Raw genomic sequence first — 54940 nt, forward strand, 5'->3', positions numbered from 1 at the left:
GGCACTGTCCAGCTGTTTTTGGACGGGCAAGGCAGTGGATTGTGGATGATTGGCGCCAAGGCCCCGTTGACTTGCAAGGGGCGCCCGAAGCTCTGCCTTTTGCGAACGAGAGCGTGGATGTGGTGATTTTGATTCACCAGCTCGAATTTGCAGATCGACCGCATCAGGTGATGCGTGAAGCGGTTAGGGTATTGGCGCCCGAAGGGCATTTGTTAGTTTTAAGTTTCAACCCCTATAGTCTGTGGGGGTTACGCCGTTTGCTCGCTTTTAAGCATGGGCAGCCGCCTTGGACTGGGCGTTATTTAAGCGCGCTACGTTTAGCTGATTGGATGTTAGTGCTTGGCTTAACCCCACGCTCGCCTGATGCACTGGCACTATTGCTGCGGCAGCGCGTTCGTGCCATGCCGTATAATCAAAGTTTGGGGCCAGTTTTGCGGTGGGTAGGCGGTGTTAATCTCGTCATCGGGCAAAAACGTGTGCCCGGACCCACGCATCCGTCGTTACGGCGTTTGCGAAAACTTGAGCTAAGCCCGCGTGGGTGGATTGAGGCTGGCGCCCGCCATTCACGCGAGGAGATAAAGCAATGAAAACGGTTGAAATGTATACAGATGGGGCGTGTCGTGGCAATCCTGGCCCTGGCGGTTGGGGTGTTTTACTACGCAATGGAGAAAAAGAGCGGACGCTCTATGGCGGCGACCCCAACACGACCAATAACCGGATGGAGCTTACCGCTGCGATTGAGGGGCTGAGCTTGCTGTCAGAACCTTGTCGGGTGGAATTAACAACCGACTCAGAGTATGTGCGGCGCGGTATTACTGAGTGGATGCCGGGTTGGAAGCAGCGCAATTGGCGAACGGCATCCCGCAAACCGGTGGCCAATCGTGATTTATGGGAACGCCTTGATGCTATCGCGAGCGAGCATGACGTGCGCTGGCATTGGGTGCGTGGTCATTCTGGCCATGCTGAAAATGAGCGTGTGGATGCGTTGGCTAATCAGGGTATCGATGAAATGCAGTCAGTGAGCCGCTAATGCGACAGGTGATTTTAGATACTGAAACAACGGGCCTTACGCCTGAGGAAGGCCATCGCGTTATTGAAATCGGCTGTTATGAGTTAGAGCAGCGTCGCCCCACTGGGAAGCGTTTTCATGAGTATTTAAATCCCGGGCGGCCCGTTGATCCAGATGCCATGGCGGTTCATGGGTTAACCGATGACTTCCTCTCAGATAAGCCACGTTTTTCAGACGTTGCACAAGCGTTCATTGATTTTGTTGGGGGCGCCGAGCTCATTATTCACAATGCCCCATTTGACGTGGGCTTTTTGGATTACGAGTTGGAGAGAATGGGCACTGCCTGGGGCCGTGTCACCGATCATTGCACGGTGTTAGATAGCTTGGAGTTGGCGCGCCGACGACATCCAGGACAGCGCAATAGTCTGGATGCCCTGTGTCGCCGCTACGGTATCGATAATACGCGACGCGAGTTACATGGCGCGTTATTAGATGCTGAGCTGCTAGCTGAAGTTTATTTGGCAATGACGGGCGGTCAGGCCGCCTTGCACTTGGGCGGCGCAACGTCCGGCGCAGTAGATGCGGTTGTCGCGCCAATTCAGCGTCTAAGTAGGGATCGGCCGCGCCTTGCCACGCCGCAGCCAAATGAAGCGGCCTTGGAGGCACATGATGCTTGGCTTGATTTTCTCGATGAAAAACTCAATGCGCCCTGCGTGTGGCGCACGCTAACTGAGGAAAAAGAATGACAAAACCATTTGTTGGGCCGGTGAATGCGGTCACATTTGATCTCGACTTTACCTTGTGGGATCTGACCGGTGTACTACATCACGCAGAGTCAGTGGCGCAGGGGCTTTTAGAGCAGCGCTACCCCGATGTGGCCGCGCGCTTTGACCTTGAGGGTCTGCGTCAACTCCGCGACGAAGTCATGCAAAGCCGCTCCGATATTGCACATGACGTAACCGCATTGCGCCGTGAGGCGTTGTGGCGTGCCGGTCAGGTTGGGGGGCTGAGTGGTGAAGCCCTACAGCAAATGGTTGATGAGATTTTTGAGGCATTTTTGGACGCCCGGCATGCTGTGCGTCTATATGACGATGCGATACCGCTGCTGGAGGCATTGCATGGCAAAGTACGATTGGGTGCGATTACCAATGGTAATGCGGAGGTGCATCGACTTGGGTTAGATCGGTATTTTGATTTTGCCTTATCGGCGGTTGAAATTGGTGCTGCTAAACCATCGCGGCTTGTTTTTGAGACGGCACTCAATCGAGCCGGAGTAGCAGCACAAAGCGTTGTGCATGTGGGTGATGATGTGCATAGCGATGTGACTGGCGCTGCTAATTTTGGCATGCAAGCGGTGTGGTTGAACCGAGACGGGGCTACTTGGCCTGCTGATATTCCTGCAGTACCGCATCACGAAGTAGCCAGCTTGGCTGAACTACAGGGCATGCTGTCTGGAATCGTTGAAAGGGCAGCGGTGCGCTAATGCAAGGCTTTGGTCTTATTGTTATTGGTGATGAGCTTTTATCCGGCAAACGTCAGGATAAGCATTTCTCCCACCTGATCAGCCTGCTTGCAGCGCGAGGGCTTGAACTCAGGTGGTGTCGGTTTATCAGTGACGAGGCGCCCCTGATTACCCAAACGCTCAAAGAAACAATGGCAGGGCCAGATGTCGTGTTCAGCTGCGGGGGGATTGGTGCAACGCCGGATGATAGAACCCGGCAGTGTGCAGCAGAGGCGTTAGGTGTGGGTATCGCTCCGCACCCCGAGGGTGTGGCCGCGTTAGAAGCGCGATTTGGAAGCCCTGTTGAGCCGCCGCATCGAATGCGTCTTGTCGAGTTTCCAGTGGGGTCGCGTTTAATCCCTAACCCTGTCAATCAGATTCCCGGGTTTAGCGTTGCGCGCCATCATTTTGTGCCTGGTTTCCCCAATATGGCCTGGCCAATGATGGAGTGGGTGCTAGATCACGAATACTTAGAGTGGCAAGATTCAGCCCGCTGGGTGGAACAGGCAATTGGGGTGGATGGGGCGCGTGAGAGTGATGTTATCCCTTTGCTTGAGCGATTTGAACAGCGCTATCCAGCGTTGCGGCTGTCTTGCCTGCCCAACACGCGCATTGAAGGGTTTGCCTTAGAGCTTGGCGTGAGAGGTGCGCCTGATGAAGTAGCTGAGGGCATGCAAACTTTACAGCAGGATATTGAGGCGCTGGGTTTTACCTGGGCGGCGGTAGAGATAGGCAAAGCTGATGGCGAGTGATCGGGTCACGCTGCGTTATTTTTGGCCCTTATTTTGGGTTGTGCTGCTAATGGTGTTCGCGCCCCTTTTTGGGGTGTGGGTGGCTGGTGGCGATCCTAGTGTTTTTGTCAGATTCCCGCCGCGCCCGCTGTCGGCCGCGCCAGGAAGTTTTACGCCATGGATCTTTGCCATCTATCTCGCTGCCATTTTGGCGGTTTTAGGCCCGTTTATCGTTAAGGTTTTCCAATCAACATTGCAAAGGTCGGCCCAACAAGGCATCTCGCAGCATCGGCTAGGTAGCTATCCATGGTGGGGTTGGGCAGGGCTCGGGCTACTAATCATTAGCTGGGTGATTGCATGGGTGCCGATTGCCGGGCTTGAAGAGGCGCGCCGCCTGAGCTTTACGCCATTATGGGTGGGTTACACCGTTGCGGTGAGTGCTTGGGTTCAGCGGCGTGGTGGGCGCGTGATGATGATCGAAGAGCCTTGGCGGTTTTTGGCGCTTTTCCCAGCTAGTGCTTTGTTTTGGTATCTGTTTGAATTTTTGAACCAATTTACCGGCAATTGGATTTATGAAGGCACCGGAGTTGGTACGCACGAGGCGGTTCAATGGTTCCTGCGCTCGGCTTTGCCTTTTAGCACTGTGTTGCCGGCAGTGCTGGTTACGCGTGACTGGCTGGCCACTTGGCCGGCGGTTAGTGGCGGACTTGACCGCTTTGCCCCCATCAATCCAAAGCATCCTCAACGCTTTGCTTTCATTGCGCTGTTGCTTAGTGTGGCGGGTTTGATTGCCGTGGCAATCTGGCCGGATGCGCTCTATTCATTTTTATGGTCGGCGCCCCCATTATTGATGGTGGCGCTGCAGGCACTAAACGGGCAGCGTCACCTATTTATGCCCGTTGCCCAAGGGGATTGGCGGGATCCTTGGCTAACGGTGGTTGCCGCCTTGTTTTGTGGCTTGTGCTGGGAGTTGTGGAATGTGTTCAGTTTAGCCCGCTGGACTTACCACATTCCGCATGCCCAAGTACTGCATTTGTTTGAGATGCCCTTACTAGGCTACGCTGGCTACTTACCATTCGGTATAACCTGTGCAGTGGCAGCACAGCTTTTAACGGGCATGGATCCGCGAGCTCGGCATTGGGGAGGTACCCATGACAATACTAAGTAAACGCAGTCTTTGGCTTATTGTCATGGCATTGCTGGTTGTGGCCGGCGTTTATGTGCCTTATGGCCTGCTTGGTGGGAGTTCGCCGAGTTTTATGATTGCGGGATTTTGGCTCTTATTTGGTGTTGGCGTGGCCATTATGGTGATTTTGGGCACAGCACGTTGGAAGGATGAGTCATGATCTCACCTATCCTAATTTGGGCGGTGATTGGGGTATTTGCGCTGTTAGGAATAAGCATCGCGGTGCTGGCGGCCCGGGCCAATACGGGCACGGTAACAGATTATTTTCTGGGTGGGCGTGCAGTGGGCGGCATGGTTGCAGGGCTGTCTTATGCAGCCACCACCTATTCGGCTTTTATGCTGGTGGTCTTAACGGGTTTAACCTATCGCGGCGGGATTGGCGCGCTTGGCTTTGAACTGATTTATTTTGCCGGTCTATCCTTATTGGTATTGTTTGCGCCGCGTTTTTGGCTCGTTGCAAAACGCTGGGGTTTTATTTCTCCGGCTGAAATGGTGGGCGCGCGCTATGGAGACCGGCGCGTGGCGCAGGTTATGGCGGCGGTTAGCCTGATCTTCCTGTTGCCCTATTGCACCACCCAAATGGCGGGTATCGGTTTGCTCTTATCCGGTGTCACGGGTGGGTCTTTTAGTCTTTTTCAGGCCATTGCGGTTGGTGCCGCGCTGGCGATGTTCTGGTCGATCGTCGCGGGTCTGCGATCAGTGGCGTGGACCGATGCCGCACTCTCTGCCGTGATGGTGGTTTCCGGCGTGCTGGCGGTCGGGTTTGCGGTGTCTGCCTTAGGGGGCTGGGGTGAGTTTCTTTCGACGGCGCGCAGCGAACACGGCGAATGGCTCGATGTGCCTGGCCCGGGCTTGTGGAGTTTGAGCACATTTGTTGCGCTGTCGTTCCCATGGTTTTTCTTTGCACTATCCAATCCGCAGGTGAGTCAGCGTTTGTTTATTTTGCGCGACTTTGCCGCCATGCGCCGCATGATTCGATGGGTGTTGGGTTTTGGTTTGCTCTTTACGCTCATTGCTGTGGTGTGGGGGTTTGCGGCGCTACAATTGGCCCCAGATCTAGAAAACACGTCGATGGCAACGCCGGCATTGCTCACATCGGGAGTGATTCCGGTATGGGTTGCTCTGTTGTTAATTCTTGGCATTCTCTCAGCGGCCATTTCAACATTAGATTCGATTGCGCTGACAGTGGGTGCAATGGTTGCGCGTGATTTTCTGCCGCGTGTGATTGCTCCAACCGATGCGCAGCAGATTTTGGCGGGTCGTATGGTAATGGCGATTGTTATTTTATTTGCCAGTTACTTTGCACTGCAGCAGGCGCAAATCGTGCAGCAACTCGCCGCACTCTCGGCGGCGGGCTTGTTGGTTGCCGTGCCGCCCATTATCGGCGCGTTTTTTTGGCAACGTGGCACAGCTACGGGCGCGTTAGCCGGTATGTTAGGCGGGTCTGTGGTGGCGGTTTGGTTGGCAATGATTGCTAAAATTAGCGTTTTTGACCCGGTTTTGTCGTTTTCTGTGGCCGCCGTCAGCACAACGTTATTCGTTGTTGTAAGCCTAATTACCCGCCCGCGGGAGGATGCCTTAGACTTTCAGTCAGAGATTGCTGAGGCATTAGCGCGGCATCGTGCCTTCTAACAGGTCTTCGCGTAACGGTTTAGATAATGGCGATTGGTTATCTAGCCAAATGCCAAAGTAAATGGCCGCAAAGTCGGCGCCAGCCACAGTGCCGACTGGCTCACCGTTAAAGCTTAGTTGTGTGCCAACACCGGGAATATAGTCCATCCGATATCGATCTCCCTTTTCAACAGACTGAAAAAGGGCATGAAAGGCGTCAATCGAAGGCTGAAGGGCCTTTAATTCTTCCGGTGAGCGCTGCTCTGCAAGTTTGGTATTGGCTGCCAGAATAATGTCGTCTGCCGAGATGGTGTGGAAGTATTCAATTTCTAACCGCCGGGGTGTTTGATTTGCAAGTACCGCGTCAGATGTTGTGCCGTCAGGCAAATAAAGCCCGGCGGCATAAACAATAAAAACAATACGATAACGAACAATGCCCGTGCCGCTTAACGTTAACGACTGCTCATTGAGCATGATTTGGCGCGGGAATTCCGCACCATTTTGAGTGACAGTTGCCGCTGCTTGCTGGATACCCGATACCGCGAGTAAGCCTATTAGAATGGTTCTTGCTGCTATGCGGGTAACGTTCATGGGCTATCGTTCGCTTGCGGATTGCGTTGGAAAAATAGGGTGACGCGGCCAACTCGAAAACCAAATTTGGTGACATCGGCGGTGTTAATTAGCACCTCATCATCGATTAAGTACATCCAATCATTAAATTTCAGATTCCAAGTTTGATCGCCAACATCTAAAGCGAGCACATAGCTCCAGTTAAGTGCGTTACCGCTGCGCACACCGGAGGCAGACCCAACTACGTCGCCTGCGGTCCCTCGGTAGGTTTGTTCGTCAATCCGTTCAATCTCCCAAACCCGGCGCTCGGTTTTTCCGTCGTCGTATTCAAAATGTTCATCGAGAATGATTTGGTCGCCATTGACTTGGCCATCGATATCTACCGTAAAACGCCGCTGTACCTTGCCATTTCTGGTTTGGAACATGCCCCAGGCTTTTACCTGCCCGTCAAAGTATTCTTCGAGTAAAAATTCTGGCGTTTGGTCTGCATAGTCATCAGGGCTGACGCCAGCGCAGGCCGTTAGGATGCTTACCATGATGAAAATCACGGCTGCTTGGTAAAGTCGGGTTAACCACATAATTTTCTCCCTTGCATCGATGGGTTGGAACCCTATCATGGGGCATCGGTTCAATTGTTGGGAGTCCTTCGATGTCGCATGAAGCAGAAATCGCAAAGTTGCTGCGCAGTGAAGAGGTTGTGATTTTTCACTCACCCGTCACCGATTTAGGCGGCTTAGAAGAGGTGCTTGAGCAATCCGGGCGCACTTGGCGCACGGTGGAGTTGGGCATGGGCTCAGCAGATAGCCGCGATTTCTTTGCGGCACTTAAGGCACGAACGGGTTTGCAGACGCTACCCCAGATATTTATTGATGGGCGGTTTGTGGGAGGGTTGCGAGCGGGGCAAGAGGCTTTGATGAAACGCGCTTCAGCGGTTAGTGCGGCTAAGTGGATGGGCTATCTGGGGTTGTTGCCCTTTATCTTTGCAGCGCTGGGTGTCTGGTTTGGGCTGCCGTGGGTAACGTCTGTGTTGGCTGCCTATGGCGCAGTCATTTTATCATTTGTTGGGGCCATTCACTGGGGGTTTGCGATGACCCAGCGTGGCGTGCGTCCTGAGGTTTTCTATGCCTCCGTTGTGCCAGCATTGGTGGCCTGGGGGGCTTTGTTAACCCCCAAAATTATTGGTCTGCCGTTGCTTGCTGCCGGCTTTATCGGATGGCGATTGTGGGAGCAAAGAGATACCGGTCCACTTTTACCAGGATGGTTCCGTGCCATGCGCACAGTGTTGACGATTGGGGCAGTTGCTAGCTTGTTACTGGGATGGGCGGCGCTATTGCCATTTATAAGTAGGGTGTAAAAAGCCAAGCGATTGCATCGCGAATGCGTGGTAGCAGCCGGCGGTTGTCTAGCTCCTCAAGTTCAATGCGTTGAGAGGCAAGTCGCGCCGATTCAACATGATCAGCCATGGTCGCACCAAACTGCGCATCATAAATTTCAACAACCAACTCAAAATTAAGCCGCAGGCTGCGTGGATCAAGATTAGCTGATCCCACTTGCGTGTAATGCCGATCAACAACGAAGAGCTTGCTGTGGTCAAACGAGCCATCTTGGTAATAAACGCGAACTCCCCATTTAACTAGTTCCCAAAGCATATTGCGGGTTGCCCAATGCATGAAGGGTAAATTATTTTTGCCCGGTAAAATGATATCGACTTGAGTGCCGCGTACGGCGGCTGCCTGCAGTGCAGCCACCAGCTCACGCGGTGGCAGAAAGTAAGGCGTCATAATAGCGATATGCTCGCGCGCAGCGGCCACAGCCCCTACCAGCACCATGGTGAGGCGGTGTAAATCTTCATCGGGGCCATCAATAATGGCGCGGCACAGGGCATCACCCCCTGTGCTCTGATGGGGCGTTGGCGCGGGGGCATTGCGATTTTTCGTTGTAAATTCCCAGTCATCTAAAAAAACTTGGTCAAGTTGCAGCGTTAATGGGCCATCAACGCGAAAATGCACATCTCGCTGGATTAAATGCCGATCGCCAATGTTCATACCACCGGTAAAAGCGGTTTGCCCGTCAATGAGTAGTAATTTGCGATGATTACGTAAATTGATGAGTGGGCTGGGTGGAATGAGCCGTGGCGGTAAGAAACGGGCGTGCGTTACGCCACGTCGACGCAGCGTCCAACGAATGGGCGGCCATGAGTACCATTCGCCAGCTCCATCAAGCAACACCCGCACATCCACGCCGCGCGCCTGAGCGTTTGCAAGATGATCAACAAATTGCTGGCCCGTTGGATTATTCTCGAAAATGTAGGTCGATAGATAAATTCGTGTTTTGGCCGCGTCAATAGCGGCTAGCATGGCAGGGTAGGCCGCTTGCCCACCGATTAGTTCATGGACCGAGTTGCCATGGGTAAGCGGAAGCCCCGTTACGGCGTTTGAAATTTGTGCCTGAGTGCGAAATGCCGTGGGAATATCTTCAGGCACTTCGTCTTTTTCATGCTGAAACGGGCTCGATTCACTGCTACGCAGTCGTTGGGCTCTAACGCGAACTCGATTGATGCCAATTAGCAGATAGAGAATCGGGCCAATGACCGGGAATAACAGGCATCCGGCAATCCAGGCAAAAGCGGCGGCGGGCTCGCGCTTGTATAGTAAGGCATGCAAAGCGGCGCCGGTGGACATGGCCAGTACACCGATAACCACAATCCATTGTAATGATTGCATTGTGTCTGGAGGCCTCCGCCGCTAGTATCTGAATATGGCTCGATTAGTTTGCTCATTACTGTGCCTTTTGTCTGTGCTGATGTCGACGGCAGGGGCAAGTGAGCGCGTGTTGCCACGGCCTGCAGAGCTCGAGCCGGCCGTCTCGTTTTGGAAGCAAATTTATACCGACGTCTCGGTAGACCAAGGGTTGATTCACGACTCGGGTCAAAATTTGGTGGTTTATGGTCAAATATCGGTAGCGCCGCCGCCGCATTGGGCCGAGCGTAGGCAGCAGGTGCGCCGCGGGCTTGAGCGCTATCGCAGTGCCTTTCGAGCATTAGCTGATCAGCAAGGCGTTCCTAACGATGCGTTACAAGCGCAAATCGCAGCGCGGTTGCCTTCGGATGTTCAGGTAGCGGATTACGAAGCAATTGCTGATCGGCTGCGTTTTCAAGGGGGCCTTAAAGAACGATTTTATGAAGGCCTCGTCAGATCTGGGCAATGGCGTGCACACATTCAAGCGGTTCTAGCGGCATACGATGTGCCGGAAGCGTTAGTTGCGTTGCCCCATGTAGAGTCTTCATTTAACGCGGTGGCACGCTCTCATGCCGGTGCAGCTGGGTTATGGCAGTTTACATCCGGTACCGGGCGTGAATATATGCGCGTTGATCCGGTGCTCGATGAGCGTTTAGACCCTTGGCTCAGTACAGAGGCCGCAGCCCAACTTTTGAGCCACAATTATGCGCAGCTCAATAGCTGGCCATTGGCAATTACCGCTTATAACCATGGCCTGAATGGCATGCGCCGCGCAGTGCGGGATGTTGGCACCAGCGACTATGTGGCCATTCGTGATCGGTACAAAGGCGCGCGATTTGGGTTTGCATCACGCAATTTCTACCCGTCTCTGCTAGCCGCTGCCGAAGTCGATCAAAATGCCGAGCAGTATTTTGGCCCCATTCCGTATGCGGATCCGGTTGTGCCAATTCGAGTCACTTTAGACTACTACGCGCCGATTGATGTACTCGCGAAGTCTCTGGGTCTGAGCAAAGCTGAGCTACAAGCATTAAATCCTGGATTAGGCCCATCCATTTGGGACGGCCGGAAGTTTGTGCCCAGTGGGTATGCACTTGCCTTGCCGGCTGACCCCCAGGTGGACTGGGTTGCCGCGGTAGATGCGCTTCCTCTGAGTCAGGTTTACCGAGATCAACGCCCAAGTATTGAGCACGTGATTGCGAGTGGAGAAACCCTATCGGGTATTGCAACTCGGTATGGCGTGGGCGTACAGGCATTAATGGCCGCTAATGGCGTGAGTAACGCCAATCGCATTCGTGCAGGCCAGCGCCTGCGTCTACCAACCGCAGGAGCCATGCCAACCCCTGTGGGTGGCGCTATGTACGTGGTACGCCCTGGCGATACCTTAGATGCGATTGCTGCAAGGCATGGGGTAAGCGTTGGCGAACTAGCGCAGCTGAATGCGCTGGATGATCCCAATCGACTGCGCGTAGGCCAAGAATTAGCGCTAGTTGAAGGTAGTGCTGGGCCCTGAGTAGTATAAAGGCTTGTTAGGCAGCGGAGATGGGCAAAAGATATGATCGAGGCCATCAAACGTTTTTATGAGACTCACATCACCCCAGAGTCTGAAGATCAAAATGCCGCCGCGGTGCAGCACCGTCTACAACTTGCCTCGGCTGCTTTGCTCATCGAGATGGCGCAAGCCGACAATCAACGCCATAGCATGGAGTTTCAGGCCATTCATGATGGGATCATGGAGGTCTTTGATTTGAGCGCAGAAGAGACTGCGGAGCTGATAGAGCTTGCAGACGAAGAAGCCCATGCCGCCACCGATCATTTCGAGTTCACCCATCTCATTAATGCCGGTTTTGATTACGCCGGAAAAACAAAACTCGTCGAATTACTGTGGCGGGTGTGTTTAGCCGATGCTGAAATGGACCGGTATGAAGAGCAGCTCGTGCGTAAAATTGCAGAGCTACTACACATTGAGCATAGTGATTTTATTGCCGCAAAACTTCGGGTCCAACGTGACTACAGCACCACAGGCCATCTTGATGATTTCGACGATTATGATGAGTCACGTTAGTGCCGGTATTTAGAGCCCGTCAGGTCGCTAAAATTCGAGATGCAATTGCTGCTGGCCGTCAGGCGGTGCGACGGGCAGGTATCGCTGATCCGGTCGTATTTGCGCGTGCTTTTGTTGAGGCAGAGGGGGCGCAACGCCCTGATGTGGAAGACGCCCAAGCGCATGCGGAGCTCGGTAAGCAGCTGCTCAGTCTTTTGGCAAAAAATCCGAATGCCGACTCAGCAGACCCAGATATTCAAAGAGAGCTGCGGCGTGCGCGCGAACAAGCAAAATGGGCAATGCTGATGGAAGATGACTCAGTGGCCGGGTTTTTGCTGCAATTATCTGCCGATGCGTTAGAGACACCGCGTGGTGAAGCTCTAGCCCATCAGAGTTTTGGTTTAGGTCCGGGTATCTTTCGTAAAGCCGATATTCCGGTTTTACAACCGGAATGCGATGGGGCAGTTTTCTTGCCCATCAGTCAACATGAAATTGAATCCTAACGGGGAGTTTATTGATGAAAGATTTGGGGTTGTTGTTATTGGGGGTCTGGTTGATGGTCAATGGCTTGCAAGACTTGCTGGCATTGGACTTTCGGCATGACGAGGTCATTTTGGCAATTCTGGGGATTGCTGCGGGGGGCTTAATTATCGTTCGTCGCTAGTAGACGATCGCAAATCGATCGGGTACGCTTCCCCCATTGACCACAATATGTAGTGTTAAGTATTGTTAAAAAGTCCTATATTGTGGAAATTGGCAGAAAAACAAGGAGTACCCGATGACGACCGTTCCACATTTGAGAGCGCTTCCCACAAGCGCTGCAGAGATACCGATACAGCCGGCGTCACAGGATATTTGGGATAAAAAGTATTGCCTAAAATCCAAGGATGGTGAGCTGGTTGATAAAAGCATTGACGATACCTACCGTCGTGTAGCGCGTGCGCTTGCGGATGTGGAAGCAGAAGATCAGCGCGAATATTGGTTCGAGCAGTTTGTTTGGGCGTTACGCTTTGGCGCCATCCCAGCAGGCCGAATCACCTCTAATGCGGGTGCGCTGGCGCACAAGCCTGCCACCTCAACGATCAATTGCACCGTCTCGTCCACGGTGGGCGATTCAATGGACGAAATTTTAGATAAGGTCCACGAGGCAGGCTTAACGCTTAAAGCCGGTTGTGGCATCGGCTATGAGTTTTCCACGTTGCGGCCGAAGGGGGCTTACGTCTCTGGCGCGGGTGCTTACACCTCCGGCCCGCTGTCGTTTATGGATATTTACGACAAAATGTGTTTCACGGTCTCTTCTGCCGGCGGTCGACGCGGCGCGCAGATGGCAACGTTTGATGTGGGTCACCCAGACGTCCTCGATTTTATTAAGGCAAAACGTGAAGACGGGCGGCTTCGGCAGTTTAATCTCTCGTTGCTGATTACTGATGGCTTCATGCAGGCGGTTGAAGAAGGCAAAGACTGGCCATTGGCATTCCCAATGAAGCGGGATGAGGCAGAAGCCGATGGCGTCGATCTGAACGATCCAGATCAGGTTCTGTGGCGTGAGTGGCCCAATCGTAAAAGCGGTTATGTGACGCGTGAAGATGGCCTTGTGGCCTGTCGTATCTACCGCTGGGTGAAAGCCGAGCGTATTTGGGACATGATCATGACCTCGACCTACGATTTCGCAGAGCCAGGCTTTGTGTTGATCGATCGGGTTAACGAGATGAATAACAATTGGTTCTGTGAAGAAATTCGCGCAACCAACCCTTGTGGTGAGCAGCCTTTGCCGCCGTATGGCGCCTGTTTGTTAGGTTCAGTGAATTTAACAAAATTCGTTCGAGATCCTTTTACGGATCGGGCCCATTTCGATTGGGAAACCTATCGGCGGGTGGTGGCTATCTTTACGCGCATGCTCGATAACGTAGTCGAAATCAACGGCCTGCCCCTTGAGCGCCAGCGTGAAGAGATTCACCGCAAGCGTCGTCACGGCATGGGCTTTTTGGGCCTTGGCTCCACAGTCACCATGCTCTGCATGAAGTACGGCGATCCCGAATCGCTGGCATTTACCGAGCAAGTTTCTCGAGAAATGGCCATTGAGGGATGGCGTGAAGCGCTGCGTCTGGCCGAAGAAAAGGGCCCTGCTCCGATTATGGACGAGGACTTTACGGTAACAGAGCACATGCTAGCGTGGCGGCCTGAGCTGACTGATGATGGCTACAAAGTGGGCGATACCGTTAAGGGCCGTGTGCTGTGGGGGCGGTATAGCCGCTACATGCAGCGTGTGGCCGAGGTAGAGCCAGAGCTTGTTAATGATTTGGTGGAAAAAGGGGCGCGCTTTACGCATCACACCTCTATTGCACCGACGGGCACCATTAGCCTGTCGCTGGCCAATAATGCATCTAATGGTATTGAGCCAAGCTTTGCGCATCACTACTTCCGTAACGTGATTCGTGAAGGGAAGAAGTCAAAAGAAAAAGTTGATGTCTTTAGTTTTGAGCTGCTCGCGTACCGAACGCTGATTGATGAGGGCGCGCTGCCGAGCACCGACCCAGAAACCCGTAATCTGCCGGATTACTTTATTGCGGCCGATGATGTCACGCCGAAGCAGCATGTGGATATTCAGGCCGCAGCACAGAAGTGGATTGACTCGAGTATCTCGAAAACCGCGAATGTGCCAACGGACTATCCTTATGAAGACTTTAAAGACATCTACCGCTACGCCTATCAGCAAGGGCTAAAGGGATGCACAACCTTCCGCTTTAACCCTGAGGCATTCCAGGGCGTGCTAGTGAAAGAATCGGACCTCGAGAATACAACCTATCGGTTTACGCTTGAGGATGGTAAAACCGTAGAGCTCAAGGGCGGCGATGAGGTGGAGTACGACGGTGAGGTTCACACCGCAGCCAACCTTTATGACGCGCTCAAAGAAGGCTACTACGGCAAGTTTTAAGGATACGAATAATGGCCGTTAAAATAGAAAGTAAGATTGTGGATTACGCGGTTGCAAAGCCAACTGATCTACCCGCAGCAGACGCGGCTGCCGAGGCAGCTGCTGAGTCAAGTGCTGCCATTGAGCATATGCATGAAGAGCTACAGCGTCCGGATCGTCTTGAAGGACAGACCTACAAGATTAAAACTCCGCTGTCTGAACATGCGCTCTATGTCACCGTAAACGATGTCATCCTCAACGAGGGCACAGAGCATGAGGTGCGGCGTCCTTTTGAGGTGTTCATTAACTCGAAGAACATGGACCATTTTCAGTGGATTGTGGCGCTAACCCGAATCGTCTCTGCGGTGTTTCGCAAAGGGGGCGATTGCACGTTCCTTGTCGAAGAATTGCGTAGCGTTTTTGACCCGCGAGGTGGATATTTTAAAAAGGGTGGTCGGTTCATGCCCTCTCTGGTTGCCGAGATCGGGGATGTCCTCGAGCAGCACCTGCGCTCAATTGGGATGCTCGATCAGCTGCCCTTAGATGAACATCAGCAGCGCTTTATTGAGAGTAAGCGGGCGGAGTTTGAAGAAGCCCAAAATGCCTCGAGCGATGAGTATCCTCCAGGTGCCGAGCTTTGTGGCAAGTGTCAGACCAAGGCAATGATCATTATGGATGGTTGCCTGACCTGTTTGAGCTGCGGCGAGAGCAAATGCGGCTGATCCGATAAGCGGTAGATCGTTCGAAGGGGCTGCTCTGCTAGCCTCTTCGAATGGATCGCCGCTTTCATTATCTCAACGCCAATCGCGGCGCTTCGCTCATCGAAGTGCTGGTCGCCAGTCTTTTATTATCAATAGGCCTTGTCAGTTTTGCGCTGGCGCAGTCCACTAGCGTTACACGTAGTGCTGATTCCATTAGCCGTTTTCAGGCCCAATTGCTTGCTGGTGAGTGGGTTGCGCTGGTGCGCGCACATGCCGATCAGGCCGTGCCGCCAGGTCGTTATGCGAGCTGGCAGGATCAGGTCGAGCAAGTGCTCACAGAAGGTCAGGGTGAAGTGCTTGCCGGCCCGCAAGGCACTCAGCGGGTGCAAGTGCAGTGGCAACCCAGGCACCGTCAGCAACCCGTTATTTTTGAGCAGATCTTTTTACCGTGAATGCGGGGCGCTATCAGCGGGGGTTCTCTCTGCTTGAGGTGAGCATTGCCAGTGCACTGAGTTTTGTTGTGCTTGCCGTTTCGGTGCAGTTATTGCTGAGCGTTCAGCAAAATCTGCGCTTAGCCAATGCGCATGCGCGGCTTAATGAAAATGCACGCGCAGCCATTACGTTAATACAAAGTCATATTCGAGCCGCGGGCAGCCTACCCTGTATTCCAAGCGCCCTAGATAGTTTACTCAGCCAAGCTGATCCTGCAGATTTGCTAGCGATTTCAGCGCCTGAGGGGGTAACGCCCATACGCGGTGATGTCTTGAGCCTGCAGATTTTTCGCACGTTGCCCGCGGATACGATGCCAGCGTCTGGGGCGATCGCCGTGGCAGCAACGACAGGTGGGGGTGAATGTGTAATCTTTGAAGCACCGGCTGACTCACAGACACATTCGGTGTTATCAGAGTCACCGTCATTCAGTGTTGCTGAGAACACCCGATTTTATTTGGATCAATCAGTGGGGCAATCTGATTTATCCAGTCTTTTTCGGGCTCGCCAATCAAGATCAGGGCAACGAGAAGAACTCGTCGAAGGGGTTTATGACTTGCGTATTGCCTATGGGGTCGATCAAACCGGCTCAGGTGCAATGGATGTGTTTTTGGCAGGCAATGAGGTGAGCGATTGGTCGGCGGTGCGTGCGGTACGTTTGTGGTTGCTGGTAAGCAGTGGCAGTCCGGTTAACGGGTTGGGCGCTTCTGCACAGAATTTAGTCTGGCCCGATGGTGAGCCCGTTGTGTTTGATACAGGGGGCAGTGTAACTGACCGGGCTTTATATCAAGTGTTTGCAACCACAGTGGCCATCGAAAGGCAGATGTAATGCGCGCACAATCGGGATTGGCCTTGCTCACGATGATCGGCGTTATGCTGGCGCTTTCTTTGTTGACTACAGCGGGGTTTCAGCAGGGCCTGTTTGCGCTGCGACTAGCAGCTAATAGCGCAGATCAGGCGATTGCTCGCATGGCCGCGGATTATGCACTACGTGAAGCAGAAAACACCCCTGAAAGTTTGGCTATCGGTGTGCTTGAACCTTCACCCCAACCAACGGTAACTGAATGGCAACCGATGCTTGAAGCAAACGGCGTAGCCAGTGTACTGCCCGCTTTTTTAGCCGATCGGGCAACCGCTCGGGTTTTAGTCGAAGCAGTTGAGCAGAGCGAGTTAACGTCGGCCTACCGCATTACCGTATTGGCTCAAACGCATTCGGGTCAGGCTCAGCAAATTGTGCAAATCAATTATTCAGATACGGATAATTCCCGATCTTGGCGGCAACTGCGATAGCATGCGGGTTTAGAGGAGGGCATCGTTGTGAGTCGAACGGTTTATGTGAATGGCCAATACCTGCCGGAGGCCGAAGCCAGTCTGTCTATATTCGATCGTGCGGTGCTGTTTGCAGACGCGGTTTATGAGGTGGCTGCCGTGATCGATGGGGCGCTGGTGGATTACCCAGCCCATCAGCAGCGCCTTGCGCGAAGCCTAAAAGAGCTAGGTATACCCCTGCCTGTCGATCCCGATGCCTTGTTGGATATTCATCACGAATTGCTCAGAAAAAACGCATTAACCGAAGGTTTGATTTATCTGCAAGTATCTCGCGGGTGTGCGGATCGTAATTTCTTAATGCCACACAAGGCAACGCCGTCTTTAGTGCTGTTTACTCAAGCTATGCCTTTGCTGGACACCGTGGCAGCAACCAACGGGCTTCGCGTTATTTCTCGGCCGGATATGCGCTGGGGAAGGCGCGATATTAAAACCACGCAGCTATTGTTTGCCTCGATGATGAAAACCGAGGCGGTTGCAGCGGGGGTTGATGATGTGTGGTTGCATGAACAGGGTATGGTAACGGAGGCCAGTTCTTCCAACGCGCATATTATTAACGATGCCGGGGTGTTGGTAACACGCCCTTTGTCTAATGAGATTTTGCATGGCATTACGCGCGCCGCCGTTTTAGATTATGCCGCTGAATCAGGCATGCAGGTGGAGCAGCGAACATTTAGCTTAGAAGAGGCCAAGACGGCGCGAGAGGCGTTTATAACCAGTGCCACCGCGTTTGTGACACCGGTTGTAGAGATCGATGGCGTTGCGATTGGAACCGGTCGGCCAGGCCCGGCTACACAACGCCTTCGCGAGCTTTATATTTTAAGGAGCCGATCCACCCATGGCGGCCTCTAGCGTTTCATCCTGAGGCAATCCACGTACCACTCGAATATCGCCCTCTGCATCGCGATAATAAACCGATGGGGTGCCGGATAAACCCAACTGCGCCATTAATTGGTTGTTAGACTGAACCGCTTGAAGATCTGCCTCTTGTAGACCGGCCCGAGGTGTTATGCCGCCTTGGTCAAAACTCTCTTCATGAGCCGCCATCGCTTCAGCAGGGTTTTCTGCACTCAGCAGGGTGGCCGATTTTGGCAAGCTATCCTCACGGAGTACGCCAACCATAATATGACGAATCTGTACCGTGCCAGCCTCTACCCAATCGCGAGAGGCATGATAAAAACGAGAGCAAAACGGGCAGTTTGGATCCATAAACGCATACACAATATGCTCAGCGTCGTCTGCTCCATCAATAATCCAATTCGCTTGCTCCAGCGCTTCCCACTCCGTTTCCGGGCGTGGTGCATTGGCAGCGGCCTCTAAAATGGGCTGCGTGAGATTTTGGCCCTCTGCATCAAGTAGCGTTCCAACCAAAACATGCTCACCGTCAGCGGTAACGTAGGCCGCCATGGGTTGGCCTTGAAAGCTTAGGGTGTAGCCGCTGAGCCCTGCCGGCGCGTCAAAGGCTTCGCCAACCGTGGCGCCGCGCTCTTCAAGCGCCTGAATGGCCTCGGGCTGTGCCAGAGCGATGCCGGCATTTAACAGCGCGGCAAGAAACAAAATGCGTAAGGTCATGGTGCTATCCAGTGTTAACAAATTGATGTGGCTTTGGAGCATTAAGTAGGCCATTGAGTTCGCTAAGATGCAAAAAAAAACCCGGCTCACCATGCGAGGGGCCGGGTTTGATAAGCGCTTTACTAAGCGCGATCAGTGCATTAGCTAGGCATGGGGACCCATGCGCTGCACCAGCCGCCATCGGCTACCAGCTTGCCTGGGAATGCCGTGCAACCGCCCCAGTTTGGGGTGTCATTTTCAAGGTAGAGCCGGCAGTTGCCACAAATTGCACCTTCGGTACGCATCTCATCGCGATCGGCCGCATCGTGAACGTAGTTCAGGGCAATGGCCTGAGGATCATTTTCGTCAAGCTCAGGCATTTCCTGCGCTAAAACGTTAGAACCCCGCACACTGACGTAGGCCAGCGGTGCTGCGGCAATACCGAGCAATGCTCCGCGAAGCAAACGGCGACGATCGTTGTTGAACTGTTGGTCAGTCATAGTCTTCCCCTAAATGGTTATGGAAACTTAAATTAAAAACGTTGCAATCTTTGAGCGCAGGTTACCGTTGAAAGTTGCATTGGAAAAGCATTGCTAGCCATAACCTTGATCCTGAGCAATTGTATTACTCGGGAACGCAGATTCGCCCCTGCTTTGCGGCTTGGGAGGTCAGGATGGCGAGCCATAAAATGAGCAAGGTGGTCATGACCAAAAGCATGATCCCTAAGAAAAGTGCCCATGGGGCGGCGGTGAGCTCATGGTAGACAAACGTGGCAATGGTGATTGCTGCCATTGGGAACGAATACGCCCAAAATGATAGAAAAAAGGGCAGCCGTGCAAATCTTGCTACCTGTGTGACCATCAGGGCAGTAAAGAACAGGCCAACAAAATATAGTATTTGCCCAAATGGCGAGAGCTCACCGGTGAGCGTTGTCCACGCCACAAACCCAATGCCAGGCGGCGCAATCATAATAAACAGTGTGGGCAGTAGCCTATTGGGTAATGGGTGATGAAAGAAGATCCGATACAAAACAACCGTTAACAACGGTGGCCAGAAAAAAATACCCACGCTAAAGCCAAGCCAAGACAGCGTTAATTGCCCGTATTCAACACCGCCAATGGGCAGCAGAACATTACCCACCACCGGAATGAACCAGGCTGGATTGATATGCTCAATTTGAAAGTGCTCTTGATGAATCCATAGGTTAATTACGATGATCGTTAACCCCAGATGAGCCACTGCCCCGATGAGCCATAGCGCCTCGCCAATGCTTGGCGCAATGTCTCTTAATGCCGTGCCAATCAAAAGGGTACTAATGCTTATTGCCGGGAAAAAACTAAGCTTAACCGGATGATTGAACTCAGCCCGCACAAAGCTGGGGTGGCGCAAGCTTTTTACCAGATAGCTAATGGCAAAAAGAACAAAGCATGCGATGGTTAGCGCCAAGAGGCCCTGCCAAACGAAAGCCGGGGTTCCAAGCACCCCGGCTGTTTTTTGCCACGCCAAAGTGAGCCCAGAAAGCCCCATAACAACGGCGAAGATGGAAATCGGCAGGTGGGCCAGCCGAGTTGTATCAGTCATTAACTATCGTGTTTCTCGTAGCATCAGTTGTATGGGTGGATAGCTTAACAGACCGATGGCAATACCCACGCCAATGCCTGCACCAATTACTCCCAAATAATCGATAACGCTGGTGAGTTGCCCCAACGTGGCCTGCGTCCATGCCGGCATAAATAGCGCTGCGGCAATGCCGGTTACGATGCCAATGCTTGCCGCCACTTTAATGCCAGAGCCAACGCGAAGTGACTGCCTGCGCAGGATAACCCCGATCAACAGCAGTAGATCGAGCAGAACAACAAGCGCTAGTAACGGCAGGATAGGCCTGAAGAGCTCAAGGACCACCGCAAAGATGCCAAATAGTGAAAATGCCATGTGAGATCTCCTTATACCCGGCCACGCAACATGGCGTTATAAGCGGCGTGCAACATACGGTCCTTAAGGAACCAAGGTGCCCATTGAGGTTTGTAAGGGTCAAGGAAGCCAAATGAAGGCGTCATCGCTAAGTTGAAATCAAATTCAACCAACATGGCTTTGCCTTTTTCAACAATTAATGGACAAGACGTATAGCCGTTCCATGCTGCGGTAAATTCAGATTCCTGAATCGCCGAGACGAGGTTGTCGGCCACAACGGGGGCCTGTGCCTTTACGCTTGCAGCGGTTTTTCCAATTGGTGTACCCACCACATCGCCCGCACCAAAAATATTCGAATAACGGCGATGCTGCATGCTGTGCTGATCCACTTCGAGCCAGCCTTTGAAGTTGCCATCCTGCCAGCTGAGCTCACCATCACGAATCATCGCGGGGGCAGACATCGGCGGCACCACATGGATGAAATCGTAATCCATGGTTTTAAGGCCATCTTCAGTCCTAAACGTCGCCTCACGCCGATCGGCATCAATGGCGGCCAAAGGATGACCAAAATCGATAGCAATATCCCGCTGATTCGGGAAATAATCGATGAGGAACTCGTTGATGTCAGGCTGAGAAAAAAGCCCGCCCGCCGGCGGCAGATAATGCAGCTCAGCGCGATCGCGGTTGCCTGCTTCGCTGAGTGCATCTTCGATAAGCATGGTGACTTTTAGCGGTGCGCCAGCACATTTAATTGGGCCGGGTGGACGGGTAAAAAGTCCAACACCGCCAGTTTCAATAAACGATTGTGCGGCTTGCCAGGTGCGTGCGGCATGATCCGGGTTGGCATACACACAGCCAATGCCGTTTTGGCCGATTAGATCAGGGCTCATTCCCTCAATCGAATCAAAATTGACCTCAAGACCGGTTGAGATGACGAGGAAGTCATAATCCACCTGAGTGCCGCCTACGGTTTCCAGACGATTATTGTCAGGATCAAACGTGGCCACATCATCTTTGACCCAGTTAATACCACTGGGCATGTACCGGTCGTTGCTATCGATCACTTTTTCAGGCTTCCAGAGCCCTGTGGCCACTAACGTTAAACCGGGTTGGTAATAATGCGCTTCGCGACGATCGATAATGGTGAGCTGTGCACCATCGAGTTGATTAGATAGCCGAGTAGCAATGGCCAAGCCAGCAGCGCCTGCGCCAACAATCACTATTCGTGCGTTGGTGGAGACTGCTTTTGCTGGTTTGCTGGCCATTAAACTGCTGGCGCCCACACCGCTGGCAGCAACGCCAGCTGCTAAGGCAGACTGAGTAACAAAGCGGCGACGTCCGCTGTCGATTGGTGTTAATTTATTCATAACCAAACCCTCCTCCGAGTCCATTCCATAGGTTCAACGCCATGCGGCTTCACATCAGTGACATTGTCACCATTAGGTGCCGCAATAGGTGGCCGGAACGATCTCATCCATGCGGGGTGGACGCAGATACTCCTGCGCATTGACCCCGGGGTTTTGGTAAGGGTTTTGAATGATGGCAAATAGCGCCTCTGCCGGCGCCATATCTCCATTTTCTGCGGCCTGTAGAGCTTGCTCTACCAAGTGATTTCGTGGAATGACAACCGGATTAGTGCTGGCCATTAGCATTTGCCGTTTGGCCGGCTGATCAGGCTCTAGGTGCAGGCGTTGCTGATAGTCAGCCCACCATTGCGCCATCCATGCAGGCGGATCCATGCGATTAAGCGCAGAGAAGGTGTTCGTATAATCGGCTTGTGCCTCGTCCATGGCGGCTAAGAGCGACTCGCCAAGCGCACGGTCGTTGGGCTGCTCGGTCAGCAACCCGAGTTTGCGTCGCATCATCTGATCATGTGCTGTTTGAAACTGATCGGGTATTGCGTTGATCATCTCGACCACTGAGTCGAAGGCATTTTCTTCCATTAAGGGCAGTAAGCACTCGGCAAGACGAGCCAAATTCCACTGGGCGATATGTGGTTGGCGGTTAAATGCATAACGCCCTCCACGATCGACCGAGCTAAATACCCGTTGCGGAGAGTAATGATCCATAAAAGCGCAAGGCCCGTAGTCTAAGGTCTCGCCAGATAGCATCATGTTATCGGTATTCATCACGCCATGAATAAAGCCCACGCGCAGCCACTCGACGACTAACGAAAGGGTGCGCTGAGTGACCTCCTCCAAAAGACCCCTATACCGTGCTGGCCCTTCCTGTTCGCTTAATGCGGGGTAATGCCAAGCGATAGCGGCATCAGCCACCGCTTTGAGCCCGTCAATATCGTTGCGATGCGCAAAATATTCAAACGTACCAAAACGCAAATGGCTGCGTGCCACGCGGGTCAAAATAGCGCCGGGTTCTGGGCCACTTTGGCGGGCAATAGCCTCGCCTGTTCTTGCGGTTGTTAGAACGCGGCTAGTCGGGATGCCCAGCGCGTGCATTGCTTCGCTAATGAGTAACTCCCGTAAAACGGGGCCGAGTGCGGCGCGACCATCACCCATGCGAGAAAACGGCGTAGGGCCTGATCCTTTTAACTGAAAGTCGTGATAAACCCCTTTTTGATCAGGTAGTTGACCGAGCAACAGTGCTCGTCCATCGCCAAGTTGCGGCACGGGCGTGCCAAATTGATGCCCGGCATACGCTAGCGCCATCGGGTCAGCGTTTAGCGGCAACGGGTTACCGAACCAAACTTGGGTGCCTTCTTTACTGGCAAGCCATTCGGGGTCGATCCCAAAGGCGTGTGCGAGTGGCTTGTTCACCAGTAGCGGCTTCGGCGCATGTAGTGGCATCGGGTGTTGCCGGAAAAACGCGTCTGACGGCAGCCATTCGGGGTAGCGGTTGATGAATTTTGATGACATAAACATAGGCTGGTGTTCAACTTAGAGACGATGCAAACTTAGTCACTCTAACAAGCTGGAGGAGAAGGATCTTGAAAAATTTGAACATAAGCGTAATAAGCGCAGGATTAGTGCTGGCCTTAGGTGCAGGCACCGCCATGGCAGACCGGTCTGAGTGGCCCAGTAGCTTTACGGTAGGCACTGCCAGTCAGGGTGGTACCTATTTTACCTACGGATCGGGCTGGGCCAATTTGGTGGCCGATGAGATTGGGGTACCCGGTGGCGGCGAAGTTACCGGTGGACCCAATCAGAACTTAGCCCTTGTTCACAATGGCGATATGGCTTTTGGCATGACCACTATGGGCCCGGCGGCAGAGGCCTTGGCCGGCGAAAGCCCAATTGCGCCTGGCGTTCCGCTGGATAATGCCTGTGCAATGTTCCCAATGTATGAAACCCCTTTTTCGGTGACAGTGTTATCAAACTCGGGTATTGAGTCGATTGATGATATTCCTAGTGGTGCATCAATTGGGTTTGGTCCATCAGGTTCGACGTCTGACACCTATTTCCCGCGCATGCTAGAAGAGCTGGGTGTGGATTTTGATCGGCGTAATGGTGGCTGGAGTGATCTTGCCGGGCAGCTGCAGGATGGTCTGATTGATGTGATTGCGTTTGCCGCGGGTGTGCCTATTCCGGCAGTAAGCCAGCTTGAGGTGCAAACCGATATCAACATCATTGAGTTTACTCAGGCTGAGCAGCAGCAAATTATGGATACCTTTCCGGTAGCCGCTTTTGAGATTCCAGCCGAAACGTACCAAACGCTCAGCGAGGGTGCGCGCGCCGTGTCTATGTGGAACTTTGCTATTGCTCGTTGTGATTTGCCGGAGAGCTTTGTGTATGAGGCTACCCGTGCGGTGATGGAAAATAACGAGCGGATGGTTCAAATTCATCGGGCGGCGCGTTTTTCAGTGCCAGAGAACTATGACAAAAACGGTGTGCTGGCCTGGCACCCAGGGGCGGCCCGTTGGTTCAACGAGAATGGGTTTAGCATTGACGCGGATATGATCCACAACTAAGGAAGCGTGGAGTAACACCAGCATGAGCCAGCAGCAGCCGGATGTGATTGCCAAAGGGGTCGATGACGAGGTTATCGAGAGTAATCAAAGGCAGTACTCTGGGCTGGCCTGGCTTGTGATGGCTTTTTTGGCGGCGGGCTACGCCGCCTTTCATCTGTATACGCTCAATATCCGTCCATTAGAGACATGGAGCTTTCGGATTGTTCACATTGCGGGGGCGTTGATCATTGGATTTGGGCTTTATGCCAGCGTTTCCTTTGATAAAGAAAACCCACAGCAGCGGGCCGGCCTTTGGCGTTGGATTGAGGGGCTTGCTGCCTTGTTTGCGCTGCCAGCACTTTATGCCTTGTTTCAAGTTTGGGTTTTTTGGCAAAGTCTGCAAGGCGGTGCCATGCGCATCGATCCGCTTTTAGAACAATGGCATTTTGGCGTGCCTTTGCTTGTGGCAACCGGTGGCGGCATTCTTCTTGGCTGGATTACGCCGGGTACGCGGTCTCGCATTCTGGCTTCAGATGCAGTTTTAATGATTTGTGCGGTAGCGGTTGCCGCGTATTTATTGGTTGTTTTTAACACCCCCCTCCGAATGAGCACGGGCACCTCCTTTGCGCCCGTTGGCATATCATTGGCAGCGATTGCCGGTTGTGCCCTGATTATGGAACTCACGCGGCGGGTGACGGGTTTAGCGCTGGTCATCATTTCGCTGGTATTTTTGATATACGTCTTCTTTGGTCCCTATCTGCCGGGCTTTTTGGGTTATCCCGGGCTATCTATTAATCGATTTTTTAGCCAGGTCTATACCGATGCGGGTGTGTTGGGGCCGACCACTGCGGTGAGCTCGACGTATATCATTTTATTTATCATTTTTGCCGCGTTTTTACAGGCCTCCAAAGTGGGCGAGTATTTTGTGAACTTTGCCTTTGCGGTGGCCGGACGTGCACGCGGTGGGCCGGCTAAGGTGGCTATTTTTGCCTCTGGGCTGATGGGAATGATTAACGGGACCAGTGCCGGTAACGTGGTATCGACAGGCTCACTCACCATCCCTTTAATGCGCAAAGTGGGTTATTCCAAGCAGTCTTCCGGTGCAATTGAGGCTGCCGCATCAACGGGCGGGCAGATTATGCCGCCAATTATGGGTGCTGGCGCTTTTATCATGGCTGAAATTACCGGTATTCCGTATACCGAAATTGCGCTGGCCGCTGTTATTCCTGCAATTCTGTATTTCACGGCCGTTTATTTCATGGTGGATTTTGAGGCTGCGCAGCTGGGCATGCGCGGCTTGAACGATGATGAGCTGCCTTTGCTTGGCCGCATGTTGCGCCAGGCCTATCTGTTTATTCCCATCATCATTTTGATTGTGGCGCTGTTTGTGGGCTACTCAGTGATCCGTGCTGGCACACTCGCCATTATCTCGGCGGTGGTGGTCAGTTGGCTCACGCCCCATGCGATGGGGCCAAAGCGCATTGGTAAGGCGCTGCGGCTGGGCGGTGAAATGTCGATTCAAATCATCGCCGTGTGCGCCTGCGCAGGCATTATCGTGGGGGTGATCTCGCTAACAGGAGTGGGTGGGCGTTTTTCCTCCTTACTCCTCGGGTTGGCCGAAGCCAGCCAGCTACTCGCGCTGGTGTTTGCGATGTTCATCTCAATCTTGCTGGGCATGGGGATGCCGACAACCGCGGCGTATGCGGTGGCAGCCTCCGTTGTAGCGCCAGGTTTAATACGACTGGGCATTGATCCGCTGACTGCGCATTTCTTTGTGTTCTATTTTGCAGTGGTTTCTGCCATTACACCGCCTGTGGCACTCGCCTCTTATGCCGCGGCTGGGATATCGGGTGGTAATCCCATGTCGACATCGGTAGCCTCATTCCGTATTGGCATCGCTGCGTTTGTGGTGCCGTTTATGTTCTTCTACTCCAGTGCCTTGCTGGGTGATGCAGACTGGCTATTGGTGCTTCGCGCAGCCGTTACAGCCATCGCTGGTGTGTTTTTGCTCGCGGCTGCGGTGCAGGGGTGGTTTATTGGGCGCAACGCCGGTTGGGTGGTGCGACCGCTGCTGGGCGGCTCGGCATTAACACTGATTCAAGGCGGTTGGATTACCGATTTGGTTGGCCTTGGTATTTTGGCCGTCGCCGTCTTGCTGCAGTTAAGGAGAAAACAGGCTTAATGCCCTCGGTACGTTTGTTGAATGCTGCGGCGGGTTTAGGCTGCTTGGCGCTTATTGCTTATGCGCTGATTTTGCAGTGGGTAGATGGCCTTGAGCCCTGCCCATTATGTATTTTTCAGCGTGTGTCGTTTGCGGTGATGGCGGTATTCTTTTTTCTAGGCGCAGCGCTGCCGGGAAGGTTAGCTGCGGCCGGTATTGGTCTGGCAGCGCTTAGTGGTGTGGGGTTGGCATGGCGCCACTTATGGTTGCAATCACTACCGCCCGACCAAGTGCCGGCCTGTGGGCCAGGGCTTGATTATATGCTGGGGACTTTTCCGCTCAGCGAGGTTTTTGCAATGGTGCTGTCAGGGTCTGGAGAGTGTGCTGAGATCGATTACGTATTTGGGTTGAGCATCCCGTTGTGGACGCTAATTGCCTTCGTGGTGATTGGCACTGTGGGCGTTTTCGCTAACCTTTCCAAGCGCGCATCTGCAGCCCGTTGATGCAAGATTCTAACTCGGCGCTTGAACAGCTGTTTGCCACTGATGGGCCATTAAGCACACGCCTCGAGCAGTTTTCTCCGCGCCATGAGCAAGTGGCGATGGCCAAAGCAGTTGCTGCGGCCGTCTTAAGCGATGAAACGCTTGTGGTGGAAGCGGGAACAGGGATCGGCAAAACGCTGGGTTATTTAATTCCAGTCTTACAACTGGGCAAGCGTGCGTTAATTTCTACGGGTACGCGAGCACTTCAAGATCAACTATTTCAACGGGATTTACCGCTGGCGGTTGCAGCGGTGGATCAACCGATCAGGGCGGCGCTTCTGAAAGGGCGCGGCAACTACCTTTGTCATTACCGCCTAGAGCGTACGCTGGAAGCAGGCCGATTTGAGACCCGTCAAACCGCTGATCTTCTACAAAGACTGCGTATTTGGGCCGGCCGCACGCACAGCGGCGATTTAGCAGACTTTCCTGATGAAGCCGTGCCGGGGCGGGTGCAACCCATGGTGACCTCAACGGCAGACAACTGCCTGAATCAGGATTGCCCCTTTTACAGTGACTGCTTTGTGATGAAGGCACGGCGCGAGGCGCAAGATGCGGATGTGGTTGTGGTCAATCATCATCTGCTGATGGCAGATTGGGCGATTCGTGAAGGCGGATTTGGCGAGGTATTGCCGAGTGTCGATGTGCATGTGCTTGATGAAGCACATCAGCTGCCTGAAATTGCGGGGCGATTTTTTGGCATGGTGCTCTCGGGGCGACAGCTCTCCGATCTAGGGCGCGATGTGCGCTTGGAGCAGCTGCGTGAGGCCGGTGATGCCGGTCATCTGGCTGACTTGGCAAGCGAGTTGGAGCGGGCCAGCGCAGATTTACGTTTGGCGCTGGGTGATGACTGTCGAGACGCATGGGCGCGCTTGCCGCGTGAGTCCAATGCGCCACAAGCAGCGCTTGATTTATTAGCGGTGATCTATGCATTAGTGCAGGCGCTTGAGCCACAGGCGCCGAGGGGCACCGGTTTGGAGTCTTGCTATCGCCGAATGCAGGCGGTGCATGCTGATTTGCAGCGGTTTTTGCATGGGGGAGATGCCGATGCTGATGCCGATTATGTGCGTTGGGTAGAAACGGTAGGCACAGGCTATCGCTTACGGTTGACGCCCTTAGATGTTGCCGGGCCGTTTACGGCTGGTCGTGCCCGTAATCCGGGTTCTTGGATTTTTACCTCGGCAACCCTATCAGTACGTGATCAGTTTGATCACTTCACCAACCGTTTGGGCCTGCAGGATGCGCAGACCTGCCGCTTCGATAGCCCCTTTGATTATCGGTCTAATGCTTTGCTGTATGTGCCGGACGGCATTCCTACGCCTAGTGAAGCGGGCTTTATTGATGCCTATTTAGACCGTGCACTGGAGGTGCTAAAAATCAGCGGTGGGCGGGCGTTTATGTTGTTTACCAGCCATCGAGCGCTGCAAATGGCCGCTCAGCGGCTGCGCGCTGAGCGAGTGGAGCCGCTATTAGTTCAGGGCGATGCCAATCCGCAGCGGCTTTTGGATCAGTTTCGAGAACGGGGTAATGCCGTGCTATTGGGCACTCAGTCTTTTTGGGAAGGCGTTGATGTGCGCGGCCCTGCTTTATCTTGCGTCATGATCGATCGATTGCCGTTTGGATCGCCGGGAGATCCGGTTTTACAGGCACGAATCGATTGGTTTCGTGAGCAAGGCCGCAATCCGTTTGCTGATCTGCAGCTGCCTGATGCCGTCATTAGTCTGCGGCAGGGGGTGGGGCGGCTAATACGGGGGCCGGAAGATCGGGGGCTTTTAGTCGTGGGCGATCACCGCCTACTCACCAAAAGCTATGGGCGAGTCTTTCGCGAGAGCCTACCGCCGGTCCCGCTAACTCGGGATCCGGCGGCGGTTGCTGACTTTTTCTCGTGAGCAGGTAGCCAGTTAGTCAGTAATCAGCTCGTAGGCACCGTCGCTATCATGCTTTTCTTGACCGGTAACCGGTGGATTAAACGCACAGATGAGGCGCATATCTTCGGTGCCGCCGCGCAAAATATGCCGATCATGCTGATCGAGCGCATATAAAATGCCATCGTGTAGGGAGTGCACATCGCCAGTGGCGAGATCTTCGATGCTGCCATTGCCGGCAACGCAGTAAACCGCCTCAAGATGGTACTTATACCAAAGTGTCATTTCTGCGCCGGCAGGAATAATGGTTTCGTGAAACGAAAAGCCCATGCCATCGCTTTTGAGTAAAAGGCGGCGGCTTGTCCAGCCAGGGCCTTCAACCTCTCTTTCTGATCCAATAATGTCTTTAACGTCAACAACCTTCATCTCTTTTCCTTTATGGTTTTATGGTGATTTAGAGTGCCAACTGATTCAGGGCATCGGGTCTGAACGGCCCAATGCTAAACAGTTCTTCTGGCTCATGGGTTGGCTCGGGAAAATCTTCGCTAGCGAATAATGGAGAAACACGGCAATCCACATCTAACTCGCGGGCAATTGCCTCAAAAAGCCCACGGGATGCGGCATTATCAGGGCTAATTGTGGTCTCAAGAATACTGGCACGATCGGCGCCGGGTTGGCGCAGAAAACCGGCAACTAGCTGTTTGCCCAGGCCTTGGCCCTGAAAGTCTGGGTGAATGGCAACTTGCCAGAGAAAAATGACCTCGGGATAGCGTGGTCGTCGGTAACCGGTGGCAAAACCGACAATCACGCCGTCTTGCTCGGCGACCACACAGGTGTCTGCAAAATCGCGCGCGAGTAACAGGTATAAATAGCCTGAGTTTAAATCAAGAGTTCCGGTATCATGCGCCAGCTGCCATAAGGCGCTGCCCTCCTCAGGGCGAGGGGCGCGTAGCCGAATACCGGCATCGAGTATATCTTCGCTGTTAGTAGGCGTCATACACTAGATCATAGCAAACTAGACGAGTTGATCATCATGTTGCGAACACTCTCTCCGTTTATTGCGTTGTTCGTGTCATTCGGGCTGCTGCTTACCGGCGGCGGCCTGCTGACAACGCTGGTCGGTGTTCGCATGTCTGAAGAGGCCTTCCCTATCGAGTTAATCGGTGTGGTAGCAGCTTGTTATTCCGTGGGTTTTGTCATCGCAACCCGCGTTTGCGCAGGTATCATTGCGCGCGTCGGTCACATTCGTAGTTTTGCTGCTTTTGCCGCATCAGCGGCAATTAGCACGTTGGCCTATCCCATGCTGATTGAGCCCTGGTTATGGGCATTGATGCGACTGACCTATGGGTTTAGCTTGGCCGGTTTATATATGGTCACAGAGAGTTGGCTGAACGATAGAACGCCAACGGATCGGCGTGGCCAAGTGCTTGGTGTGTATAGCATCGTCGCGTATGTTGGGTTGGGTGGCGGGCAGTTTTTGCTGCTGCTGGGTCGCCCGGGCGGTTTTGAATTATTTAGTTTGGCGGCCATGTTGATTGCCGCTGCGGTAGTGCCGGTAACCATCACGCGCATTACCTCACCTGAGCTTCCACAAATTGAACCCATCTCTTTGCGACGCGTGTTAGAGGCCTCGCCCCTTGGGTTGATGGGCTCGGCGCTGTCCGGTGTGATTGCCGGCGCGTTTTTAAGCTTAGCGCCTGTCTTTGCGCGAGATTCCGGATTTTCTGACACCGGCATCGCCTTATTGATGGGAATGAGCATTTTGGGCGGTTTTATGCTGCAGTGGCCGATTGGCCATTTATCCGATCGGTTTGATCGACGGCTTGTGATGATGTTTGTCAGCTTTGCGGTAACTGGGTCTAGCCTTGCCATTATTGCCGCAACAGGCGAGAGCGATATTTTAGTGATTGGGTTTGCCATTTTATGGGGTGGTTTGGCCTTTACGCTGTATCCGATTGCCGTGTCGTTGGTGAATGACTTTATGGACTCAAGTCAGATGTTAGGCGCAAGCGCTGCATTATTGCTGGTGCATGGTCTTGGGATGATTTTGGGGCCGCTGATGGCAACGCAGCTCATGCTATTGTTGGGGCCTGATGGTTTGTTTTGGACGCTGGCGGCAACGGCGTTGTTGCTGGCATTGTTTGCTTGGTATCGGCGTCAGTTTGGGCCGCCTATCCCGGTGGGCGAACCATCCACCTATCGGGTGGTGCCTCGCGAGGGTGTCTACTCAGGTGGATTGGATCCGCGGTATGAAGAAATACAGTTGGAGCTGGATTTTGAATCCGAACCCATCGTAGTCGAAGAGCCAGAGGTGGAACCATGACGGTAGGGCCGGTCATTATTGCGCTAGATGCTAGCGCGCAACATTGCTCTGCGGCGCTGTTATCTAAAGGACAGATCCGGGGCTATAAGCAGACCCAAGCCCGCGGGCACGACAGTTTGTTGCTTGGCTGGGTAGAAGCATTGCTTGCCGAAGCCGAGCTCTCACGCTCGGCAGTAGATGCCTTTGCGTTTGCGCAGGGCCCAGGCAGTTTTACCGGCGTGCGCATTGCTAGCGGCGTCACTCAAGGTTTGGCTTTTGGGCTTGATCGTCCGGTTATCGGTCTGTCCAGCCTTCAGCTACTGGCTGAACAGGCAGCGGCGGCCAGCCCTGATGCAGAAGGCTTGATTGTTAGTTTGCTGGATGCCCGAATGGGCGAGATTTATGGCGGTGTATTTTCCCGCATGATGACAGGTGATGTGCGCACACAGCCGGTTGGCCAAGAGTGGTTGGGCACCCCACAGATCAGCGATCTGCCAACATCGCCATGGTTAGGGGTAGGCGAGGGTTTTTCCGCGTATCCCGAATTGCAGGCTGAATCGCAACGCATTGCCCCTGGTTTGTTTGACGCATTGCCCGATGCTCGTTTTGGCCTGCAAGTTGCAGCCAGTCGATATCAGAGCGGTCAGCTGGAGCCTGCTCACCAAGCGCAGCCAATTTATTTGCGGAATCAAGTGGCAAAAAAGGCAGGTGGGCTGTGAGCAAATCTAAAGGGGTGGTAAGCCGATTCCCTGAATCTGGGCATGATCATGCCAGTTGTGTTGTTGAGGCAGTTGCGCGAGCTAAACGCATTTGCGCCGCTCGCGGGCGGCGCTGGACGCCTTTGCGGCAGCGCGTTCTTGAGCTGGTGTGGCAAAGTCATCAACCCGTTAAGGCCTATGAGCTGCTTGAGCAACTGCGCGTAGAGGGCCAAGCCAGCGCAGCCCCGCCTACGGTGTATCGCACCCTAGATTTTTTGTTGGCTGAGGGATTAGTACATCGGCTTGCCTCCATGAATGCCTTTGTCGGTTGTGCTAGCCCAGATCATCGCCATGCCGGTCAGTTTTTGATTTGTGGTCAGTGTCATGCGGTTGCTGAACTGGATGATGCCGATGTCACTCGCTTATTGGATGATCGAGCGAAGGCACTGGGTTTTACACTGACCGATCAAACTATCGAGCTAGAAGGGGTATGTCCGCGCTGTGGCGAATAGTGTTGATCCTGAAGAAATGGCCCACTATGAGAAGCTGGCGGCGTTGTGGTGGGACCCCACGGGGCCATTTTGGCCATTACATGGCCTTAATATTTTTCGGGTCGCTTACCTACGTCAACACCTTCTAGAGCACTTTGCTTTAACTGATGGGCCACAGCCACTGAAGGAGCTGCGTGTATTAGATATCGGTTGTGGTGGCGGGATCTTAAGTGAGTCTATGGCACAGTTAGGTGCAACCGTTTGCGGTATTGATCCGTTGCCCCGAAACATTGCCATTGCGCAGGGTCATGCTGAGCAATCGGGTTTAAAAATAGACTATCGCTGCGAAACAGTAGAGCAGCATGTGTTGAGTGCAACGCCCTATGATGTCGTGCTGAACATGGAAGTGGTGGAGCATGTTGAAGGGGTTGATGATTTTTTGCGCACGTGTGCCGATTTGGTAAGACCAGACGGCGCAATGTTTGTTGCTACGATAAACCGCACGTTATGGGCGGGGTTTACGGCAATCTTTGCCGCGGAAAATATCCTGCGTTGGTTGCCTCGTGGCACGCATCAGTATCGCAAATTGCGCCGCCCCGAAGAGGTTATTACCCCGCTTGAGGCGAAAGGGCTGGCTGTGGTGCGCCGCACGGGGGTGGCTGTTAGCCCGATTACCCGGCGTTTTCGATTTACCCGGAGTATGGCGGTAAATTATATGTTGATGGCGGTGCGTCCGGCGCCAGTAGAGGGGTAGGTGATGCGGTATCGGGGTTTACTGATTTTAGCGTTTATGTTGCTCGGGCACGGAATGTCTACGGCCCTTGCGCTTGAGTGGAAAGGTCAGGCCATTCAGGGTGGCTTGTTAACCGGATATGTCGATTCAGGCGCTAACGTTGAGGCACTCGGTCAGTCTATTTCCGTGATGGAGGACGGACGTTTTTTGTTGGGTTTGGGGCGTGAAGCACCGGCTGAACTGGATGTGGTGGTGATTAAACCGAATGGCGATCGGCAGAATTATTTGCTTTCCATTGAACAAAGAGACTACGACATTCAGCGGATTGATGGGTTGCCCGATTCGCAGGTTACGCCAGATGAGCAAACGCTACAGCGGATACGGGCCGAGGCTGCCCGTGTAAGAGCCGCTCGTGAGCAGCGTTTTGATACGCCGTTTTTCGATACGGGGTGGATTTGGCCGGTAACCGGGCCCATTACCGGTGTGTATGGCAGTCAGCGCATTCTTAACGGCCAACCTCGCCAACCCCATTACGGAATTGATATTGCAGCGGCAACCGGCACGCCGGTGAAGGCGCCGGCAGATGGTGTGGTCACCTTGGTAGAGCCGGATCTTTTCTTTTCCGGTGGCACACTCATTGTCGATCATGGCCATGGCTTATCATCGAGCTTCCTGCATTTAGCATCGATTGATGTGGAATTGGGGCAGCGCGTGCAACGGGGTGACACCATTGCAACCGTGGGTGCTACGGGTCGAGTGACAGGGGCGCATCTCGATTGGCGAATGAACTGGTTTGATCAACGCATTGATCCAACGCTGGTGCTGAATCAATGAGCCTATCTCAGCGGCGACTAATTGTGATTTTAGGTGAGCAGTTGGGGCGGCAAAGCCCATTGCTCGAAGACCTTGATCCTGCAACCGATTTGATTTGGATGGCAGAGTCAGCATGCGAGCCAGCGCAACGCCCCACCCACCAGCAGCGCTTGGTGCTGTGTTGCAGCGCGATGCGGCATTTTCGTGATGACATGCTTAATCGTGGGGTTGAGGTGCATTACCACGCGCTGGAGCTAACGCCGCGCCCAGATGATGAACGCCCCATTGCCGAGCGGTTGCGGCAAGATCTTGACAGGCTTGCCCCTGCCTGTGTGCTGATGATGGAAGGGGGAGACTGGCAGGCCGAAGCGGAACTGCAAGCCGCGGTGAGCGATGCAGACATCCCCTTGCAGTGGCGCGAAGATCGGCATTTTTTATGCAGTAGAAGCGACTTTGCGAGCTGGGCAAAGGGGCGTAAAACACTGATGATGGAGCATTTTTACCGAATGATGCGGCAGCGTTATCAGGTATTAATGGAAGATGGCGGGCCTGTCGGCGGTGTTTGGAATTTAGATCGAGAAAATCGTGAGTCCTTTGGTAAAACGGGCCCAGAGTCGTTGCCCGCCCATCCCAGTTTTCCGCCGGATGAAATCACCCAAGCGGTCATCGCCATGGTTGAAACACGCTTCTCGAGCCATCCTGGGCATGCAGCCGATTTTAACTTGCCGGTCACACCACAAGATGCGCAGCTTGCGCTGGATGACTTTATTGCACATCGCTTGGCCTCGTTTGGAACTTGGCAGGATGCCATTTGGGTGGGTGAGCCACTGCTCTACCATTCTCGCTTATCAACGGCCATTAACTGGCACTTGCTCGATCCGATGACGTGCATTGAAGCGGCGGTGAATGCATGGCAGCAAGGTCAAGCACCGTTGAATGCGGTGGAGGGCTTTGTGCGCCAAATCCTTGGCTGGCGTGAGTTTGTGCACGGCATTTATTGGCTGAAAATGCCTGAGTACGCATCGCTAAATGCCCTTGAACATACCGCAGACATGCCTAATCTATTTTGGGATGGGCAAACCGATATGGCGTGTTTGGCTGATGCCATGCAGGCTTTGCTGAAACATGGCTATGCGCATCATATTCAGCGGCTAATGGTTTTAGGATTGTTTGCGCAACTGTATGGCGTTAACCCCCGTGCTTTCCATGACTGGCACATGGCAATGTATCTTGACTCGGTAGACTGGGTGAGTTTACCCAACACCGTTGGCATGAGTCAGTATGGAGATGGCGGTGTTGTGGGTAGCAAGCCCTACTGTGCAAGCGGTGCCTACATTAACCGCATGAGCAACGCCTGCAGTCAGTGCCGGTATCAGCCGCAAAAAGCGCTGGGTGACACCGCTTGCCCATTTACTACGTTGTACTGGGACTTTCTCGATCGGCACGAGGAGCGCCTGCAAGGTAATCGGCGAATGCAATTTCAGCTCGCTAACCTAAAACGGAAGAGCCAAGAAGACCGTAGCGAGATTCGGGCGGCGGCGGCGCGCTTACGAAAGACATTGACGGGAGCATAAAAACGCATGGCGATGGGTGAGTGGCGTGCAAACGCTGGGGAGTGGATTGAAAGCCGCGGGCCTCGTAATTTTATTATCGGCCTGATTGTTTTTAATGCCATTTTGCTTGGCCTGGCAACTTCAGACTGGGTCATGGGCCGTTTTGCATCGGTATTACTCGGTCTGGAAGCGGTCATCATCGCGTTTTTTACGCTAGAGATTTTAATCAAGCTATTTGCTTGGGGGCCGCGTTTTTTCAAAAGTGGCTGGAATTGGTTCGACTTTTTGATTGTTGCTATTTCGCTGGTGCCAGCCACCGGGCCATTTACGGTTTTGCGCGCCTTGCGAATCCTTCGTGTACTCAGACTACTGTCTACAGTGAAGCGCCTGCGCTTATTAGTTGATGCCCTGATCGCGGCGATTCCAAGTATTGGCTGGATTGTTTTTCTATTGGGAATGGTGTTCTACATTTACGGCGTTATGGGCACCGAGCTATTTGGTGATCGCTTCCCTGAGTGGTTTGGAACACTTGGCGCTGCGATGTTCACGTTATTTCAGGTGATGACACTCGAGAGCTGGTCAATGGGCATTGCACGGCCGGTGATGGCTGAATTTAGCTTTGCGTGGCTATATTTTGTGTCGTTTATTCTCGTAACTGCTTTTACGATTTTGAACCTTTTTATCGGTTTAATTGTCAACACCATGCAAGCAGCGCATTGGGAAGAAGAAGACGAACGTCGCGCTACAATGGAAGCGCAGGCACATCGTGAAAGAGAAGAAATTCTCACATTAGCGCGGCGTGCCGACGAACGCCTGACGATGCTGGAAGAGGCGATATTTGATCGCTCCAAGCACAAATCCTAATCGCTACAGGATTACGCAAACGCTCTATAGCTTTGGTATAGTGCAACGCAACACAGAGTTTTACATCTCTCCTCCTCTTGGCCGGCAGCATTGCCGGCTTTTTTTTGCCTAATCAATGGCAATAACGCGATCATTGGCCACCGCAAAGCGTTGCCGGCCTTTGCATTGTGAAAGATCCATACCGCCGGTGAACTCCCCAAATGCCGGCAACACTAACCCCTGCGTTGGCTCTAGTGAGAAAACAGGTAACCGCAACGTATCAATACCGGCTCGTAATTTGGCCATTGGATGCCAATGCCCGCCAAGCCATGGTGCGCTGAGTACGTTAGCCGGTGGTTCGTGGCAAAAAATTAATCCGGCTTCGGTGGTTTGTGGTGCACGCCAGTCAATAACTGATTCGATGACGGCCCGATGACGGTCGTGATTACCCACAATGGCCTCAAAGGTCAGCTTGGCATGCGTTGCTCGCCACGCAGATAGCCTAGCGATAAGCTCAGCATGTTGCTGAAGGCTGCCATGAATTACATCGCCCAAAAGCAAGAGCCGTTGGGGGTTGAGCTTTTGAATGAGCTGATCAATACGCTGAAGTGTGAGCTCATCGGGCCCTTCGGGTACTGGAATACCGGCGCGACGCAAAATGGCCGTTTTACCCAGGTGTAAGTCCGCCAATATCAGCGTTTCTTGAGCTGCCCACCAAAGCCCACGTTCTGCCAGCAAGGTCAGTTGATTGCCGCCGAGCTCAAGCGTCAATGCCTTCATGTTTTATCCGCCGCTTTCTCAAGACGAGCTACCATGGCAGCGACTCGTTCCGCCCAACTTTCAGTGCTCACGCGATTGCGCTGTCGCTCAGCCCAGAGCGGGAAAGCAAACGGGCTAAACCGCTCTGGTTTTTCCATGATGATGCGTGCCTGACTAAGCTCAATGAGTGTCTGCTGAATGCGGGATACCTCTAGAGTGCTTTCCAATACCTCTCGAGCAGCCTGGTCCAATAGCCGATGATCTGGGTCGTACCGCTGAAGGGTGTCAAACATCAGCCCGCTGGAGGCTTGCAGTTGCCGCGCACTTTTGCCTTTGCCAGGGTGGCCCTGAAAAATGAGCCCAGCGACGCGAGCGATATCTCGAAATTGCCGGCGCACCAATTCGCCGGCATTTAAGCTAGCCAGTAAGTCTTCGGCAAGATGATCTGGGCTGAGTAAGTTGCGTAGCAAGGTTTCATCCAGCTCGGGCAGCTCATTGCTTAAGATTTCAAGGCCATAATCGTTGGCTGCCAAACTGAAGGTGCCGGCGCTCTGCTGCCCTAAGCGCCAAGCAAGCAAAGAAGCCAAGCCCTCGTGAGCCAGGCGGCCGGCAAAGGGGAAAATAAATAGATGCTGGCCCTCTCGAGAGTCTGTGCGCTCCACAAGCAGGCACCCTGGTTGAGGCAGTTTCGACCAACGGTTCTGCAACTCCAGTAATGGGCTAATGGCTAGTATCTCAGGCTCTTTGCACCGCCCAGCGGTGTATTCGGCGAGTAGCTCCAGCATTTCATCGGCTAATGCGGAAGACAGCGGAAGCCGGCCTCCCTGCCAATGAGGTACGGCTTGGCGAGAGGCGCGACTGCGCTTTACATAGGCGACGAGTTCTCGCACCCGAATAAGCTCAAGTGATAGGCCGGCAAATAAAAAGCGATCTCCTGGGCGTAGTCGCGCAATAAAGCGCTCTTCGACGGTACCGATATGTCCGCCACTTTGGTATTTCACAGCAATGGCCGCATCGCTGGTAATGGTGCCAATGCTCATTCGGTGTCTATTAGCCAGCGTGCGGGTCGCGATGCGATAACGCCCATCAATGCCTTTTACAACGCGCTGAAAATCAGGATAAGCACTTAATACCTCGCCGCCATGGGTAATAAAATCTAACGTCCACTGCCAAGCCGCTGGGTCAAGCTGGGCAAAGGCGTGAGTGCTGCGAACCTCATCAAAGGTGGCTTGGGCATCAAATCCATCGCCACTGGCAAGGCTTACCAAGTGCTGCGCTAAAACATCAAGGCAGTTACGAAGGGCAGGGCGGGCTTCTATATGCCCAGCCTGCCAAGCGCGCCGTGCGGCAGCAATTTCCAATAGCTCTAAGGCATGCGTGGGCACACAGAGAATTTGGCTCATGCCATCAGGCTGATGGCCACACCGTCCCGCTCGTTGGGCAAGCCGTGCAATGCCCTTGGGGCTGCCAATTTGAATGACCCGATCAACGGGTGAAAAATCGACGCCCAAATCAAGGCTAGATGTGGCCACCACGCAGCGAAAATCCCCTTGCCTAAGCCCCTGTTCAATTTGCTCGCGCAGCCCGCGATCAATGGAACCATGGTGCAAGCCCAATGTTTCTAGCCAGTCCATGCGGGCTTTAAGAATCGACTCAAACCAAATTTCCGCCTGAGCGCGCGTGTTGGTGAATAGCAAACTGCTATAGGCGTCTTCCAAATAGCTCAGAACCGGTTCGAGTAAGTGGGTCCCTAAATGCCCAGCCCAAGGAAAGCGCGCGTTGGCTTGCGGCAGCGCCGCGGTAATTTTCAGGTTTTTCCGCGCAGGGCCGGTGATGAGCTGGCCGGGTTGGGCTTGCTGACCGAGCAAGGCATCGCGGGCTTGCTCAAGATTGCCCAATGTGGCGGATAACCCCCAAATCTTTAGCCCCGGTGCTAGCTGCCGGAGGCGCGCTAAACACAGCTCTAGCTGCACACCCCGTTTGCTGCCCAGCAGCTCATGCCATTCATCAACAATAACCGCATCGAGATGGCCAAAGCGTTTTTCCGCATGACGATAAGATAATAAAAGTGAAAGGCTCTCTGGCGTGGTGACCAGAGTTTCTGGCGGATGCGTGCGTTGTTTGTTGCGAATGCTACCCGGGGTATCGCCGGTTCGCTTTTCAATTCGCCAATTCAGCCCCAGCCCACGCGCCGCTGCGCTGAGTGAAGAGACGGTATCGTTAGCCAATGCGCGCAGGGGGGTAATCCAGAGCACGCGCAGGCCGCTGCCGGGTGTGGTTAGCCCTGAGAGCAAGGGGCCGCCCCAGGCCGCGAGTGACTTACCTGAGCCCGTTGCCGAATGAATTAAACCGCTTTGCCCATCAAGATAGGCCTGCCATGCTTGACGTTGAAAACCCGCCGGCACCCAGCCTTGTTCAGCAAACCATTTCTCTAGCGGCTGCAGCGTTTCTTGAGGTTTAGTCATTCAATAACGCCTTGGCTTGGGCCAGTGTGTCAGCGTCTGTCACTGCAATATCCTCCCGCCAGCGCACAATGCGCGGGAAACGTAGGGCAAGGCCTGATTTATGTCGATTAGAGGGAGCAATCCCCTCAAAGGCCAGCTCAAACACCTGCTCCGGCTCCACGGCACGCACCGGGCCATAGCGTTGTATCGTATGCGCGCGTATCCATCGATCTAGCCGCCGAATTTCTTTATCGGTAAGCCCAGAGTAGGCTTTTGCGATGGGCACCCACTGATCGCCATCTGGTACGGCAAAGCTGTAATCTGTATATAAATTAGCGCGCCGACCACGCCCTGGAGCGGCGTAAACCAATACGGCATCAATGGTGAGTGGTTCAACTTTCCACTTCCACCAAGGGCCGCGAGGCCGACCTGTGCCATACACGCTGTCTTTGCGCTTAAGCATTAGGCCTTCAACCCCGCGTGATCGAGATTCATCTCGCAGCTGATGTAGCGCCTTCCAGCTTTTTGCGGATGCCAAGGGAGAGAGTGCAAGCGGTAGCTCGCAGTCTTTGAGCAGCGCCTCTAGCTGCACGCGGCGCTCACTTAACGGGGCCGATCGCAGATCTTGCCCATGGAGTTCTAGTAAGTCGTAAATTAATAAACGCACCGGCGTTTCAGCGCGTAATTTCGCGCTGACTTGTTTTCTGCCCAAGCGCCGCTGAAGCGCTGCAAATGGCATAACGCCGTCACGCCAGGCCAAAATCTCACCATCAAAAACAGTTCCCGGGGGTAGGTGTTGTGCCGCTTCGAGGAGTTCTGGAAACGCAGTATCGATCATTTGTTCACCGCGCGACCAAAGATGCCGTGCACCTTGACGGCATAGCAGTTGGGCACGAATACCATCCCATTTCCACTCAATTTGCCAATCGTTAATGGCCTCAAGTTCGGCCGCCGGATCGGTCTTAATGGGATGTGCAAGAAAGAATGGATAGGGTTGTGAGGCCATTTCTTCAGCTGAGCGCGCTTCGAAAAGGCTGCTAAAAAAATCTGGGGTGGGTTCCCATTGGCCCATGAGCCGATGGGCAATTACCGCGCGGGGCTGCTCGGTGGCCTCGGCCAGTGCCCGTTCAACCAGCGTTTGGGATACGCCAATGCGCAGGGCACCGGTGAGTAATTTCGTGTAAACGAATCGGCTCCAAGCATCCAGTGCCTGCCAAGCATGCACCACGGCTTGTTGACGGTTGGTATCGTCTAAATCGCGCAAGCCAAGCACACGGGTATCAACCCAGTGACTTAGCCCCTCTGACAGCGCCGGCGAGTTATTGGGTTTAGGGTCGAGTAACAGGGCCACAGTTTCTGCTAAATCGCCAACATGCGCGTGGGTTTCTTCCACTAGCCATAAGGGGAGCTCGCTGGCCTGCGCAAGCCATTCTTTAAGCTGAGCGGGGCCGAGTAGTCGTTTAATGCGGCGGCCGCTTAGAAAATATACAGCCCAAGCCGCATCGGCCGCTGGCGCCGCGCGAAAATAGCTGACAAGGCAGTGCACCTTATCGTTGGTACCGCGCGCCCGATCGAGTTGCGCAATAAGTTCGACGAACGTCCTCATTCGTCTTCTTCACCATAGCGGGTTGCAAAGGGCGCGGCGTTTAAGCCTTGCTCGCGTAAATAACGCACAAGCTCTTCGGCGCGCCCGTGGGTGGTATACACCTGCTCTGCCCCGGTTTGCTGGATGGTTTGCAGCAGGGTGGGCCAATCTACGTGGTCAGAAATGACAAACCCTCGATCGTGTCCGCGTCGGCGGCGATTGCCGCGAATGCGCATCCAGCCCGAGGCAAATGCCGTTGATGGATCGGCAAAGCGCTGCAGCCACGGCGTGCCGGCGGCACTCGGTGGTGCAATGATTAAACTGGTGGAGAAGTCTTCTTCTTTGGTTGCTTGGCTAACGGGTTCAGCCGGTGCCATGGCAACGCCGGCTTCGCGATAAAGCGTGGTTAATGGTGCCACGGCGCCATGCAAATAAACGGGGCCTGGCAGTGGGGCGGGCAGTGAGGCCAGCACACGCTGTGCTTTGCCTAAGGCATAGCAAAGTAGCACGCTGCTGCGGCCCGCTTGCGCATTGGCCTGCCACCATTGCATTAACTCATTGATAACCTCCTGCATCGGCGGCCAGCGATAGGCGGGCAGTGCAAAGGTGGCCTCAGTAATGAACGTATCGCAAGCAACGGGCTCAAAAGGCTGACAGGTGGGGTCAGGGTCACGTTTGTAATCGCCAGATACCACCCATACCCTATTGCCATCGCTCACGCGGACTTGTGCGGAGCCAAGCACATGCCCGGCAGGATGCAGGCTAACGGAGATCGGGCCAAAGTGAACCGTTTCGCCATAATCAAGTGGGGTCATTGAAATATCTTGCCCCAAGCGATGGCGCAATAATGACTCGCCATCAACAGCCGCCCAGTAGTGCTGGCTGCCGGTACGCGCGTGATCAGCATGCGCATGCGTAACAACGGCGCGCTCGACGGGACGCCACGGGTCGATATAAAAATCGCCAGCCGGGCAATAAAGCCCATGTGCTGAGGGTTCGATTAACGCATCGATAGTCATCGTTAAATTGTAACGCGGTCAGGAGTAAGAACGGATGAATACCTTGGGTCAGCAATCAAATGTGCTTGTTGTGGGTGCCACGGGGGCCATTGGCGCTGCGTTTGTGCGCCGATTGGCTAACCAAGTGGGCGTTCAGCGGGTGTGGGCGGCATCGCGCCAAGTTCACTCTCCTGTGATGCAAGCTTTGGTAGAGGCCTGTGGCGATACCGTTGTGCCGATTTCCGTCGAGCTCACAGACCCAAGCTCCATTCAGGCGATGGCAGCGCGTATTGCTGAAGAAACTCCTTGCCTGCATCTGCTGATCAATGCTTTTGGCATTTTGCATGACGATGAGGCGGGCATTCGGCCTGAAAAACGCTTAGAAGATCTTTCTGCTGAGGGGCTACTGGCTAACTACCAAATTAATGCGATGGCGCCAGCGCTGATTGGCCGGCATTGCCTTGGATTGCTTAACCATAAAGATCGGGCCGTATTTGCCAGTCTTTCTGCCCGTGTGGGCAGTATTACGGATAATTCGTTAGGCGGTTGGTATGCCTATCGGATGAGCAAAGCTGCACAGAATATGTTTACTCGCGGGATGGCCATAGAATGCGCGCGGCGGGCGCGGCGAGTGATTTGCTTGGCACTGCACCCAGGCACCACCGATTCGGCCTTATCAGCACCGTTTCAATCCCGTGTGCCCACTGGCAAGTTATTTACCCCAGATTTTGTTGCTGAGCAGCTACTGGCACATATCGACCGGGCACAGCCCGAGGATTCGGGCCGTTTTATTGCCTGGGATGGTCAGTCTATTCCTTGGTAGTGGCTTGGGCGGTTAACGCCTCGGCCACAACACCGGTTAGCCGACGAGCCATGGGCAGGTGCAAAAACTCATTGGGCCCATGCGCGTTTGAGCCTGGCCCCAGCACGCCGGTAACCAAAAACTTAGCCGCTGGAAATTTTCCAGCGAGCAAGTTCATGAGCGGAATGCTTCCGCCTTCACCCATAAACACGGCGGGCTTGCCAAACCAAGTCTTTGAGGCGCGTTCGAGGCTTTCACCTAACCAGCCTGAAAAGGCGGGGGCATCCCAGCCATCGGCACCACCACCGCCGTTAAAGCTCACCGAGGCGCCGTAGGGCGGGTTGGCCGTGAGTGCATCGGCCATTGCCTGCGCCGCGGCGCTGCTTGGCACGGTGGGTGGCAGGCGCATGGACAAGCGCAATGTGGTGCCTGACCGTAGTACGTTGCCCGCTTCACCGGTCGGTGGCAGGCCCTCGGCACCGATTATCTCTAACCACGGCCGCCATGTGCGATTGAGTATCAGCGTGGCTGGGTCATCGGTGAGTGGCTGCGTTGAGCCGGTAAAAGGAAATTTACCAGCCAGCTGCTCACCAATAACTCCTGCGGCAGTTTGGGCTTGCTGTTGTCGCTCTTCAGGAATGGTTGCCTGCAGTGCAGAGAGCTTGATCTCGCCTGTGGTAGTGTCTTCGATACGATCAAGCAGCTCCCGTGCAATACGAAAGCTAGAGGGCACCACACCGCTGGCATCGCCGGAATGCACGCCCGCTTCGAGCACTTTAACGGTCAAATCCCCGGCCAGCATGCCGCGCAGCGAGGTAGTCACCCACAGTTGGTCATAATTGGCGCAGCCAGAGTCGAGGCAAACGACTAACCCGGGGTTGCCCAGGCGCTTGCCCAGATGGTTGAGGCAGGCGGGCAGGTCGGGGCTGCCGCTTTCTTCAGCACATTCGATAACCAAACGGCAGGTGGGGTAGGGCAGCCCAGCATCATGCAATAAACGAATCGCCCATAACGAGGCGAACATGGCATAGCCATCATCGGCAGCTCCGCGGCCGTAGAGACGATCATTCTCAATAACCGGCTTCCAAGGGCCTTTGCCGGCATCCCACCCCGTCGATTCGGGCTGTTTGTCTAAATGCCCGTACAGGATAGCTTCGCCAGCGCCGGTGCCAGGGATTTCCACAAACAACAGCGGCGTGCGGCCCGGCAGCCGCAGCACCTCAATTTGCGTGCCCTCTGGGGCATGCTGACGACACCAGTTTTCGGCAAGCGCAACAGCCGCATCAATATGCCCATTGCGCGCCCAATCCGCATCAAAGCCGGGCGATAAAGCCGGAATGCGAACAAATTCCATGAGTGTGGGCAGAATGTGTTGTTCCCAAGCGGTATCGAGTGCTTTTTGCATGGTTTTGATCCTTAAAGTGGCCAGATGCGCGGGATAATCAGCATGGCAACAGTCATTACTAGCAGGTTTAACGGCAAGCCAAAGCGCACATAATCTAAGAAGCGATAACCGCCGGGGCCCATTACCATCAGGTTAGTCTGATAACCAATAGGCGTTGCAAATGCCGCCGAGGCCGCCACCATTATCGCCACCACATAAGGCATTGGCGAGGCACCCAGCGCATCGGCAGCCGCCATGGCGATGGGAAAAATAAGCACCGCGGCGGCGTTATTGGTAACAGCTTCCGTTGTAATAGAGGTTAACAGGTAGATTGCCAGTAATGTCAAAAGCGGATGGTCTGCGGTCAGGGTAATCACTTGTAGGCCAATTACCTCGGCGGCACCGCTGTTGTTTAATGACTGCCCTAGCCCGATTGCGGCCCCAATAACCAGTAGAACATCCCAGCGTATTGCGCGCAGTGCTTCGCTCAGATTAACGCAGCGCGTAACGATGAGTGCAATCACGGCAAGCAAAGCCGCATTGAGCATCGTGACCCATGGTGATGCGGCTAACAGCACCATAATGGCCATAATCGGTAGTGCAATTGGCGCTTTTTCATGCCGCACGGCACTGGAGTCGCTAACACCGCTAACGAGATAAAAGTCACGACTATCGCGATGCGCATCAATAAATTCTGGGTGAGTTTCTAGCAATAGCGTATCGCCGGGGCGTAAGACAATGTCACCGATTTTGCCTTCTAGCTGGCGGTTACCGCGCGAAACCGCAATAACTGCGGCGCGATAGCGTTCGCGAAAGCGACCCACACGAATACTACGGCCAACGAGGGGGCAGGTTTCTGCAACCACCGCCTCAACAAGGCAGCGCTCCGTTTTTGGCGCTTCTAGGTTTTCTACCGCATCGGTGGCAGGGCGCAGGCCACGCATTTGATGTAAATCGACAACCGAGTCGAGAATGCCAACAAGCACTAGCCGATCACCACCTTGCAGGCGTTCGTTGGGACCAACCGCCGGAATGATACGGCCATGGCGCTCAATTTCGGCCAAGAAAAGCCCGGGCAGATGGCGCAGTCCCGCCTCTTCAACGGTTTGATCGACAAGCGCCCCGTCTTCCTCAACCTCTACCTCAACCGTGTAGCGTTTTGGATCAAGCTGCTCGCGTCGCGCATCGGCTCGATCCGGCAGCAACAGGCCTGACATTAAAACGATATAAAGCAGACCCAGCGCCAAGGCAGGAATGCCCACCCAAGCAAGGTCGAACAGGGCAAGGCCAAGGCCATCGCGCTCCAATAAAAGCTCGTTAACAATAAGGTTGGTACTGGTGCCAATTAATGTACAAGTACCGCCAAGAATGGCCGCGTAGCTCAACGGCAAATAAAGCCGTGACGCCGGCACTTTTAGGCGACGGGCCAGATCATCTATCACGGGTAAAAAGACCGCCACAATCGGCGTGTTATTTAAAAATGCACTTAAGCCAGCGACTGGGGTGAGCAGCCGAATTTGTGCTGAGGCAAGACCTTTTGCCTGACCCAGTAGCGGTTGAATAAGCCACTGAATGGCGCCAGTGCGGGTAAGTCCATTGGCCACGGCAAAAAGCAGCCCAACGGTGATGAGCCCGATATTGCCAAAGCCACTGGCGGCCTCACCAGCACTTAGTAATCGGTTGGAGCCCGTAGCTGCGGCGGTAGTCATTAATATGGCAAGCGCGGTAAATAAGGCAGCCAAAGGTGATGCCCGATGCGATGCCATCGCGATGAGTGCAGCAAGAACCACCCCAAGGGTGAGCCATCCCTCCCACAACATGCACTGCTCCCTTAGTCTTTGTTGTTGAAGTGTTCGGCTAGGCGATTAAGCTTAGCGGCACGGCGCTCGGCTGCGGCTGCCTCTGCCTGTGCTTTGCGACGCGCCTCTGCAGCGGCTTTTTGCTGTGTCCGTCGGTCTTTAGCAGCGGCGATGGCTTCAGGCGATACCGCTTCGACGGTTTCTCCCTGCAGGTTAATTCGGGGTTTGCCGTCAATAATGGCCTGCAGGTAGGCAGGGGACCCGGTATAACGAGCCAGCGCTTGCCGAACCAGCCATGCCGGCGTTTCTGCTAGCGTTTCATGCTCGGTTAGTGCTGCCTTCAGCGTTGCCTGTATACCAATCGCCAGAGGACGCACGGCGGCACGGTCTGCGGTAAAGCACTGTGGAAAGTGCTCGCAGAGTGCTTGCAAGAACACTCGGGTGCGTTCAGCCCGACGGCGCTTTTGATTATCGGTTGTCCCCATACCCGAAAGCATACCCGAATGCATCGTGACTCAACAGACTGCGCGCGCGGCTGTATGATAGAGGTATGCGCGCTGTAAAAGGAGGCAAAGCAATGAATGCCGATGCTCTAATCTCTAAAGAAATTCTTTTGCAGATTCTAGAAGAAAGCCCATTTGAGCATATGGATAGTAGTGTGCACGTAATGGACAGTAGTGTTGGCAAAGGCCATGAGCTTGCTGGTGTATCCATTTACGGTAATGAACGAGGCTGGACGGCGCAGATTAATTGGCGCGCGGTTATTGAAGCCGATGAAATTACGCTGCGCGTGGGCGATGGCGATACGGGTGAGCGGGCGTATGAGCTGCGTGATGAGCACCGTTCAAGGATTGCTGTTGGTAACGCAGATGGTGCCGTTGCCAGCCCAGATGAAATTTCCGCCGTGGTTGCCAAATCGCGGCTTGCGCGCAGTTGGGAGTCTGATGTGCTTGGTGTGCTGCGGGATACGCGTGAGCGACAGGCAACCATTCATTAACGCGGGGCTTCGAGCCCTCGCTCAAAACCTCGAAGGTGTTGACCGCAGTGCCTATGCGGCTGCTGGCCGAGACCCCTGCGAGCCGATTTTTGGCCTTGGGCCAAAGCATGCAAAGATTGCCTTTTTTGGCCGTGACCCTGGGCGTGAAGAAGTTAACGTCGGCCTGCCCTTTGTTGGCGCGGGTGGCCGGCAGATTCGCAATGTATTGCATGCGCGTGATCCTGACATGGCGGGAGATGCCTATTTTTGGGCAAACACAGTGCCTTATAAGCCAATCGGTAATAAGGCCTGGTCAATGTCGGTGAAGCGCCAGTTTCAGCCGTTAGTGGCTGAGGTTTTGCTTACGCAGTGGCATGGAGACAACGTCATTACGTTAGGACGTGAGGCATTTTTTTGGTTTGCCCTTGCTCAAAGCAAAGCCGTGGGTCAGGCAATTAAAACCCATTGGGAATCTGCGGATCGGTTTACTAAAAGCTTGCCGATTGAATACCAAGGGCCAACAGCAGTTGCAGGGCGAACATTAACACTGCACCCCTTGCCGCATCCCTCACCACTAAACGCAGTCTGGTTTAAGCGTTTTCCCAATTTGCTGGCAGACCGTTTAGATGCTTTGGAGCGCCGCTAATGGCAGTACATCACTGGAAAACGCTAGCAGCGCCTGATATTCCGGCGTTAATGGCTAAAAACCCGGTCGCCATTCTGCCAATGGGTGCCTTCGAGCAGCATGGCCCGCACCTTCCATTTGCCACCGATAGTTTGTTGGCTGAATCATTGGTTGACTATGCGCTTGAGCAACTATCAGGCCCGATTTCAGTGATTCGGCTACCGCTCCTGCCGCTTGGCGATAGCATTGAGCATCATGCATTTGCCGGTACGCTATCGTTAGAGCCCAATACGCTGCAGGCTGTAGCGTATGAATGCGGCGCAAGCTTTGCAGCGGCCGGCGGGCGGCGGTTGGTTTTTTTTAGTGGGCATGGTGGCAATAAAGCCGGCTTAGATATTGCCGCTACGCGTTTGCGTCGGGATTTTGGGCTGCAGGTGGCCAGCGTTTGTTACTTTGACTGGCCAATACCAGAAAGCCTTTTGCCTGCGGCTGTGCGGCAGTACGATTTGCACGGCGGTGCAATAGAAACCGCTCTAATGCGCTATTTTATGCCTGATTTGGTGCGTGATGCGGCCGTGTCTGATTGGCAGCCCAACGCCACCGCCGCGTTGCTCAATGGCCAATTAGCTTGGATGGCAGAAGATCTTTGCGCGGCGGGCGTTGCAGGCAACGCCACACTGGGCACAAGCGAGCTCGGTGAGCAGCTCGCTGCGCGTTATGCCATGGCTTTAAATCAGCTCATCATCGAGATGGCTGATCTTCAATAAGAATCTCGTCAAGCAAATGGCCAGCACGATCAGACTTGGCATTCAGGTAACGCGCGTTGTGGTGGTTAAGCTCACCAAGTACCGCTTCACGGCCTTTTACAGAAATACCGGCTGCCTCAAGGGCGTTAATTTTGGCGGGGTTATTGGTAAATAGCGTCAATTGCTTAATACCTAAATCCTGCAAGATCGCGGCTGTGCCCTCGTATTGGCGTTCATCATCGCCAAAGCCTAATTCTGCGTCTGCATCAATCGTGTCATATCCACTATCTTGCAGCGCATAGGCCCGTAATTTGTTGGCAAGACCAATACCCCGGCCTTCTTGATCGAGATAGAGCAAAACCCCTCCGCCCGCAGCGGCAATGCCTGCCACACCGCGGCGCAGTTGCTCGCCGCAGTCACAGCGCAGCGACCCAAATAAATCACCGGTCAGGCAGGCAGAATGCAGTCTTACCGCTGGTGCGTCTGGCCATTCATTAGGATTACCAACAATAACCGCAACATGCTCACCCAGGCCATCGGGTTCGCGATACAGCACAAATCGGGCCTCTTCCGATTCGCTGAGCGGAACGCGAGCCTCGCTAATACGCTCGGGCTTTTCGGTGGTCTGGGCGTTAATCTGCTGCAGCAACGGTCGCGGAACGGAGAGGAGCTCTCCGTCGATTACTTGCTGTGCCACGATAGCGGTGTATTGGGGCGCAATGCTGGCGGAAATTAAACAAGGCAGTAAACGCGCGCGCCGCGCCAGCGCAATAGCTGCGGTATCCATTAAATGCAAATGAGCTATCGGGGCGATTTGGTTTTTAGCAGTGCCTGCGCAACATAGCCCGGCAAGTGCTTCAATGTTCGGTGTATCCGCTAAAGATAAGGCAACGGGGCCATCCCCTTCCGTTGCATAGCCTAGAGAGCGAGCGCGGTGCGCAGTTACCAAAAGGCGTAGCGGCTTTTCGGTAAATGCCTTGAGCATTTCTAGCCGGTTTGCGTTGAGTGTCTCTACAGCCAGAATTAAACTGGGGTCTCGTTCATCACTTAAAAAAAGTGGCTCGCCACTTCTAAGCTCTGCCAGCGCTCGTCGGATGCGTTGCATTATGACTCCTTATTTTTGTTCAAAAGGAATAGACCATGGAGCAGGGTAACAATTCCCCGTACGACGTATTACGGGATCATTACGCCAATAGGCCACAGGTGATTGCGCAATTAGGGCAGAGTTTAGATGGCCGTATTGCAACCGTCACTGGCCATTCCCATTTTGTCACAAGCCAAGCTGATCGGGTTCACCTGCATCAACTACGTGAAATCTGTGATGCGGTACTCATTGGCCCAGGCACTCTGATTAAAGATAACCCCCAATTAACGGTGCGGCACGTTGCTGGGGCAAATCCGCTACGTGTGATTATGGCGCCCCGAGCGCCATTTGACACACACTATGCCGTTTTTAATGATCATCAGGCGCCTACCTTATTGTTGCTGCCCCCCGATCAGACAGTATCGCTGCCTGCGCATATTGAATGCCTGTATCCGCAGCCCTATACCCCACAGGGTATCTTGGCGGCATTAGCAAAGCGGGGCGTGCAACAATTGCTGGTTGAAGGCGGAGCGAGAACGGTGTCTGCCTGGTTTGCTGCTGACTTATTGGATTGGCTTTATTTAACCATTGCACCGGTCGTGATTGGCGCGGGGCCAACGGGGCTTACGCTGCCGCCCATTAGCCACATGGATCAGGCCAAGCGTTTGCCGGTTAAACGCTTTTCGCTGGGTGAAGATATGTTGTTCAGACTGGACTGCCGCGCCGCCAAATCACCACAAGACCCGGCAGAGCCGTCAGTAGAGCCATAAGGCCGTAAAAAAAGGCAGCAGCCACGCCGTCTGCAGAAGATAGCGTTGCCCACGCCCAAAGCGCTGCGGCCGCGCCTTCACGCAGCCCCCATCCGGCAACGGTAATCGGAATTAACATGGTAAATAACACCAGCGGAATGAGTGGCAGCCAGTCTGCTAGCGAACTGGCGGCCTGTGGGTTGATGGCCATCACACAGCAGGCAAAAGCCGCCACACAGGCAATGGCTGCCAGCAATGAAGCGGTCAGTTGAACTAGCAGCACCGGTGGGTTTAAAAGCGCGATACGCAACGCTTGTAACCAATTGGCCACCTGAGCCTGATGCCTTAACAGCCAGAATACCAATAGGAGCGCAGCGGTAATGAGTAAGCTGATAGCCAGCGTCGTACCCAGTGAGCCGATCGGTAGCGATATCAGTGCCAGTAAAATCATGGCAATTTGCCCGGATAATCGTTCAATCACCACTGCCTGAAACGCTGGGCTGCGGCGCGTTAAGGTATTCGAATGACGCCATGCCCGGTGTGCATCGCCTAAAACGCCGCCCGGCAGTACTTGGTTAATCAGGATGGCCAAATAGTACTCACGAACGGCAGTGGTGGCGGTTAACGCCATTCCCAGTTGTGCTGCGGTATAGCGCCAGCGCCAAGCTGAAATCAGAATTTGCAGGGTTAATAGTGCGCCGGCTGCCACTAGCCACTCGGCTTTTGCGTTTTGTAGACGCTGCAATAGCGTTACGTGATCGAGCTGCCAGACGATCAGGCCGATAAGCAGCAAGCTGATTAAAAAACGCAGTAAACGAGGCATCAGGCAGGCAGCGCTAATAGATCTTGATGGCCAACACGCAGCTGTTTGTGAGCCATCTGTTTAAGGTGATCCTGTTGCCATTGAGCAAACATTGCCGCGTTCTCGGGCTGTACCGCTGAGGCGGCCTGTACCCAGCCGCTAATCAGTAGTTGTTGTAATTCAGTTTCATCAGCGCCCAGTTGCCATGGACTGTCAGCAACATAAACGCGATAACCGTGCTCACGAAATCGCTTAGCACAGTATTGGCTTGCATCAGGCCCAAGGGCCGGGCCAAAGCCCTTGTCACTGCGCTGATGGATATTAACCGCAGTCTCCAGCGCTTGGTCAGTCACTGTCGCGGGCACACGACTAATATGCCCATCGTAGCTAAGCGCAAATAGGGCAGGAATGCGTTGGGCAACCACGTGATCAATAAGTGCATCAAGCCACGGAGCACTGACTAAATCGAGCAGGGCAGAGGCTGTAATTAAATCGGTGTTTTTCAGAAGTAATCGTTCGTTTCCGCTGATGAGGGCCTTTAAATCCCCCACCACACGCGTGACTTCGTCTTCTTTTTCGGTGTGGGCGAGTAGGGCTGAGTCATGATCATAAAGCGTCCAATGCTGAGGCAGTGCCAGCTTTGGGGAAAGGTAGCGATAATTGCTGCCCCTGCCTGCGCCTAAATCCAGCACACGCAGCTGTGTCTGCCCGGCCACAGCGGCATTGAGTGGGGCGATTAAGCGACTCGCCCGAGCGCGATGATCGGCGGGCTCACGCAGAGTCAGCCAATCGGCCGCAAAATGTTCGCTCATTCGGTGCTCATTCCTTTGTTAGTGCGTCACTAAATGCCTGTCCGCGCACAGACCATGGGGTTAGGTGTTGGCGGGCGTCTCGTGCGCCATCGCGCAAGCGTTGCTGGAGTGAGGCATCGGTCAAAAATGATTGGATTGCCACTTTTAGTGCAGCGGCATCATTGGGATTTACCGCAATTCCTGCATGGGGCGGCAGCGTATCGACGAGTGCTCCGGCCGTTGTCGTAATAATGGGTAGGCCCCGTGCAATGGCCTCGGTAACAACCATGCCATAGCCTTCATAGCGTGATGGCAAAATCAGGCAGTCAGCCGTTGCATAGGCTTGGGTTAGCGCGGCTGCCTCTAGTGCGCCAGCTAGGGTAACTCGATGAGCAAGATTGGCGTGCTCAATCTGCTGGCTAACGTTTTGGGCGAATGCGGGCGCGAGCTCGGTAGAGCCTATAAGCTGGCAGTGCCAAGCGGGCGCATCATCGCTAATCTGGCTCAGTGCCTCAACTAATACATCCTGCCCCTTTCGTGGTGTGATACTGCCAACGCAAATCAGCTCAATTTGATCAGCATGGCCACCAGTGCTTAATGGCGCAGGCGCGCAACCTGGCTCTACCGTTATCACGGTGTCTTGGTAAAGATCTAAAGCGGCCAGCTGTAAACGCGTATGTTCGCTGGTGGCAATAACTTTTTGGCAATAGCTAAGGGCTTGTTTTTCCCGCTGTTGGAGTGCCTCTGCCGCTTGAGTTGATAGCCCACTTTCCAGGCAAAGCGGGTGGTGGACTAGGGCGATCAGTTCCAAGCGCTGAGCATGGGGCGCGAAAGACTCAGGTAACCCCCCGAGCACTAGGCCATCAATAATCACTGAGCTATTTGACTCAATTGCATTGAGCGCGGCTTCTACGGCTTGGGCCGCTATTTGATCTGGGCCTGGAAACTGCCCGGTAAGCTCTGTTACCGCTACTGAATGCCCCTGTGCGATGAGTGCATTCACTATTTCTCGATCGTAACGACTGCCGCCCGTCGGCCGATTGATGGAGCCAGGCACTAAAAAATGCAATGCCGTTGGCCTACAGCGTTTGCTCATAAGCTGCAGAGGCAACATGCGACTCATGCAAGGTCACTTTTAACCCAGTGATTTTTCGAGCCCCTTCGCCCAACTGGCCTTGATGAATGGCCTCAATCAGCGCCTGGGCGATATGGCCTGCCAAATATTCAGTGGTGGTATTGATACCCGAGAACTCGGGTAAGTCATCGAGATTTTTTAGGTTATATCGGGCCAATAGGCTCTTTAGCACATCGGTGGCTCTGGCAATATCAACCACCACGCCATCGGCGTCGAGTTGCTCTCGATAGAAGCTGGCATCAGTGGTGTATGTGGCGCCATGAAGCGCTTGTGCTGGGCCAAAAGTATTGCCCTGAAAGCTATGAGCAATCATAAAATGATCACGAACGGTTACGGTGTACATTAAGTAGTCTCCGGGTAAATGATCCGATGGCAGAGGCCCTGCCCTGATGCGATTTTAGGCATGGTTTGGGGTAGTTCTGCAAAGGCAGATTCGCTATCAATTAGCGCGTCCCAAGCCGTGTTTTCTGCCAGCAAGCTCAGCGCTAGGTTAAGCCGGCCATCGGTAGTCCATTGTGAAGCCCTATGCGGCGGCACCTGCCCCACTTGGCTGGAGCGCAGTGTTAGACGACGCGCGTGAAAATCTTGTCCTAAAGGTAATGAGACCGGGGTCTTGCCAAACCAGCTCATCTCAAGAATTACGCCGTTGGTGGCAACAAGAGTGAGTGCATGGTTAAGCCCGGCCTGTGTTGCGCTGGTATGCACCACGCGATCGGCTTGCGTCCATGCCGTCTGTGGCGTTGCAAATTCAACGCCCAGCGCAGCGGCTGTTGTTGCACGCGCAGGGTTGATGTCAATCAGTTGCGCTTGGCAGCCTGGCATTGCTTGTATCAGGCTTGCCACTAAGCAACCTACAACACCGGCGCCAATAACAGCAATACGCTCGCCCATTTGCGGTTGTAAATCCCAGATCGCGTTAATTGCGGTTTCAACATTTGCCGCTAATATGCCGCGCTCGGCGGGTAAGTCTTCGGGTAAGCGATGGGCGGCTTGCTGTGGCACGACATAACGATCTTGATGGGGGAAGAGGCAAAACACCTGCGCACCCACCCAATCCGATGGCCCCACCTCCACCACACCCACGTTGGCATAGCCGTATTTAACGGGGGCAGGGAAATGGCCTTCCTGAAACGGCGCACGCATGCGTTGATATTCGCTTTCTGGAACTAAGCCGTTCCAAACAAGTGCTTCGGTGCCGCGGCTAATTCCGCTATAAAGTGTGCGAACTTGCAGCATGTCAGGTGATGGTGCAGCACAATGCCCCTGGTGAATTGAACCAGATTGGGGTGAATCGATCCAAAATGCATGGGTTGTGATGGCTGGCAAAGCTGTGTCCTACTGGCAAAGAGTCAAAAACTAAGGAGAGCGTAGCATGCGTGCGGCGGGCCGCTTTGATCGCTGGCTGGGAATTTTGCCAGATTTGCTATTCATGGGCATTGTTGTGATGGCAGCGGGGGCATGGCTCGCGCAAGCGGGCAGTGAGGGCTCGATTCGTGTGCTGCCATTGACGCTGCTTGGTTGGGTGGTGTTTGTGGCAGTCATTGGCGGTACAAGTGAAGTGCGTGCTTTTACGCCGGCCGATCGAGTCACGCTGGGTCGGGTGATGCTGCTTATTTTGCTAAGTGCCTTGCTGTTGGGCGCAAGCCCTTCACAGGTGGATAGTGGGTTGGTTTTTGCACTGGCGATGGTCGTTGCGCTATTGGATGCGCTGGATGGGGCAATTGCACGCCGACTAAAGTGTGAACGGCCTTTTGGCGCCCGCTTTGATATGGAAGTGGATGCGGCCATGTTAATGATCTTTAGTTTATGGTTGTTTGCTTTAGATCGCGCCGGTATCTGGGTTCTGCTGATTGGGTTGTGGCGCTATGTGTTTGTCCTGATCAGTCAATTTCGGCCTGCGTTGCGGGCGCCGTTGCCGTTTTCTCAGCGGCGCCGGGTAATTTGTGGCATTCAAGGAGTCGGTTTAGCGCTTTGTTTGGCCCCGGGTATGCCAGCAACCGCATCAGCGCCCGTTGCGGCCGGTCTGCTTTTGCTGCTCAGTTATTCATTTATGGTTGATATGTTGAGGAGATAACCATGG

At 54.0% G+C, this 54940-nt stretch carries 61 protein-coding genes (2 of these 61 running past the window's edge); 37 read left to right on the forward strand and 24 right to left on the reverse strand.

Annotation, left to right across the window (positions count from 1 at the left end; all coding sequences use genetic code 11):
* The 8 genes in view from GH984_RS08695 to GH984_RS08730 are tightly spaced (each overlapping or abutting the next) and all read left to right on the forward strand, a layout consistent with a single transcriptional unit that may run on beyond the window.
* Positions 1-587, forward strand: the 3' portion of a protein-coding gene (locus tag GH984_RS08695; protein WP_153719808.1) for a class I SAM-dependent methyltransferase. 133 nt of this gene lie to the left of the window's left edge; 587 of the gene's 720 nt are visible here — the last part of the coding sequence; its start codon lies beyond the left edge, outside the window; the stop codon is at positions 585-587.
* Positions 584-1030 carry a ribonuclease HI gene (gene rnhA / locus GH984_RS08700; protein WP_153719809.1) on the forward strand — a complete coding sequence of 149 codons (447 nt, stop codon included), beginning with the start codon at positions 584-586 and terminating at the stop codon, positions 1028-1030. Before GH984_RS08695 ends, rnhA begins: the two co-directional genes overlap by 4 nt.
* A complete protein-coding gene (gene dnaQ, locus GH984_RS08705; protein WP_153719810.1) occupies positions 1030-1755 on the forward strand; it encodes a DNA polymerase III subunit epsilon in 726 nt (241 codons plus the stop codon). The genes rnhA and dnaQ overlap by 1 nt, the downstream gene beginning before the upstream one ends.
* Positions 1752-2492, forward strand: coding sequence for an HAD family hydrolase (locus GH984_RS08710; protein ID WP_153719811.1), 741 nt, complete (start codon positions 1752-1754; stop codon positions 2490-2492). Before dnaQ ends, GH984_RS08710 begins: the two co-directional genes overlap by 4 nt.
* A complete protein-coding gene (locus tag GH984_RS08715) occupies positions 2492-3262 on the forward strand; it encodes a competence/damage-inducible protein A (protein ID WP_153719812.1) in 771 nt (256 codons plus the stop codon). Before GH984_RS08710 ends, GH984_RS08715 begins: the two co-directional genes overlap by 1 nt.
* Positions 3252-4409, forward strand: a complete 1158-nt coding sequence (locus GH984_RS08720; RefSeq protein ID WP_153719813.1) for a hypothetical protein — start codon at positions 3252-3254, stop codon at positions 4407-4409. Before GH984_RS08715 ends, GH984_RS08720 begins: the two co-directional genes overlap by 11 nt.
* Positions 4393-4587 (forward strand): hypothetical protein, encoded by a 195-nt coding sequence (locus GH984_RS08725; protein ID WP_153719814.1) that lies wholly within the window; start codon positions 4393-4395, stop codon positions 4585-4587. The genes GH984_RS08720 and GH984_RS08725 overlap by 17 nt, the downstream gene beginning before the upstream one ends.
* The gene (locus GH984_RS08730; protein ID WP_153719815.1) at positions 4584-6059 is read left to right on the forward strand and encodes a sodium:solute symporter family protein; all 1476 of its coding nucleotides are present in this window, start codon (positions 4584-4586) and stop codon (positions 6057-6059) included. The genes GH984_RS08725 and GH984_RS08730 overlap by 4 nt, the downstream gene beginning before the upstream one ends.
* Here the strand turns inward: GH984_RS08730 and GH984_RS08735 are convergent.
* Entirely contained in the window at positions 6036-6629 is a 594-nt protein-coding gene (locus GH984_RS08735; protein ID WP_153719816.1) for a chalcone isomerase family protein, read from the reverse strand. The genes GH984_RS08730 and GH984_RS08735 overlap by 24 nt on opposite strands.
* Positions 6626-7186, reverse strand: coding sequence for a DUF3833 domain-containing protein (locus GH984_RS08740; RefSeq protein WP_153719817.1), 561 nt, complete (start codon positions 7184-7186; stop codon positions 6626-6628). Before GH984_RS08740 ends, GH984_RS08735 begins: the two co-directional genes overlap by 4 nt.
* A gap of 71 nt (positions 7187-7257) precedes the next feature.
* Here GH984_RS08740 and GH984_RS08745 point away from each other — a divergent pair, with 71 nt between their 5' ends.
* Positions 7258-7962 (forward strand): DUF3429 family protein, encoded by a 705-nt coding sequence (locus tag GH984_RS08745; protein ID WP_153719818.1) that lies wholly within the window; start codon positions 7258-7260, stop codon positions 7960-7962.
* Here GH984_RS08745 and GH984_RS08750 read toward each other — a convergent pair.
* On the reverse strand, positions 7946-9331 hold the full coding sequence (locus tag GH984_RS08750) for a phospholipase D-like domain-containing protein (RefSeq protein ID WP_153719819.1): 1386 nt from the start codon (positions 9329-9331) through the stop codon (positions 7946-7948). The two genes, GH984_RS08745 and GH984_RS08750, sit on opposite strands and share 17 nt — an antisense overlap.
* 79 nt (positions 9332-9410) lie before the next feature.
* Here GH984_RS08750 and GH984_RS08755 point away from each other — a divergent pair, with 79 nt between their 5' ends.
* The 10 genes from GH984_RS08755 (at position 9411) to GH984_RS08795 (ending at position 17669) form a co-directional block, all read left to right on the forward strand.
* A complete protein-coding gene (locus tag GH984_RS08755; RefSeq protein WP_172973205.1) occupies positions 9411-10856 on the forward strand; it encodes a LysM peptidoglycan-binding domain-containing protein in 1446 nt (481 codons plus the stop codon).
* A gap of 42 nt (positions 10857-10898) precedes the next feature.
* The gene (locus GH984_RS08760; protein ID WP_153719821.1) at positions 10899-11408 is read left to right on the forward strand and encodes a tellurite resistance TerB family protein; all 510 of its coding nucleotides are present in this window, start codon (positions 10899-10901) and stop codon (positions 11406-11408) included.
* Entirely contained in the window at positions 11408-11890 is a 483-nt protein-coding gene (locus GH984_RS08765; protein ID WP_216643644.1) for a hypothetical protein, read from the forward strand. Before GH984_RS08760 ends, GH984_RS08765 begins: the two co-directional genes overlap by 1 nt.
* 14 nt (positions 11891-11904) lie before the next feature.
* Complete coding sequence (locus GH984_RS10780; RefSeq protein WP_172973206.1) at positions 11905-12051, forward strand: hypothetical protein; 147 nt, start codon at positions 11905-11907, stop codon at positions 12049-12051.
* Positions 12052-12165: 114 nt separating this feature from the next.
* Positions 12166-14322 (forward strand): adenosylcobalamin-dependent ribonucleoside-diphosphate reductase, encoded by a 2157-nt coding sequence (locus GH984_RS08770; RefSeq protein ID WP_153719822.1) that lies wholly within the window; start codon positions 12166-12168, stop codon positions 14320-14322.
* Positions 14323-14333: 11 nt separating this feature from the next.
* On the forward strand, positions 14334-15023 hold the full coding sequence (locus GH984_RS08775; RefSeq protein ID WP_153719823.1) for a TSCPD domain-containing protein: 690 nt from the start codon (positions 14334-14336) through the stop codon (positions 15021-15023).
* Between the two features lie 50 nt (positions 15024-15073).
* The gene (locus tag GH984_RS08780; protein WP_153719824.1) at positions 15074-15454 is read left to right on the forward strand and encodes a type IV pilus modification PilV family protein; all 381 of its coding nucleotides are present in this window, start codon (positions 15074-15076) and stop codon (positions 15452-15454) included.
* Positions 15451-16320, forward strand: coding sequence for a PilW family protein (locus GH984_RS11095; protein ID WP_153719825.1), 870 nt, complete (start codon positions 15451-15453; stop codon positions 16318-16320). Before GH984_RS08780 ends, GH984_RS11095 begins: the two co-directional genes overlap by 4 nt.
* Positions 16320-16781, forward strand: coding sequence for a pilus assembly PilX family protein (locus GH984_RS08790; RefSeq protein ID WP_153719826.1), 462 nt, complete (start codon positions 16320-16322; stop codon positions 16779-16781). The genes GH984_RS11095 and GH984_RS08790 overlap by 1 nt, the downstream gene beginning before the upstream one ends.
* Before the next feature lie 27 nt (positions 16782-16808).
* The gene (locus GH984_RS08795; RefSeq protein ID WP_369692024.1) at positions 16809-17669 is read left to right on the forward strand and encodes a D-amino-acid transaminase; all 861 of its coding nucleotides are present in this window, start codon (positions 16809-16811) and stop codon (positions 17667-17669) included.
* Here GH984_RS08795 and dsbG read toward each other — a convergent pair.
* The 6 genes from dsbG to GH984_RS08825 form a co-directional block, all read right to left on the reverse strand.
* On the reverse strand, positions 17637-18389 hold the full coding sequence (gene dsbG / locus GH984_RS08800) for a thiol:disulfide interchange protein DsbG (RefSeq protein ID WP_153719953.1): 753 nt from the start codon (positions 18387-18389) through the stop codon (positions 17637-17639). The two genes, GH984_RS08795 and dsbG, sit on opposite strands and share 33 nt — an antisense overlap.
* Before the next feature lie 140 nt (positions 18390-18529).
* Complete coding sequence (locus GH984_RS08805) at positions 18530-18868, reverse strand: high-potential iron-sulfur protein (RefSeq protein WP_153719827.1); 339 nt, start codon at positions 18866-18868, stop codon at positions 18530-18532.
* A 124-nt stretch (positions 18869-18992) separates the two neighbouring features.
* The gene (locus GH984_RS08810; protein ID WP_153719828.1) at positions 18993-19949 is read right to left on the reverse strand and encodes an SLAC1 anion channel family protein; all 957 of its coding nucleotides are present in this window, start codon (positions 19947-19949) and stop codon (positions 18993-18995) included.
* A 3-nt stretch (positions 19950-19952) separates the two neighbouring features.
* On the reverse strand, positions 19953-20300 hold the full coding sequence (locus tag GH984_RS08815; protein WP_153719829.1) for a DUF5368 family protein: 348 nt from the start codon (positions 20298-20300) through the stop codon (positions 19953-19955).
* Between the two features lie 11 nt (positions 20301-20311).
* Positions 20312-21646, reverse strand: coding sequence for an NAD(P)/FAD-dependent oxidoreductase (locus GH984_RS08820; protein WP_153719830.1), 1335 nt, complete (start codon positions 21644-21646; stop codon positions 20312-20314).
* A gap of 72 nt (positions 21647-21718) precedes the next feature.
* Positions 21719-23152: a protein adenylyltransferase SelO gene (locus tag GH984_RS08825; protein WP_153719831.1), complete on the reverse strand. Its 1434-nt coding sequence runs from the start codon at positions 23150-23152 to the stop codon at positions 21719-21721.
* 71 nt (positions 23153-23223) lie between these two features.
* Here GH984_RS08825 and GH984_RS08830 point away from each other — a divergent pair, with 71 nt between their 5' ends.
* The 4 genes from GH984_RS08830 to yoaA are packed head-to-tail and all read left to right on the forward strand — an operon-like array spanning position 23224 to position 28772.
* The gene (locus tag GH984_RS08830) at positions 23224-24204 is read left to right on the forward strand and encodes a TAXI family TRAP transporter solute-binding subunit (protein WP_153719832.1); all 981 of its coding nucleotides are present in this window, start codon (positions 23224-23226) and stop codon (positions 24202-24204) included.
* A 22-nt stretch (positions 24205-24226) separates the two neighbouring features.
* A complete protein-coding gene (locus tag GH984_RS08835; protein ID WP_153719833.1) occupies positions 24227-26365 on the forward strand; it encodes a TRAP transporter permease in 2139 nt (712 codons plus the stop codon).
* Entirely contained in the window at positions 26365-26847 is a 483-nt protein-coding gene (locus tag GH984_RS08840; protein WP_153719834.1) for a disulfide bond formation protein B, read from the forward strand. The genes GH984_RS08835 and GH984_RS08840 overlap by 1 nt, the downstream gene beginning before the upstream one ends.
* Complete coding sequence (yoaA, locus tag GH984_RS08845) at positions 26847-28772, forward strand: DNA repair helicase YoaA (RefSeq protein ID WP_153719835.1); 1926 nt, start codon at positions 26847-26849, stop codon at positions 28770-28772. The genes GH984_RS08840 and yoaA overlap by 1 nt, the downstream gene beginning before the upstream one ends.
* A gap of 12 nt (positions 28773-28784) precedes the next feature.
* Here yoaA and GH984_RS08850 read toward each other — a convergent pair whose 3' ends face one another.
* Positions 28785-29174 carry an ectoine synthase gene (locus GH984_RS08850; protein ID WP_153719836.1) on the reverse strand — a complete coding sequence of 130 codons (390 nt, stop codon included), beginning with the start codon at positions 29172-29174 and terminating at the stop codon, positions 28785-28787.
* Positions 29175-29202: 28 nt separating this feature from the next.
* On the reverse strand, positions 29203-29745 hold the full coding sequence (gene ectA / locus GH984_RS08855; protein WP_153719837.1) for a diaminobutyrate acetyltransferase: 543 nt from the start codon (positions 29743-29745) through the stop codon (positions 29203-29205).
* 36 nt (positions 29746-29781) lie between these two features.
* Between ectA and GH984_RS08860 the strand changes: the two genes are divergently transcribed.
* From GH984_RS08860 to GH984_RS08890, 7 genes are read left to right on the forward strand one after another with little or no spacing between them, the layout of a single operon-like run.
* Positions 29782-31071, forward strand: a complete 1290-nt coding sequence (locus tag GH984_RS08860) for an MFS transporter (RefSeq protein WP_153719838.1) — start codon at positions 29782-29784, stop codon at positions 31069-31071.
* On the forward strand, positions 31068-31769 hold the full coding sequence (gene tsaB / locus GH984_RS08865) for a tRNA (adenosine(37)-N6)-threonylcarbamoyltransferase complex dimerization subunit type 1 TsaB (RefSeq protein WP_153719839.1): 702 nt from the start codon (positions 31068-31070) through the stop codon (positions 31767-31769). Before GH984_RS08860 ends, tsaB begins: the two co-directional genes overlap by 4 nt.
* On the forward strand, positions 31766-32260 hold the full coding sequence (locus GH984_RS08870; protein ID WP_369692025.1) for a Fur family transcriptional regulator: 495 nt from the start codon (positions 31766-31768) through the stop codon (positions 32258-32260). The genes tsaB and GH984_RS08870 overlap by 4 nt, the downstream gene beginning before the upstream one ends.
* A gap of 16 nt (positions 32261-32276) precedes the next feature.
* A complete protein-coding gene (gene ubiG / locus GH984_RS08875) occupies positions 32277-32993 on the forward strand; it encodes a bifunctional 2-polyprenyl-6-hydroxyphenol methylase/3-demethylubiquinol 3-O-methyltransferase UbiG (protein ID WP_153719840.1) in 717 nt (238 codons plus the stop codon).
* 3 nt (positions 32994-32996) lie between these two features.
* The gene (locus tag GH984_RS08880; protein WP_153719841.1) at positions 32997-33806 is read left to right on the forward strand and encodes a M23 family metallopeptidase; all 810 of its coding nucleotides are present in this window, start codon (positions 32997-32999) and stop codon (positions 33804-33806) included.
* Positions 33803-35359: a cryptochrome/photolyase family protein gene (locus GH984_RS08885; protein ID WP_153719842.1), complete on the forward strand. Its 1557-nt coding sequence runs from the start codon at positions 33803-33805 to the stop codon at positions 35357-35359. The genes GH984_RS08880 and GH984_RS08885 overlap by 4 nt, the downstream gene beginning before the upstream one ends.
* Positions 35360-35365: 6 nt before the next feature.
* Complete coding sequence (locus GH984_RS08890) at positions 35366-36202, forward strand: ion transporter (protein WP_153719843.1); 837 nt, start codon at positions 35366-35368, stop codon at positions 36200-36202.
* A 108-nt stretch (positions 36203-36310) separates the two neighbouring features.
* Here the strand turns inward: GH984_RS08890 and pdeM are convergent, their stop codons facing one another.
* Genes pdeM through GH984_RS08910 form a run of 4 tightly spaced genes read right to left on the reverse strand, consistent with a single transcriptional unit; the run spans position 36311 to position 41988 of the window.
* Positions 36311-36961 (reverse strand): ligase-associated DNA damage response endonuclease PdeM, encoded by a 651-nt coding sequence (gene pdeM, locus GH984_RS08895; protein WP_153719844.1) that lies wholly within the window; start codon positions 36959-36961, stop codon positions 36311-36313.
* On the reverse strand, positions 36958-39405 hold the full coding sequence (locus tag GH984_RS08900; RefSeq protein ID WP_153719845.1) for a ligase-associated DNA damage response DEXH box helicase: 2448 nt from the start codon (positions 39403-39405) through the stop codon (positions 36958-36960). Before GH984_RS08900 ends, pdeM begins: the two co-directional genes overlap by 4 nt.
* Positions 39398-40990 carry an ATP-dependent DNA ligase gene (locus GH984_RS08905; protein WP_153719846.1) on the reverse strand — a complete coding sequence of 531 codons (1593 nt, stop codon included), beginning with the start codon at positions 40988-40990 and terminating at the stop codon, positions 39398-39400. The genes GH984_RS08900 and GH984_RS08905 overlap by 8 nt, the downstream gene beginning before the upstream one ends.
* The gene (locus tag GH984_RS08910) at positions 40987-41988 is read right to left on the reverse strand and encodes a ligase-associated DNA damage response exonuclease (RefSeq protein ID WP_153719847.1); all 1002 of its coding nucleotides are present in this window, start codon (positions 41986-41988) and stop codon (positions 40987-40989) included. The genes GH984_RS08905 and GH984_RS08910 overlap by 4 nt, the downstream gene beginning before the upstream one ends.
* A gap of 34 nt (positions 41989-42022) precedes the next feature.
* Here GH984_RS08910 and GH984_RS08915 point away from each other — a divergent pair, with 34 nt between their 5' ends.
* Positions 42023-42790 (forward strand): SDR family NAD(P)-dependent oxidoreductase, encoded by a 768-nt coding sequence (locus GH984_RS08915; RefSeq protein ID WP_153719848.1) that lies wholly within the window; start codon positions 42023-42025, stop codon positions 42788-42790.
* Here GH984_RS08915 and GH984_RS08920 read toward each other — a convergent pair.
* The 3 genes from GH984_RS08920 to GH984_RS08930 are packed head-to-tail and all read right to left on the reverse strand — an operon-like array spanning position 42777 to position 46461.
* Positions 42777-44174, reverse strand: a complete 1398-nt coding sequence (locus GH984_RS08920) for a M20/M25/M40 family metallo-hydrolase (protein ID WP_153719849.1) — start codon at positions 44172-44174, stop codon at positions 42777-42779. The genes GH984_RS08915 and GH984_RS08920 overlap by 14 nt on opposite strands.
* Before the next feature lie 11 nt (positions 44175-44185).
* Positions 44186-45973, reverse strand: a complete 1788-nt coding sequence (locus GH984_RS08925) for an SLC13 family permease (RefSeq protein ID WP_153719850.1) — start codon at positions 45971-45973, stop codon at positions 44186-44188.
* 11 nt (positions 45974-45984) lie between these two features.
* Positions 45985-46461, reverse strand: a complete 477-nt coding sequence (locus tag GH984_RS08930; RefSeq protein ID WP_253939190.1) for a ProQ/FINO family protein — start codon at positions 46459-46461, stop codon at positions 45985-45987.
* A gap of 68 nt (positions 46462-46529) precedes the next feature.
* Here GH984_RS08930 and GH984_RS08935 point away from each other — a divergent pair, with 68 nt between their 5' ends.
* The 3 genes from GH984_RS08935 to GH984_RS08945 are packed head-to-tail and all read left to right on the forward strand — an operon-like array spanning position 46530 to position 48320.
* Positions 46530-46949, forward strand: coding sequence for a hypothetical protein (locus GH984_RS08935; RefSeq protein WP_153719852.1), 420 nt, complete (start codon positions 46530-46532; stop codon positions 46947-46949).
* Positions 46924-47574 carry a uracil-DNA glycosylase family protein gene (locus tag GH984_RS08940; RefSeq protein WP_369692027.1) on the forward strand — a complete coding sequence of 217 codons (651 nt, stop codon included), beginning with the start codon at positions 46924-46926 and terminating at the stop codon, positions 47572-47574. The genes GH984_RS08935 and GH984_RS08940 overlap by 26 nt, the downstream gene beginning before the upstream one ends.
* Positions 47574-48320: a creatininase family protein gene (locus GH984_RS08945; protein WP_153719854.1), complete on the forward strand. Its 747-nt coding sequence runs from the start codon at positions 47574-47576 to the stop codon at positions 48318-48320. The genes GH984_RS08940 and GH984_RS08945 overlap by 1 nt, the downstream gene beginning before the upstream one ends.
* Here the strand turns inward: GH984_RS08945 and GH984_RS08950 are convergent.
* Complete coding sequence (locus GH984_RS08950; protein WP_153719855.1) at positions 48295-49404, reverse strand: GTP cyclohydrolase II; 1110 nt, start codon at positions 49402-49404, stop codon at positions 48295-48297. The two genes, GH984_RS08945 and GH984_RS08950, sit on opposite strands and share 26 nt — an antisense overlap.
* 35 nt (positions 49405-49439) lie before the next feature.
* Here GH984_RS08950 and GH984_RS08955 point away from each other — a divergent pair, with 35 nt between their 5' ends.
* Positions 49440-50153, forward strand: coding sequence for a RibD family protein (locus GH984_RS08955; protein WP_153719856.1), 714 nt, complete (start codon positions 49440-49442; stop codon positions 50151-50153).
* Here GH984_RS08955 and GH984_RS08960 read toward each other — a convergent pair.
* The 5 genes from GH984_RS08960 to GH984_RS08980 are packed head-to-tail and all read right to left on the reverse strand — an operon-like array spanning position 50089 to position 54186.
* Positions 50089-50955, reverse strand: a complete 867-nt coding sequence (locus GH984_RS08960) for a lysylphosphatidylglycerol synthase transmembrane domain-containing protein (RefSeq protein ID WP_153719857.1) — start codon at positions 50953-50955, stop codon at positions 50089-50091. The two genes, GH984_RS08955 and GH984_RS08960, sit on opposite strands and share 65 nt — an antisense overlap.
* Entirely contained in the window at positions 50955-51746 is a 792-nt protein-coding gene (locus GH984_RS08965; RefSeq protein WP_153719858.1) for a class I SAM-dependent methyltransferase, read from the reverse strand. Before GH984_RS08965 ends, GH984_RS08960 begins: the two co-directional genes overlap by 1 nt.
* A 7-nt stretch (positions 51747-51753) precedes the next feature.
* The gene (locus GH984_RS08970) at positions 51754-52848 is read right to left on the reverse strand and encodes a glycosyltransferase family 4 protein (RefSeq protein WP_153719859.1); all 1095 of its coding nucleotides are present in this window, start codon (positions 52846-52848) and stop codon (positions 51754-51756) included.
* The gene (locus tag GH984_RS08975; RefSeq protein WP_153719860.1) at positions 52805-53203 is read right to left on the reverse strand and encodes a 6-pyruvoyl trahydropterin synthase family protein; all 399 of its coding nucleotides are present in this window, start codon (positions 53201-53203) and stop codon (positions 52805-52807) included. Before GH984_RS08975 ends, GH984_RS08970 begins: the two co-directional genes overlap by 44 nt.
* Positions 53203-54186, reverse strand: a complete 984-nt coding sequence (locus tag GH984_RS08980; protein ID WP_153719861.1) for a zinc-dependent alcohol dehydrogenase — start codon at positions 54184-54186, stop codon at positions 53203-53205. Before GH984_RS08980 ends, GH984_RS08975 begins: the two co-directional genes overlap by 1 nt.
* Positions 54187-54232: 46 nt before the next feature.
* Here GH984_RS08980 and GH984_RS08985 point away from each other — a divergent pair, with 46 nt between their 5' ends.
* Both GH984_RS08985 and GH984_RS08990 read left to right on the forward strand, forming a co-directional pair.
* Positions 54233-54934 carry a CDP-alcohol phosphatidyltransferase family protein gene (locus tag GH984_RS08985; RefSeq protein WP_153719862.1) on the forward strand — a complete coding sequence of 234 codons (702 nt, stop codon included), beginning with the start codon at positions 54233-54235 and terminating at the stop codon, positions 54932-54934.
* Positions 54935-54936: 2 nt separating this feature from the next.
* A protein-coding gene (locus tag GH984_RS08990; RefSeq protein ID WP_153719863.1) for a YceI family protein crosses the window boundary here: on the forward strand, positions 54937-54940 show its 5' portion. Its footprint extends 581 nt past the window's final position; the window shows 4 of its 585 coding nt (coding positions 1-4); the start codon lies at positions 54937-54939; its stop codon lies off the right edge, out of view.

The organism is Spiribacter salilacus (assembly GCF_009649225.1).
Classification (GTDB): Bacteria; Pseudomonadota; Gammaproteobacteria; order Nitrococcales; family Nitrococcaceae; genus Spiribacter; species Spiribacter salilacus.

Bases quoted from the DNA above. Each gene is read 5' to 3' on its own strand.
- rnhA (WP_153719809.1), top strand. From the start codon at position 584: ATGAAAACGGTTGAAATGTATACAGATGGGGCGTGTCGTGGCAATCCT.
- dnaQ (WP_153719810.1), top strand. From the start codon at position 1,030: ATGCGACAGGTGATTTTAGATACTGAAACAACGGGCCTTACGCCTGAG.
- GH984_RS08710 (WP_153719811.1), top strand. From the start codon at position 1,752: ATGACAAAACCATTTGTTGGGCCGGTGAATGCGGTCACATTTGATCTC.
- GH984_RS08715 (WP_153719812.1), top strand. From the start codon at position 2,492: ATGCAAGGCTTTGGTCTTATTGTTATTGGTGATGAGCTTTTATCCGGC.
- GH984_RS08720 (WP_153719813.1), top strand. From the start codon at position 3,252: ATGGCGAGTGATCGGGTCACGCTGCGTTATTTTTGGCCCTTATTTTGG.
- GH984_RS08725 (WP_153719814.1), top strand. From the start codon at position 4,393: ATGACAATACTAAGTAAACGCAGTCTTTGGCTTATTGTCATGGCATTG.
- GH984_RS08730 (WP_153719815.1), top strand. From the start codon at position 4,584: ATGATCTCACCTATCCTAATTTGGGCGGTGATTGGGGTATTTGCGCTG.
- GH984_RS08735 (WP_153719816.1), bottom strand. From the start codon at position 6,629: ATGAACGTTACCCGCATAGCAGCAAGAACCATTCTAATAGGCTTACTC.
- GH984_RS08740 (WP_153719817.1), bottom strand. From the start codon at position 7,186: ATGTGGTTAACCCGACTTTACCAAGCAGCCGTGATTTTCATCATGGTA.
- GH984_RS08745 (WP_153719818.1), top strand. From the start codon at position 7,258: ATGTCGCATGAAGCAGAAATCGCAAAGTTGCTGCGCAGTGAAGAGGTT.
- GH984_RS08750 (WP_153719819.1), bottom strand. From the start codon at position 9,331: ATGCAATCATTACAATGGATTGTGGTTATCGGTGTACTGGCCATGTCC.
- GH984_RS08755 (WP_172973205.1), top strand. From the start codon at position 9,411: ATGTCGACGGCAGGGGCAAGTGAGCGCGTGTTGCCACGGCCTGCAGAG.
- GH984_RS08760 (WP_153719821.1), top strand. From the start codon at position 10,899: ATGATCGAGGCCATCAAACGTTTTTATGAGACTCACATCACCCCAGAG.
- GH984_RS10780 (WP_172973206.1), top strand. From the start codon at position 11,905: ATGAAAGATTTGGGGTTGTTGTTATTGGGGGTCTGGTTGATGGTCAAT.
- GH984_RS08770 (WP_153719822.1), top strand. From the start codon at position 12,166: ATGACGACCGTTCCACATTTGAGAGCGCTTCCCACAAGCGCTGCAGAG.
- GH984_RS08775 (WP_153719823.1), top strand. From the start codon at position 14,334: ATGGCCGTTAAAATAGAAAGTAAGATTGTGGATTACGCGGTTGCAAAG.
- GH984_RS08780 (WP_153719824.1), top strand. From the start codon at position 15,074: ATGGATCGCCGCTTTCATTATCTCAACGCCAATCGCGGCGCTTCGCTC.
- GH984_RS08790 (WP_153719826.1), top strand. From the start codon at position 16,320: ATGCGCGCACAATCGGGATTGGCCTTGCTCACGATGATCGGCGTTATG.
- dsbG (WP_153719953.1), bottom strand. From the start codon at position 18,389: ATGACCTTACGCATTTTGTTTCTTGCCGCGCTGTTAAATGCCGGCATC.
- GH984_RS08805 (WP_153719827.1), bottom strand. From the start codon at position 18,868: ATGACTGACCAACAGTTCAACAACGATCGTCGCCGTTTGCTTCGCGGA.
- GH984_RS08810 (WP_153719828.1), bottom strand. From the start codon at position 19,949: ATGACTGATACAACTCGGCTGGCCCACCTGCCGATTTCCATCTTCGCC.
- GH984_RS08815 (WP_153719829.1), bottom strand. From the start codon at position 20,300: ATGGCATTTTCACTATTTGGCATCTTTGCGGTGGTCCTTGAGCTCTTC.
- GH984_RS08820 (WP_153719830.1), bottom strand. From the start codon at position 21,646: ATGAATAAATTAACACCAATCGACAGCGGACGTCGCCGCTTTGTTACT.
- GH984_RS08825 (WP_153719831.1), bottom strand. From the start codon at position 23,152: ATGTCATCAAAATTCATCAACCGCTACCCCGAATGGCTGCCGTCAGAC.
- GH984_RS08835 (WP_153719833.1), top strand. From the start codon at position 24,227: ATGAGCCAGCAGCAGCCGGATGTGATTGCCAAAGGGGTCGATGACGAG.
- GH984_RS08840 (WP_153719834.1), top strand. From the start codon at position 26,365: ATGCCCTCGGTACGTTTGTTGAATGCTGCGGCGGGTTTAGGCTGCTTG.
- yoaA (WP_153719835.1), top strand. From the start codon at position 26,847: ATGCAAGATTCTAACTCGGCGCTTGAACAGCTGTTTGCCACTGATGGG.
- GH984_RS08850 (WP_153719836.1), bottom strand. From the start codon at position 29,174: ATGAAGGTTGTTGACGTTAAAGACATTATTGGATCAGAAAGAGAGGTT.
- ectA (WP_153719837.1), bottom strand. From the start codon at position 29,745: ATGACGCCTACTAACAGCGAAGATATACTCGATGCCGGTATTCGGCTA.
- GH984_RS08860 (WP_153719838.1), top strand. From the start codon at position 29,782: ATGTTGCGAACACTCTCTCCGTTTATTGCGTTGTTCGTGTCATTCGGG.
- tsaB (WP_153719839.1), top strand. From the start codon at position 31,068: ATGACGGTAGGGCCGGTCATTATTGCGCTAGATGCTAGCGCGCAACAT.
- ubiG (WP_153719840.1), top strand. From the start codon at position 32,277: ATGGCCCACTATGAGAAGCTGGCGGCGTTGTGGTGGGACCCCACGGGG.
- GH984_RS08880 (WP_153719841.1), top strand. From the start codon at position 32,997: ATGCGGTATCGGGGTTTACTGATTTTAGCGTTTATGTTGCTCGGGCAC.
- GH984_RS08885 (WP_153719842.1), top strand. From the start codon at position 33,803: ATGAGCCTATCTCAGCGGCGACTAATTGTGATTTTAGGTGAGCAGTTG.
- GH984_RS08890 (WP_153719843.1), top strand. From the start codon at position 35,366: ATGGCGATGGGTGAGTGGCGTGCAAACGCTGGGGAGTGGATTGAAAGC.
- pdeM (WP_153719844.1), bottom strand. From the start codon at position 36,961: ATGAAGGCATTGACGCTTGAGCTCGGCGGCAATCAACTGACCTTGCTG.
- GH984_RS08900 (WP_153719845.1), bottom strand. From the start codon at position 39,405: ATGACTAAACCTCAAGAAACGCTGCAGCCGCTAGAGAAATGGTTTGCT.
- GH984_RS08905 (WP_153719846.1), bottom strand. From the start codon at position 40,990: ATGAGGACGTTCGTCGAACTTATTGCGCAACTCGATCGGGCGCGCGGT.
- GH984_RS08910 (WP_153719847.1), bottom strand. From the start codon at position 41,988: ATGACTATCGATGCGTTAATCGAACCCTCAGCACATGGGCTTTATTGC.
- GH984_RS08915 (WP_153719848.1), top strand. From the start codon at position 42,023: ATGAATACCTTGGGTCAGCAATCAAATGTGCTTGTTGTGGGTGCCACG.
- GH984_RS08920 (WP_153719849.1), bottom strand. From the start codon at position 44,174: ATGCAAAAAGCACTCGATACCGCTTGGGAACAACACATTCTGCCCACA.
- GH984_RS08925 (WP_153719850.1), bottom strand. From the start codon at position 45,973: ATGTTGTGGGAGGGATGGCTCACCCTTGGGGTGGTTCTTGCTGCACTC.
- GH984_RS08930 (WP_253939190.1), bottom strand. From the start codon at position 46,461: ATGCATTCGGGTATGCTTTCGGGTATGGGGACAACCGATAATCAAAAG.
- GH984_RS08935 (WP_153719852.1), top strand. From the start codon at position 46,530: ATGAATGCCGATGCTCTAATCTCTAAAGAAATTCTTTTGCAGATTCTA.
- GH984_RS08945 (WP_153719854.1), top strand. From the start codon at position 47,574: ATGGCAGTACATCACTGGAAAACGCTAGCAGCGCCTGATATTCCGGCG.
- GH984_RS08950 (WP_153719855.1), bottom strand. From the start codon at position 49,404: ATGCAACGCATCCGACGAGCGCTGGCAGAGCTTAGAAGTGGCGAGCCA.
- GH984_RS08955 (WP_153719856.1), top strand. From the start codon at position 49,440: ATGGAGCAGGGTAACAATTCCCCGTACGACGTATTACGGGATCATTAC.
- GH984_RS08960 (WP_153719857.1), bottom strand. From the start codon at position 50,955: ATGCCTCGTTTACTGCGTTTTTTAATCAGCTTGCTGCTTATCGGCCTG.
- GH984_RS08965 (WP_153719858.1), bottom strand. From the start codon at position 51,746: ATGAGCGAACATTTTGCGGCCGATTGGCTGACTCTGCGTGAGCCCGCC.
- GH984_RS08970 (WP_153719859.1), bottom strand. From the start codon at position 52,848: ATGAGTCGCATGTTGCCTCTGCAGCTTATGAGCAAACGCTGTAGGCCA.
- GH984_RS08975 (WP_153719860.1), bottom strand. From the start codon at position 53,203: ATGTACACCGTAACCGTTCGTGATCATTTTATGATTGCTCATAGCTTT.
- GH984_RS08985 (WP_153719862.1), top strand. From the start codon at position 54,233: ATGCGTGCGGCGGGCCGCTTTGATCGCTGGCTGGGAATTTTGCCAGAT.